The organism is Streptomyces sp. CC228A (assembly GCF_021390935.1).
Classification (GTDB): domain Bacteria; phylum Actinomycetota; class Actinomycetes; order Streptomycetales; family Streptomycetaceae; genus Streptomyces.
This window is the reverse complement of sequence record NZ_JAJPUI010000005.1, coordinates 455,525-499,222: the sequence shown is the minus strand read 5'-3', so window position 1 is coordinate 499,222 and position 43,698 is coordinate 455,525. Positions and strand designations below refer to the sequence as shown.

General features: G+C 71.0%; 44 protein-coding genes, 3 tRNA genes and 1 pseudogene (1 of these 48 running past the window's edge). 36 read left to right on the top strand and 12 right to left on the bottom strand.

Translation table 11 applies throughout. The features are described from left to right. The 9 genes from dnaA to L6E17_RS17715 form a co-directional block, all read left to right on the top strand. Positions 1–1,068: chromosomal replication initiator protein DnaA (dnaA, locus tag L6E17_RS17755; RefSeq protein ID WP_236241712.1), on the top strand; the 1,068-nt coding region annotated here is incomplete at its 5' end. A 1,118-nt stretch (positions 1,069–2,186) separates the two neighbouring features. Then, positions 2,187–3,317, top strand: coding sequence for a DNA polymerase III subunit beta (gene dnaN / locus L6E17_RS17750; protein WP_236241711.1), 1,131 nt, complete (start codon positions 2,187–2,189; stop codon positions 3,315–3,317). 169 nt (positions 3,318–3,486) lie between these two features. Continuing rightward, the gene (gene gnd / locus L6E17_RS17745; protein WP_236241710.1) at positions 3,487–4,365 is read left to right on the top strand and encodes a phosphogluconate dehydrogenase (NAD(+)-dependent, decarboxylating); all 879 of its coding nucleotides are present in this window, start codon (positions 3,487–3,489) and stop codon (positions 4,363–4,365) included. Between the two features lie 80 nt (positions 4,366–4,445). After that, complete coding sequence (recF, locus tag L6E17_RS17740; protein WP_236241709.1) at positions 4,446–5,567, top strand: DNA replication/repair protein RecF; 1,122 nt, start codon at positions 4,446–4,448, stop codon at positions 5,565–5,567. Then, positions 5,564–6,121 carry a DUF721 domain-containing protein gene (locus L6E17_RS17735; protein WP_236241708.1) on the top strand — a complete coding sequence of 186 codons (558 nt, stop codon included), beginning with the start codon at positions 5,564–5,566 and terminating at the stop codon, positions 6,119–6,121. The genes recF and L6E17_RS17735 overlap by 4 nt, the downstream gene beginning before the upstream one ends. A gap of 553 nt (positions 6,122–6,674) precedes the next feature. Further along, positions 6,675–8,804, top strand: coding sequence for a DNA topoisomerase (ATP-hydrolyzing) subunit B (gyrB, locus tag L6E17_RS17730; protein ID WP_236241707.1), 2,130 nt, complete (start codon positions 6,675–6,677; stop codon positions 8,802–8,804). A 41-nt stretch (positions 8,805–8,845) separates the two neighbouring features. Then, the gene (gene gyrA, locus L6E17_RS17725) at positions 8,846–11,467 is read left to right on the top strand and encodes a DNA gyrase subunit A (protein ID WP_236241706.1); all 2,622 of its coding nucleotides are present in this window, start codon (positions 8,846–8,848) and stop codon (positions 11,465–11,467) included. Between the two features lie 3 nt (positions 11,468–11,470). Further along, positions 11,471–12,127 (top strand): DUF3566 domain-containing protein, encoded by a 657-nt coding sequence (locus tag L6E17_RS17720; protein WP_236241705.1) that lies wholly within the window; start codon positions 11,471–11,473, stop codon positions 12,125–12,127. A 73-nt stretch (positions 12,128–12,200) separates the two neighbouring features. Next, a tRNA-Ile gene (locus tag L6E17_RS17715) sits at positions 12,201–12,274 on the top strand. 238 nt (positions 12,275–12,512) lie between these two features. On the opposite strand, the gene L6E17_RS17710 is transcribed toward L6E17_RS17715, so the two are convergent. Beyond that, positions 12,513–13,091 (bottom strand): hypothetical protein, encoded by a 579-nt coding sequence (locus L6E17_RS17710; protein ID WP_236241704.1) that lies wholly within the window; start codon positions 13,089–13,091, stop codon positions 12,513–12,515. A gap of 226 nt (positions 13,092–13,317) precedes the next feature. On the opposite strand from L6E17_RS17710, the gene L6E17_RS17705 reads away from it, so the two are divergent. Then, entirely contained in the window at positions 13,318–14,220 is a 903-nt protein-coding gene (locus L6E17_RS17705; RefSeq protein ID WP_236241747.1) for an FkbM family methyltransferase, read from the top strand. A gap of 55 nt (positions 14,221–14,275) precedes the next feature. Here the strand turns inward: L6E17_RS17705 and L6E17_RS17700 are convergent, their stop codons facing one another. From L6E17_RS17700 to L6E17_RS17680, 5 genes are all read right to left on the bottom strand, one after another. Next, complete coding sequence (locus L6E17_RS17700) at positions 14,276–14,635, bottom strand: hypothetical protein (RefSeq protein WP_236241703.1); 360 nt, start codon at positions 14,633–14,635, stop codon at positions 14,276–14,278. Further along, positions 14,632–15,354: a GntR family transcriptional regulator gene (locus tag L6E17_RS17695; RefSeq protein ID WP_236241702.1), complete on the bottom strand. Its 723-nt coding sequence runs from the start codon at positions 15,352–15,354 to the stop codon at positions 14,632–14,634. The genes L6E17_RS17700 and L6E17_RS17695 overlap by 4 nt, the downstream gene beginning before the upstream one ends. A gap of 4 nt (positions 15,355–15,358) precedes the next feature. Then, entirely contained in the window at positions 15,359–15,733 is a 375-nt protein-coding gene (locus L6E17_RS30595; protein ID WP_268985344.1) for a hypothetical protein, read from the bottom strand. Beyond that, a complete protein-coding gene (locus L6E17_RS17685) occupies positions 15,730–15,888 on the bottom strand; it encodes a hypothetical protein (RefSeq protein ID WP_236241701.1) in 159 nt (52 codons plus the stop codon). Before L6E17_RS17685 ends, L6E17_RS30595 begins: the two co-directional genes overlap by 4 nt. A 124-nt stretch (positions 15,889–16,012) precedes the next feature. Beyond that, positions 16,013–16,312 (bottom strand): hypothetical protein, encoded by a 300-nt coding sequence (locus L6E17_RS17680; RefSeq protein ID WP_236241700.1) that lies wholly within the window; start codon positions 16,310–16,312, stop codon positions 16,013–16,015. 59 nt (positions 16,313–16,371) lie between these two features. On the opposite strand from L6E17_RS17680, the gene L6E17_RS17675 reads away from it, so the two are divergent. Beyond that, entirely contained in the window at positions 16,372–17,127 is a 756-nt protein-coding gene (locus L6E17_RS17675; protein ID WP_236241699.1) for a GntR family transcriptional regulator, read from the top strand. Positions 17,128–17,706: 579 nt separating this feature from the next. Here L6E17_RS17675 and L6E17_RS17670 read toward each other — a convergent pair. Beyond that, positions 17,707–18,474: a glycosyltransferase family 2 protein gene (locus tag L6E17_RS17670; RefSeq protein ID WP_236241698.1), complete on the bottom strand. Its 768-nt coding sequence runs from the start codon at positions 18,472–18,474 to the stop codon at positions 17,707–17,709. Between the two features lie 5 nt (positions 18,475–18,479). Further along, entirely contained in the window at positions 18,480–19,268 is a 789-nt protein-coding gene (locus L6E17_RS17665; protein ID WP_236241745.1) for a GntR family transcriptional regulator, read from the bottom strand. 159 nt (positions 19,269–19,427) lie between these two features. On the opposite strand from L6E17_RS17665, the gene L6E17_RS17660 reads away from it, so the two are divergent. From L6E17_RS17660 to L6E17_RS17585, 16 genes are all read left to right on the top strand, one after another. Continuing rightward, complete coding sequence (locus L6E17_RS17660; RefSeq protein ID WP_236241697.1) at positions 19,428–19,724, top strand: hypothetical protein; 297 nt, start codon at positions 19,428–19,430, stop codon at positions 19,722–19,724. Between the two features lie 41 nt (positions 19,725–19,765). After that, positions 19,766–20,958 (top strand): IS3 family transposase gene (locus L6E17_RS17655; RefSeq protein ID WP_374109074.1). Its coding sequence is split into 2 segments (ribosomal slippage): positions 19,766–20,030 and positions 20,030–20,958, totalling 1,194 coding nucleotides; the frame shifts between segments, so codons are not numbered across the junction. A gap of 241 nt (positions 20,959–21,199) precedes the next feature. Further along, entirely contained in the window at positions 21,200–21,517 is a 318-nt protein-coding gene (locus L6E17_RS17650) for a hypothetical protein (protein ID WP_236241696.1), read from the top strand. 128 nt (positions 21,518–21,645) lie between these two features. Then, positions 21,646–22,779, top strand: a complete 1,134-nt coding sequence (locus L6E17_RS31530; RefSeq protein WP_374109073.1) for a hypothetical protein — start codon at positions 21,646–21,648, stop codon at positions 22,777–22,779. A gap of 146 nt (positions 22,780–22,925) precedes the next feature. Then, positions 22,926–25,058, top strand: coding sequence for a cell division protein FtsK (locus L6E17_RS17640; RefSeq protein WP_236241744.1), 2,133 nt, complete (start codon positions 22,926–22,928; stop codon positions 25,056–25,058). Between the two features lie 142 nt (positions 25,059–25,200). Next, positions 25,201–25,452, top strand: coding sequence for a hypothetical protein (locus L6E17_RS17635; protein ID WP_236241695.1), 252 nt, complete (start codon positions 25,201–25,203; stop codon positions 25,450–25,452). Positions 25,453–25,472: 20 nt separating this feature from the next. Next, positions 25,473–25,664, top strand: a complete 192-nt coding sequence (locus L6E17_RS17630; protein WP_236241694.1) for a hypothetical protein — start codon at positions 25,473–25,475, stop codon at positions 25,662–25,664. Between the two features lie 13 nt (positions 25,665–25,677). Further along, on the top strand, positions 25,678–25,881 hold the full coding sequence (locus L6E17_RS17625; RefSeq protein WP_236241693.1) for a hypothetical protein: 204 nt from the start codon (positions 25,678–25,680) through the stop codon (positions 25,879–25,881). A gap of 94 nt (positions 25,882–25,975) precedes the next feature. Continuing rightward, positions 25,976–26,638 (top strand): hypothetical protein, encoded by a 663-nt coding sequence (locus tag L6E17_RS17620; protein WP_236241692.1) that lies wholly within the window; start codon positions 25,976–25,978, stop codon positions 26,636–26,638. Further along, a complete protein-coding gene (locus L6E17_RS17615; RefSeq protein WP_236241691.1) occupies positions 26,635–26,982 on the top strand; it encodes a hypothetical protein in 348 nt (115 codons plus the stop codon). Before L6E17_RS17620 ends, L6E17_RS17615 begins: the two co-directional genes overlap by 4 nt. 162 nt (positions 26,983–27,144) lie before the next feature. After that, the gene (locus tag L6E17_RS17610; protein ID WP_236241690.1) at positions 27,145–29,136 is read left to right on the top strand and encodes a DUF3987 domain-containing protein; all 1,992 of its coding nucleotides are present in this window, start codon (positions 27,145–27,147) and stop codon (positions 29,134–29,136) included. Between the two features lie 210 nt (positions 29,137–29,346). Further along, positions 29,347–29,697, top strand: coding sequence for a helix-turn-helix domain-containing protein (locus tag L6E17_RS17605; RefSeq protein ID WP_236241689.1), 351 nt, complete (start codon positions 29,347–29,349; stop codon positions 29,695–29,697). Between the two features lie 31 nt (positions 29,698–29,728). After that, positions 29,729–31,303: a LacI family DNA-binding transcriptional regulator gene (locus tag L6E17_RS17600; protein WP_236241688.1), complete on the top strand. Its 1,575-nt coding sequence runs from the start codon at positions 29,729–29,731 to the stop codon at positions 31,301–31,303. 3 nt (positions 31,304–31,306) lie between these two features. Beyond that, positions 31,307–31,384 (top strand) — tRNA-Ile (locus L6E17_RS17595). Positions 31,385–31,540: 156 nt separating this feature from the next. Beyond that, positions 31,541–31,669, top strand: a complete 129-nt coding sequence (locus L6E17_RS17590; RefSeq protein WP_217649982.1) for a DLW-39 family protein — start codon at positions 31,541–31,543, stop codon at positions 31,667–31,669. A gap of 469 nt (positions 31,670–32,138) precedes the next feature. Continuing rightward, positions 32,139–33,593 (top strand): hypothetical protein, encoded by a 1,455-nt coding sequence (locus tag L6E17_RS17585; protein ID WP_236241687.1) that lies wholly within the window; start codon positions 32,139–32,141, stop codon positions 33,591–33,593. Here L6E17_RS17585 and L6E17_RS17580 read toward each other — a convergent pair. Beyond that, a complete protein-coding gene (locus L6E17_RS17580) occupies positions 33,523–34,941 on the bottom strand; it encodes a serine/threonine-protein kinase (protein WP_236241686.1) in 1,419 nt (472 codons plus the stop codon). The genes L6E17_RS17585 and L6E17_RS17580 overlap by 71 nt on opposite strands. A gap of 55 nt (positions 34,942–34,996) precedes the next feature. Continuing rightward, complete coding sequence (locus tag L6E17_RS17575; RefSeq protein WP_236241685.1) at positions 34,997–35,548, bottom strand: DNA-binding protein; 552 nt, start codon at positions 35,546–35,548, stop codon at positions 34,997–34,999. 153 nt (positions 35,549–35,701) lie between these two features. On the opposite strand from L6E17_RS17575, the gene L6E17_RS17570 reads away from it, so the two are divergent. From L6E17_RS17570 to L6E17_RS17560, 3 genes are all read left to right on the top strand, one after another. Further along, positions 35,702–35,774, top strand: a tRNA-Ala gene (locus tag L6E17_RS17570). Between the two features lie 615 nt (positions 35,775–36,389). Further along, on the top strand, positions 36,390–36,893 hold the full coding sequence (locus L6E17_RS17565; protein WP_236241684.1) for a hypothetical protein: 504 nt from the start codon (positions 36,390–36,392) through the stop codon (positions 36,891–36,893). Between the two features lie 417 nt (positions 36,894–37,310). Next, the gene (locus L6E17_RS17560; protein WP_236241683.1) at positions 37,311–37,808 is read left to right on the top strand and encodes a DUF6344 domain-containing protein; all 498 of its coding nucleotides are present in this window, start codon (positions 37,311–37,313) and stop codon (positions 37,806–37,808) included. A gap of 10 nt (positions 37,809–37,818) precedes the next feature. Here L6E17_RS17560 and L6E17_RS17555 read toward each other — a convergent pair. Further along, a pseudogene (locus tag L6E17_RS17555) lies at positions 37,819–38,507 on the bottom strand (DUF5324 family protein). Positions 38,508–38,690: 183 nt separating this feature from the next. Between L6E17_RS17555 and L6E17_RS17550 the strand changes: the two are divergent. Together L6E17_RS17550 and L6E17_RS17545 are read left to right on the top strand one after the other, a co-directional pair. Next, a complete protein-coding gene (locus L6E17_RS17550; protein ID WP_236241682.1) occupies positions 38,691–39,224 on the top strand; it encodes a peptidylprolyl isomerase in 534 nt (177 codons plus the stop codon). 97 nt (positions 39,225–39,321) lie between these two features. Then, positions 39,322–40,200, top strand: coding sequence for a rhomboid family intramembrane serine protease (locus L6E17_RS17545; RefSeq protein WP_236241681.1), 879 nt, complete (start codon positions 39,322–39,324; stop codon positions 40,198–40,200). Positions 40,201–40,492: 292 nt separating this feature from the next. On the opposite strand, the gene crgA is transcribed toward L6E17_RS17545, so the two are convergent. Further along, positions 40,493–40,750, bottom strand: a complete 258-nt coding sequence (crgA, locus tag L6E17_RS17540; RefSeq protein ID WP_071268636.1) for a cell division protein CrgA — start codon at positions 40,748–40,750, stop codon at positions 40,493–40,495. Positions 40,751–40,898: 148 nt separating this feature from the next. Between crgA and L6E17_RS17535 the strand changes: the two genes are divergently transcribed. The 4 genes from L6E17_RS17535 to L6E17_RS17520 form a co-directional block, all read left to right on the top strand. Continuing rightward, positions 40,899–41,669, top strand: coding sequence for a DUF881 domain-containing protein (locus L6E17_RS17535; RefSeq protein ID WP_236241680.1), 771 nt, complete (start codon positions 40,899–40,901; stop codon positions 41,667–41,669). Between the two features lie 108 nt (positions 41,670–41,777). After that, positions 41,778–41,942, top strand: coding sequence for a hypothetical protein (locus L6E17_RS17530; RefSeq protein ID WP_236241679.1), 165 nt, complete (start codon positions 41,778–41,780; stop codon positions 41,940–41,942). Continuing rightward, complete coding sequence (locus L6E17_RS17525) at positions 41,939–42,577, top strand: aminodeoxychorismate/anthranilate synthase component II (RefSeq protein ID WP_236241678.1); 639 nt, start codon at positions 41,939–41,941, stop codon at positions 42,575–42,577. The genes L6E17_RS17530 and L6E17_RS17525 overlap by 4 nt, the downstream gene beginning before the upstream one ends. Positions 42,578–43,118: 541 nt before the next feature. Further along, positions 43,119–43,698, top strand: partial view of a class E sortase gene (locus tag L6E17_RS17520; RefSeq protein WP_236241677.1) — the 5' portion only. 347 nt of this gene lie beyond the right edge of the window; the window shows 580 of its 927 coding nt (coding positions 1–580); its start codon is at positions 43,119–43,121; its stop codon lies off the right edge, out of view.

The window sequence follows — 43,698 nt, the reverse complement described above, 5'->3', positions numbered from 1 at the left end:
GTGCCGCCGGGCGGTACGGGCGGACCGGGGGAGCAGCATGCGCGGCTGAACCCGAAGTACCTCTTCGACACGTTCGTGATCGGTTCCTCCAACCGGTTCGCGCACGCGGCGGCCGTCGCCGTCGCCGAGGCACCCGCCAAGGCGTACAACCCGCTCTTCATCTACGGGGAGTCGGGCCTCGGCAAGACGCATCTGCTGCACGCGATCGGCCACTACGCGCGGAGCCTGTACCCCGGCACGCGGGTGCGGTACGTGAGCTCGGAGGAGTTCACCAACGAGTTCATCAACTCCATCCGCGACGGCAAGGGCGACACCTTCCGCAAGCGGTACCGCGACGTGGACATCCTGCTCGTCGACGACATCCAGTTCCTGGCGAGCAAGGAGTCGACGCAGGAGGAGTTCTTCCACACCTTCAACACGCTCCACAACGCGAACAAGCAGATCGTGCTGTCCTCGGACCGGCCGCCCAAGCAGCTGATGACCCTGGAGGACCGGCTGCGCAACCGCTTCGAGTGGGGCCTGACGACGGATGTGCAGCCGCCGGAGCTGGAGACGCGGATCGCGATCCTGCGCAAGAAGGCGGTGCAGGAGCAGCTGAACGCGCCGCCGGAGGTGCTGGAGTTCATCGCGTCCCGGATCTCGCGGAACATCCGCGAGCTGGAGGGCGCGCTGATCCGGGTCACGGCGTTCGCGAGCCTCAACCGGCAGCCGGTGGACCTGGTGCTCACCGAGAGCGTGCTGAAGGACCTGATCCCCGGGGGCGAGGACACCGCGCCGGAGATCACCGCGGGCGCCATCATGGCGGCCACGGCGGACTACTTCGGGCTGACCGTCGAGGACCTGTGCGGCTCGTCGCGGAGCCGGGTGCTCGTGACCGCCCGGCAGATCGCCATGTACCTGTGCCGGGAGCTGACGGACCTGTCGCTGCCGAAGATCGGTGCGCAGTTCGGCGGGCGCGACCACACGACCGTGATGCACGCGGACCGCAAGATCCGTGCGCTGATGGCGGAGCGCCGCTCCATCTACAACCAGGTGACGGAGCTGACCAACCGCATCAAGAACGGCTGAGCAGCCGCTCGCCGGCGCTTGCAGGGCGCCCCGGGACTCGTCCCGGGGCGCCCTGCGCCGTTTCCCGGCGGGGGCAGGACGCCCTGCGGGTCGCGGGACGCCGGGAGGCAGGGGTGCGGACGGCCGAGCGGAGCAGGCGGGGCCGCGCAGCCGGTGCGCGAAGCCGGCGCGGCACGGCGAGGGCCCGGCGACCGGGGCGGCACGGCGAGGCAGGCGACCGGTGGGGCGTGGTGTGGCCGGCGACCGGTGGGGCGTGCCGCCCCGCGGCGGCACCGGCGAGACCCGCGGCCGGTGTGGGAGCGGGTGCGCGTCGGCTTCCACAGGCGGTGCGCAACCAACCGGGATGTTCGAATAGCTGTGTACGACACCCCGTTCTCCACAGATCCGTGGGTGATCCTTCATCCACAGGGTGGGGATCCCGGAGTTATCCGGACGTCGTCCACAAGGGGGGTGGGTCCAGGATCATCAGGGCAGGTCAGAGGTCTGTGGAATTGTGGCCGACGATCCTCCACAGCCTGTGGACAGACAGTCCGTCCACCGACCCCGCCGACCGTTGTCCACCGGCGGCCCACAGGTACGGTTCCATGGTCCACAGCTTCTCCACACCGCTGTCCACTGTTCGGCAACGAAACACCCCGCCTCACCGGCCGGAGTGAAAGCGGTCACACGAAGTTGCCCGGTTGGGCTGTGGGGAACCGGGGTAAAGCTGGGGACAGGACTGGGGAGAACTGCGGCCTGCCTGTGTATCGGGTGTGCACAACCCGGCGGCGTCCACAGCGGACGCCAGTTGTCCACGGGCCCCACCCACAGGGGCGGTGGACAAAAAACGCGGCGTGACCTGGGAAGACGGGGTTATCCACGGTTTCCACAAGCCCTACTACTACTCCCACACAGAGTTAGCGCTGAATCCGTTGGGAAGCGGGGCCTGTGCACAACTCGGCGCCGGAGCTCCGGCCGCGGCTCGTCCCGACTTGACCCCGAGCCGCACCGAGTGTCGGTGGCGTACGTCAGACTGGACCCCGGCATCCACACATCTGCTGCCGCAGCTGCCGCAGGGGAACCGATGCCGACGAGGAAGGCCAGCAGAGCGAGCCAGTAACAGCAGGAGGCGGCTAACGGTGAAAATCCGGGTGGAGCGCGATGTACTCGCGGAGGCGGTGGCCTGGGTGGCCCGCAGCCTCCCGGCCCGGCCGCCCGCGCCTGTGCTCGCGGGCCTTCTCCTGAAGGCGGAGGACGGCGCCCTCAGCTTCTCCAGCTTCGACTACGAGGTCTCCGCGCGGGTCTCCGTCGAGGCCGAGGTCGAGGAGGACGGCACGGTCCTGGTGTCCGGCCGCCTGCTGGCAGACATCTGCCGCGCACTTCCCAACAGGCCTGTGGAGATCTCCACCGACGGCGTGCGGGCGACCGTGGTCTGCGGTTCCTCCCGCTTCACACTCCACACCCTGCCTGTGGAGGAGTACCCGGCGCTGCCGCAGATGCCGACCGCGACGGGCACCGTCCCCGGTGAGGTCTTCGCCTCCGCCGTCTCCCAGGTGGCCATCGCCGCGGGTCGCGACGACACGCTGCCGGTCCTCACCGGTGTGCGCATCGAGATCGAGGGCGACACGGTCACGCTGGCGTCCACCGACCGCTACCGCTTCGCGGTCCGCGAGTTCCTGTGGAAGCCGGAGTCCCCGGACACCTCAGCCGTCGCCCTGGTGCCCGCCAAGACCCTCCTGGACACCGCGAAGGCGCTCACCAGCGGCGACTCGGTGACTCTGGCGCTGTCCGGCTCCGGTGCCGGCGAGGGCCTCATCGGTTTCGAGGGCGCCGGCCGCCGGACCACCACCCGGCTGCTCGAAGGCGACCTGCCGAAGTACCGGACGCTGTTCCCGACCGAGTTCAACTCCGTGGCGACCATCGAGACGGCGCCGTTCGTCGAGGCCGTCAAGCGCGTGGCGCTGGTCGCCGAGCGCAACACGCCGGTGCGGCTGAGCTTCGAGCAGGGCGTCCTCATCCTGGAGGCCGGCTCCAGCGACGACGCACAGGCTGTGGAGCGTGTGGACGCGCAGCTGGAGGGGGACGACATCTCGATCGCCTTCAACCCGACCTTCCTGCTGGACGGGCTGAGCGCCATCGACTCCCCGGTGGCGCAGCTGTCCTTCACGACGTCGACGAAGCCCGCGCTCCTGAACGGCAAGCCGGCCGTGGACGCCGAGGCCGACCAGGCGTACAAGTACCTGATCATGCCGGTGCGCCTCAGCGGCTGAGCGGGGCCGGAGCGGCCGGCAGGACCGCGGCCGCTCCGCTGACCGCTCTGCGGCGTGCCGCCTCCCGCGGCACGCCGAGTGAGCGCCTGACCCCACAGGTGTGCGCCGGTGCCCGGGCGTAATCTCGGACACGGGTACGAACTCGCACACGACGCGTAAGGAAGATCTGATGGAGCTCGGTCTCATCGGCCTTGGCAAGATGGGCGGCAACATGCGCGAGCGCATCCGCCGCGCGGGCCACACCGTCGTCGGCTACGACCGCAACGCCGACATCGCCGACGTCCACAGCCTCGAGGAGCTGGTGGGCAAGCTCAAGGGCCCGCGCGTCGTGTGGGTGATGGTGCCGGCCGGTGAGGCCACCCAGTCCACCATCGACGCCCTCGGGGAGCTGCTGTCCCCCGGCGACGTCGTCGTGGACGGCGGGAACTCGCGGTGGACGGACGACGAGAAGCACGCGGAGCAGCTGGCCGCCAAGGGCATCGGCTTCGTCGACTGCGGCGTCTCCGGCGGTGTCTGGGGCCTGGAGAACGGCTACGCGCTGATGTACGGCGGCGACGCCGAGCACGTCGCGAGGGTCCAGCCGGTCTTCGACGCGCTCAAGCCCGAGGGCGAGTTCGGCGCCGTCCACGCCGGCAAGGTCGGTGCGGGCCACTTCGCCAAGATGGTCCACAACGGCATCGAGTACGCCATGATGCAGGCCTTCGCCGAGGGCTGGGAGCTGCTGGAGGCCGCGGACTCGGTCACCGACGTCCGCGAGGTGTTCCGCTCCTGGCAGGAGGGCACGGTCATCCGTTCCTGGCTGCTGGACCTGGCGGTCCGCGCCCTGGACGACGACGAGCACCTGGACCAGCTGCGCGGCTACGCCCAGGACTCCGGCGAGGGCCGGTGGACCGTCGAGGCCGCGATCGACCACGCCGTGCCGCTGCCCGCCATCACGGCGTCGCTCTTCGCCCGGTTCGCGTCCCGCCAGGACGACTCCCCGCAGATGAAGATGATCGCCGCGCTGCGCAACCAGTTCGGCGGCCACGCCGTCGAGCCGAAGAAGTAATCCACAGGCTGTGCACCGTCCTCCCCGCGGGGCGGACGGTGCACGGCCGCCACGCCGGGGGAAGGTCGGCGCCACACACCATGCACGTCACGCATCTGTCGCTGGCCGACTTCCGCTCGTACGCCCGGGCCGAGGTGCCTCTCGACCCGGGCGTCAGCGTTTTCGTCGGGCCCAACGGCCAGGGCAAGACCAACCTCGTCGAGGCGGTCGGGTACCTCGCCACACTGGGCAGCCACCGCGTGTCCTCGGACGCCCCGCTGGTACGGATCGGAGCCGAGCGGGCGGTGATCCGCGCCGCCGTACGGCAGGGGGACCGGCAGCAGCTGGTCGAGCTCGAACTCAACCCGGGCCGCGCCAACCGCGCGCGCATCAACAGGTCCTCGCAGGTCAGACCGCGGGATGTGCTGGGGATCATCCGGACGGTGCTGTTCGCCCCCGAGGACCTGGCGCTGGTCAAGGGCGACCCCGGCGAGCGCCGCAGGTTCCTCGACGAGCTGGTCACGGCCCGCGCGCCCCGCATGGCCGGGGTGCGCGCCGACTACGACCGGGTGCTCAAGCAGCGCAACACCCTGCTGAAGTCCGCCGCCCTGGCCCGCAGGCACGGCGGCCGCGCCATGGACCTGTCCACACTCGACGTCTGGGACCAGCACCTGGCCGCCGTCGGCGCCGAGCTGCTGGCCCAGCGGCTGGACCTGATCGCGGCGCTGCAGCCGCTGGCCACCAAGGCGTACGAGCAGCTCGCGCCTGGCGGCGGCCCCGTGCTGCTGGAGTACAAGGCGTCCGCGCCGGGGCCGGGCAGCACGCGCGAGGAGCTGTACGGTCTGCTCCTCGGCACGCTCGGCGAGGTGCGCAAGCAGGAGATCGAGCGGGGCGTCACGCTCGTCGGGCCGCACCGCGACGACCTGGTGCTGATGCTGGGGCGCATGCCGGCGAAGGGGTACGCGAGCCACGGCGAGTCCTGGTCGTACGCGCTGGCGCTGCGGCTCGCGTCGTACGAGCTGCTGCGCTCCGAGGGCAACGAGCCGGTGCTGGTCCTCGACGACGTCTTCGCCGAGCTGGACACCCGGCGCCGGGAGCGGCTGGCGGAGCTCGTCGCGACCGGGGAGCAGGTGCTGGTGACGGCGGCGGTGGACGACGACGTGCCCGGCGCGCTGGCGGGGACGCTGTACGCGGTGGCGGAGGGGTCGGTGGAGCGCGCATGACCACACCCGCACCGCAGGAGCCGCAGGCCGCGGCCGCGCCGGCACCCGCTCCGTCCGGCGTGGACCTGGCCCGGGTGGCGCTGCGCGCCGCGAAGGAGCAGGCGAAGGCCAGGGGCGCGGCGGCGCAGCAGAAGAAGCAGGCCAAGCGCGGCGGAGGACTGCGGTCCGGCGCGCGTGCCGACGGGCGCGACCCGCTGCCGCTGGGCGCGGCGATCAACCGGCTGATCACCGAGCGCGGCTGGGAGGCGCCCGCCGCGGTCGGCGGCGTCATGGGCCGCTGGCCGCAGATCGTGGGCGAGGACCTGGCCAAGCACTGCGTGCCGGTGCGGTACGACGACGACCCGGACGTGCGGGTGCTCACCATCCAGTGCGACTCCACGGCGTGGGCCACGCAGTTGAGGCTGCTCGCCCCCACGCTGGTGGCGCGGCTCAACCAGGACCTCGGGCACGGGACCGTACGGTCCATCAAGGTGCTGGGGCCGGGCGGCCCCCGGCGCGGCTACGGGCCGCTGCGGGCGCCGGGCAGCCGGGGGCCCGGCGACACGTACGGCTGACGGGAGCGCCGCCGCGGCTGCCCCGGCCTTTTCGGCCAAGGCCGCGGTGGCGCCGGGTGCCCTGCCCTGGTGGCCGGGGAGAACTCCCGGCGCGGTGGGCGGGGCGCGTACCGGCACCGGGAGACGGGCAGGGGCGCTGCGGCCCGGTGATACGGAGCCGGGGATTCCCACAGGGGGATTCGGCCACCTGTCGGTGCACCGTGGCCGGTGTTCGATTCATGTCGGGCTCCCGTCGTGCGGGGCCGGTGGCGACGGCAGGCGGGGCCGCGTCGGCGGGCGGCGGTGAACAGGCGGGTGACCTGCTGCGTAGGACGTTTCGAGGGCGGGCCGCCCGGTCGGCGCGCGCAGGGTGGGTGAGGTGTCGCTCACCGTCGCGGGCGGTTGACATGCCGAAGCGCTGAGTGCCCGTGTGAGCCTCTTGGAGCCCCGTCCCGGATATGGGGAGTCGTCCGGGTCCGGTTCAGGGCGGCACATGCGGACTCAGGTACCGGCAAACCCCCATGAGTGTCAGTGCTACCGGTAGACTGGTAAGTAATCCCGCCCACTGCGGAACATGTCGAACGACGCAGCCACCTCCGGGTCCCCGGAGAGGTGGCCAGCGCTGTGCCAGAAAGGGCGCTTCGTGGCCGATTCCGGCAACCCCAACGAGAACATCCCGTCCACTGCCGCCGGCGAGAGCGGCGAAGCCCCGAACGCCGGCGGCTCGTCGTACGACGCCAGCGCGATCACGGTCCTTGAGGGTCTGGACGCGGTCCGCAAGCGACCCGGCATGTACATCGGCTCGACCGGTGAGCGCGGACTGCACCACCTGGTCTACGAGGTCGTCGACAACTCCGTCGACGAGGCGCTGGCCGGCCACGCGGACGCGATCGACGTCACCATCCTGGCCGACGGCGGAGTGCGCGTCGTCGACAACGGCCGCGGCATCCCCGTGGACATGCACCCGGTGGAGAAGAAGCCGGCCGTCGAGGTCGTGCTCACCGTGCTGCACGCGGGCGGCAAGTTCGGCGGCGGCGGCTACGCCGTCTCCGGCGGTCTGCACGGCGTCGGCGTCTCCGTCGTCAACGCGCTGTCGAGCCGGGTCTCCGTGGAGATCAAGCGGGACGGCTACCGCTGGACCCAGGACTACAAGATGGGTGCGCCGGTGGCGCCCCTGGCCCGGCACGAGGAGGTCTCGGACTCGGGTACGTCCGTGACGTTCTGGGCCGACCCGGACGTCTTCGAGACGACCGACTACTCCTTCGAGACGCTGTCGCGCCGCTTCCAGGAGATGGCTTTCCTCAACAAGGGCCTCACGCTGACGCTCACCGACGAGCGGGAGTCCGCGAAGGCGACCATGAACGCCGACGACCCGGACGCCGCCGAGTCGGCCGAGGAGGCCCCGGCGCGCACGGTGACGTACCACTACGAAGGCGGCATCGTCGACTTCGTCAAGTACCTCAACTCCCGCAAGGGCGAGCTGGTCCACCCCTCCGTGATCTCCGTCGAGTCGGAGGACAAGGAGCGGATGCTGTCGGCGGAGATCGCCATGCAGTGGAACTCCCAGTACACCGAGGGCGTGTACTCCTTCGCGAACACCATCCACACGCATGAGGGCGGTACGCACGAGGAGGGCTTCCGCGCCGCGCTGACGGGTCTGGTCAACCGGTACGCCCGTGACAAGAAGCTGCTCCGGGAGAAGGACGACAACCTCACGGGCGAGGACATCCGCGAGGGTCTGACGGCGATCATCTCCGTCAAGCTGGGCGAGCCGCAGTTCGAGGGCCAGACCAAGACCAAGCTGGGCAACACGGAGGCGAAGACCTTCATCCAGAAGGTGGCGCACGAGCACCTGACGGACTGGTTCGACCGCAACCCCAGCGAGGCCGCGGACATCATCCGCAAGGCGATCCAGGCCGCCACCGCCCGGGTCGCCGCCCGCAAGGCGCGCGACCTGACGCGGCGCAAGGGGCTGCTGGAGTCGGCCTCGCTGCCGGGCAAGCTGTCCGACTGCCAGTCGAACGACCCCACCAAGTGCGAGATCTTCATCGTCGAGGGTGACTCCGCCGGCGGCTCGGCCAAGTCCGGCCGCAACCCGGAGTACCAGGCCATCCTGCCGATCCGCGGCAAGATCCTGAACGTCGAGAAGGCACGCATCGACAAGATCCTGCAGAACCAGGAGATCCAGGCGCTGATCTCCGCCTTCGGTACCGGAGTCCACGAGGACTTCGACATCGAGAAGCTGCGCTACCACAAGATCATTCTGATGGCGGACGCCGACGTCGACGGCCAGCACATCAACACGCTGCTGCTGACCTTCCTCTTCCGCTTCATGCGGCCGCTGGTCGAGGCGGGGCACGTGTTCCTGTCGCGCCCGCCGCTCTACAAGATCAAGTGGGGCCGGGACGACTTCGAGTACGCGTACTCCGACCGCGAGCGCGACGCCCTGATCGACCTGGGGCGCCGGCAGGGCAAGCGGATCAAGGAGGACTCGATCCAGCGCTTCAAGGGTCTCGGCGAGATGAACGCCGAGGAGCTGCGCATCACCACCATGGACATCGAGCACCGCGTGCTCGGCCAGGTGACCCTGGACGACGCCGCCCAGGCGGATGACCTGTTCTCGGTGCTGATGGGCGAGGACGTCGAGGCGCGCCGCTCCTTCATCCAGCGCAACGCCAAGGACGTCCGCTTCCTCGACATCTGAGTCGGTCTCGGCTGACCGTACGAAAGGACTGATCACCGGCCATGGCCGACGAGAACACCCCCGCGACCACGGAGGCCGCGACCGAGGAGGACACGCAGCTGCGCATCGAGCCCGTCGGGCTCGAGACGGAGATGCAGCGCTCCTACCTCGACTACGCGATGTCCGTCATCGTGTCGCGTGCGCTCCCCGACGTCCGCGACGGCCTCAAGCCCGTCCACCGGCGCGTGCTGTACGCGATGTACGACGGCGGATACCGCCCCGAGAAGGGGTTCTACAAGTGCGCCCGCGTCGTCGGCGACGTCATGGGCACGTACCACCCGCACGGTGACACGTCGATCTACGACGCGCTGGTCCGCCTGGCGCAGCCCTGGTCGATGCGGATGCCGCTGGTGGACTCCAACGGCAACTTCGGCTCCCCGGGCAACGACCCCGCGGCCGCCATGCGCTACACCGAGTGCAAGATGGCGCCGCTGTCCATGGAGATGCTCCGGGACATCGACGAGGAGACCGTCGACTTCCAGGACAACTACGACGGCCGCAACCAGGAGCCGACGGTCCTGCCGTCCCGCTTCCCGAACCTCCTGGTCAACGGCTCCGCGGGCATCGCGGTCGGTATGGCGACCAACATCCCGCCGCACAACCTGCGCGAGGTCGCCGCCGGCGCCCAGTGGGCGCTGGAGCACCCCGACGCCACGCACGAGGAGCTGCTCGACGCGCTGATCGAGCGCATCAAGGGCCCCGACTTCCCCACCGGCGCCCTCGTCGTCGGCCGCAAGGGCATCGAGGAGGCGTACCGCACCGGCCGCGGCTCCATCACGATGCGCGCGGTCGTCCAGGTGGAGGAGATCCAGAACCGGCAGTGCCTGGTCGTCACGGAGCTCCCGTACCAGGTCAACCCCGACAACCTCGCGCAGAAGATCGCCGACCTCGTCAAGGACGGCAAGATCGGCGGCATCGCGGACGTCCGCGACGAGACGTCGTCCCGCACCGGCCAGCGCCTGGTCATCGTCCTGAAGCGGGACGCGGTCGCCAAGGTCGTGCTGAACAACCTCTACAAGCACACGGACCTGCAGACCAACTTCGGCGCGAACATGCTCGCGCTGGTCGACGGCGTCCCGCGCACCCTGTCCCTGGACGCGTTCATCCGCAACTGGGTGACGCACCAGATCGAGGTCATCGTCCGCCGCACCCGCTTCCGGCTGCGCAAGGCGGAGGAGCGCGCCCACATCCTGCGCGGTCTGCTGAAGGCCCTCGACGCCATCGACGAGGTCATCGCCCTCATCCGGCGCAGCGACACCGTCGAGGTGGCCCGCGAGGGCCTCATGGGCCTGCTGCAGATCGACGAGATCCAGGCCAACGCCATCCTGGAGATGCAGCTGCGCCGCCTGGCCGCCCTGGAGCGCCAGAAGATCGTCGCCGAGCATGACGAGCTGCAGGCGAAGATCCACGAGTACAACGGCATCCTGGCGTCCGAGTCCCGCCAGCGGCAGATCGTCAGCGAGGAGCTCGCGCAGCTCGTCGAGAAGTACGGCGACGACCGCCGCAGCCAGCTCGTGCCCTTCGACGGCGACATGTCCATCGAGGACCTCATCGCCGAAGAGGACATCGTCGTCACGGTCACCCGCGGCGGCTACATCAAGCGCACCAAGACCGACGACTACCGCGCCCAGAAGCGCGGCGGCAAGGGCGTGCGCGGGGCGAAGCTGAAGGAAGACGACATCGTCGACCACTTCTTCGTCTCCACCACCCACCACTGGCTGCTGTTCTTCACCAACAAGGGCCGGGTCTACCGCGCCAAGGCGTACGAGCTGCCGGACGCCGGCCGGGACGCCCGCGGGCAGCACGTGGCCAACCTGCTGGCCTTCCAGCCCGACGAGCAGATCGCCCAGATCCTGGCCATCCGCGACTACGAGGCCGCGCCGTACCTGGTCCTCGCGACGCAGGCCGGCCTGGTGAAGAAGACGCCGCTGAAGGACTACGACTCGCCCCGGTCCGGCGGTGTCATCGCCATCAACCTGCGGGAGCGGGAGGACGGCGGTGACGACGAGCTGATTGGCGCCGAGCTGGTCTCCGCCGACGACGACCTGCTGCTCATCAGTAAGAAGGCGCAGTCGATCCGGTTCACGGCCACGGACGAGTCGCTGCGCCCGATGGGCCGCGCCACCTCCGGCGTCAAGGGCATGAGCTTCCGCGAGGGAGACGAGCTGCTGTCGATGAACGTGGTCAGGCCCGGTACCTTCGTCTTCACGGCGACGGACGGCGGGTACGCCAAGCGGACGTCCGTCGACGAGTACCGCGTCCAGGGTCGTGGCGGCCTCGGCATCAAGGCTGCGAAGATCGTGGAGGACCGCGGTTCGCTCGTCGGCGCGCTGGTGGTCGAGGAGACCGACGAGATCCTCGCCATCACGCTGTCCGGTGGTGTGATCCGTACGCGAGTCAACGAAGTCAGGGAGACCGGCCGTGACACCATGGGCGTCCAGCTGATCAACCTGGGCAAGCGCGATGCCGTCGTCGGCATCGCACGGAACGCCGAGGCCGGGGCCGAAGCCGAAGAGGTCGAGCAGACCGCGGAGGCGGACGGCGCGGCCGAGGGGGCGGCGGCCGAGGTAACCGAGGCGGCCGGGGGCACGGAGCCCTCGACCGGGGAGCACGACGAGGAGTAGAGCGTGAGCGGAGCCACGGGCACCGGGTCGGCCGGAGCGGCCGCTTCAGGAGCCGCCGCTTCAGGACAGAGCGGTGCCCGTGGCCCCGCCACGGACTCCCAGGGGGTTGCGGTGACCGACAACCGGGGCGGCACGCCCCCGCACGACACCTACGACGACGGCGGGCCGCTGCCCGGCGCCCGGCCGTCCGCCCGGCAGGCGACGCAGCCGTACCACCCGCCCCAGGCGTACGACGCCCAGGGCACCGGTGGCACGCGGCTGCCGCGTACGGGTGCGAAGACCACCCCGCGCACCCGGAAGGCGCGGCTGCGGGTGGCCAAGGCCGACCCCTGGTCGGTGATGAAGGTCAGCTTCCTGCTGTCCATCGCCCTGGGCATCTGCACGGTCGTCGCAGCCGCCGTGCTGTGGATGGTCATGGACGCCATGGGCGTCTTCTCCACGGTCGGCACCACCATCAGCGACGCCACCGGCTCCACCGGCAGCAACGGCTTCGACCTCCAGGCCTTCCTGTCGCTGCCGCGCGTGCTGATCTTCACTTCCGTGATCGCCGTCATCGACGTGGTCCTCGCCACCGCGCTGGCCACGCTGGGCGCCTTCATCTACAACCTGGCCGCCGGCTTCGTGGGCGGTGTGGAGCTCACCCTCGCCGAGGACGAGTAGCGATTTTGGCGGGAGCCGTCCCGTGCGCTAATCTTCAGGGGTCAGCGCGCGGGACGCCCCGCCAAAGCGCCGAGGGGCTATAGCTCAGTTGGTTAGAGCGCATCCCTGATAAGGATGAGGCCACAGGTTCAAATCCTGTTAGCCCCACAGTTGAAGCATGAGAGTAGAGGGCGTCTCCCCAGGCGGGAGGCGCCCTCTCTCCGTTTTCGGGGTCGGCGGACCGTTGGTCTGCGTCGGTCTGGCCGGGGACGGAGGGGAGACGGACAGCATGATCGTCTCCCAGATTTCTCCCAGCCTGCCGTGCCTGACCCACTACTCGGGAGCCGCTAGCAGCCTCGTGAGAGGGCGGTACCGCCCTCTGAGGCGACGGCAAGAGACCCGACGCTCAGGATTCCGTACGGCTCCGCTCCTCGCCCTCCTGGCGCGCTGAGGGCAGCAGGAGGTCGCGCTCCGGGTGCTTCTCGCCCGTGACGCGTCCGTCGACGCCCAGGTCCACCCGGGCGGCTTCGTGGAAGTTGTTGATCGCCCGGAACACGGCCCGATTCCGTCGGCGCCACTCCTCCAGGGTCCCGACGACCTTCCCCCCGGCCTGCCAGTCGACTTCCAGGGCGACGGCATTCAGATCGTGCGCGGCCTCCACTACGTCGTCACCGCCGAGGAGCATGATCCGCTCGAAGGCCCGGCCCCGGAGCCGAGCGGCATCCGCCATCTCCTCCACCATCTCCGGCTCGCCCTTCTCGCTGGGGCGGATCCCCTCGCGGTGCTCGTAGAGCTGCACGGCCAGGAAGACGCCCGCCCGCACCCGGTCGACGTATCCCTCGTAGGCGTCGAGCTTCTTGCTGTCCCACCGGGTCACGAGATCGTGGCGCTTGCGCTGGCGCTCCATGGCGTAGGTCGTGAGGTGCGTGGTTAACGCCCCAAGAAGCACGGCTGCGATCGTGACCCACTGTTCGGAGTCCCCCACGGTGTCCCCCTGGCCCGCCCACTCATCCTGATGTGTCCTGAGGAGCTTAGGAGTGAGGGCACGTGACTGTCCGGAGGTTCTGCACAAGGGCCGAAACGCGGGGTGCCGCCGCTCGGCACGTGCTTGGCAGGCACGGGGTTCGACCAGCGGCGTAGATTGGCCGGGCAGCCCCGGGATCGCCTGGCGCTGGCGGAGGGGGTACCCCGTGAGTGGTACCGCAGTGGAGATGCTGGTCACGCTCAGCCGTCGCTATGTGCGCGACGCACCCGGCGTCTTGGGCAAGGGTGCCTTGGTCGGCAACTATCTGAGTTCCTACCTGCGGGATCACCCTCGTCAGCGCGTCGCTGAGACCCGCTTCGGAGCGCGGCTGGCCCTGGACACCCGGGACCTCATCCAGCGGTACATCTACCTGTTCGGGGTCTGGGAACCGCATATGACGCGGTGGCTGCGGGGGCGGCTGCGGCCCGGTGACACGTTCGTTGATTTGGGCGCCAACATCGGATACTTCAGCCTGCTCGCCTCGCGGCCGGTTGGGGAGCGGGGGCAGGTTGTTGCCGTGGAGGCGTCTCCCGTGTTTCACGGGCGGCTGATGGATCACGTTCGGCTGAACGGCTGCACCAACGTTCGGGCGGTGAACGCCGGGGTCTCGGACAGTGCGAGGACGCTGAGCTTCGTCCTGGCCAGTTCGCACAATCTCGGGTCGAACAGCATCGTCCCGTACGACGGGCCGGTGGAGTCCTCCTTCGAGATCGGGGCCAAGTCACTACCGGATCTGTTGGAGCCGGAGGACATCGCACGTGCTCGTGTGATCAAGATCGATGTGGAGGGCGCGGAGGGTAGCGTCGTGCGCGGGCTGGAGCCCATCCTTGACGAGCTGAGACCGGATGCCGAGATCACCGTCGAGGTCACCCCAGAGCGGATGGCCAAGCTCGGGGACTCAGCGGACGAGTTGATCGAGACGATGCAGCGGCACGGGTTCCACGTCTACCGGCTGGCCAACGACTACGCCGCTGGCAGCTATCCGGCCGCTATCCGTGGGCCAGCCCGCGTCCCGGTTCGGTGGCGTGGGCCGGTCACCTCCGAGAGCGACCTCGTCTTCTCCCGCATCGACGCCGAGACGCTTCCCTGATACGCCGAAGGCCGGGCCCCTCAGGTGCGAGAGACCCGGCCTTCGTCGAGGGCTGCTAGCCGTTGTCGGGCGCGGCCGTCGAGTCGTCGGCGTCGTCCTCCGCGGTGCAGAGACGCGACAGTCGCTCACCGCGGCTCTCGGCCACGCGCTGAACGTCCCCCAGGAGAGCGGTCGCCTTCGCCAGAAGGAAGCGCAGTTCCCCCTTCGTGACACTGGGCTCGTAGAGCCTGGTCCGTGCGTGGGTGGCGTGCTCTTCGGCGGCGTCCAGGAGGTTCTCCTCGTACGCGTCGGCGTGCCGTGACGCCGTGCCGCCGTCTCCGTCGGCGCTGACGAAGCAGGGGTTGCCGGTCTCGGTCAGGAGACGGAGGTCGTACTCGGCCGCGGGAAGGACGAGTGTGCTGGGGTCGATGGTCACTGTGCTGCCTCGGCTTCCTGGACAGGGGTGTACGTGGTGAAGACGGCATCCGAGCGGTTCCCGGGCAGCACGAGTACGGCTGCCACAACCACCCGCCCGTCGGCGTCGGTTGAGGTTCGTTCGATCTCCAGCACCGCGGCCCGTGACGGCATGCGGAGGGTTCGGGACTCGTCCCCTGAGGCCGTCCGTGCCTTGACGCGTTCCACCGCACGGACGGTCGGCACACCGGCCTCCGCCAGGTGCCGTTCCACCTGGTCGCCCCAGGGGGACACCGGCTCGCCGGGGAGGTTCGTGGTCGCCAGGTCGGTCGGCACGTACACCTTGGCCAGACAGTACGGGTCGTCCTCGTGGAAGCTCAGGTGGGAGTACTCGATCAGGTGCGTCCCGGTGGGAACGCCCAGGAGCTTCGCGACGGTGTCCTGCGCCTCGATGCGGTCGGCACTGACGAAGACGCGCAGCCCGATGTTCTCGGCCGCCTGGCGGTCCGTGCCGTAGCTGATGCGCGGGTACGGCTGCCGGACGTAGTTGCCCTTTCCGTGGAACTTCTCGATGAGGCCCTCCAGTTGGAGCCTCTCCAGGGCCATACGGAGCGTCGGCATGCTGACGTTGTATTGAGCCACCAACGCTGATTCGGAGGGGAGCTTTGAACCGGCCGGGTATTCGGCCTTCTGGATGCGACGCCGCAGGTCGCCGGCGACCCGGTCGTAGAGCGTGGTCATGCGGTCAGAACCTCCGTACGGTGCGGAAGACGACGAGCCGGGTACGGGCGTGGACGCTCAAGGTCTCGCCCGAGGAGAAGATCAGGCGCCGCGCACGCCCGGGCAGGCGGATGACGTCCTTCACCCGGCACGGCTGCCCTCCGATCTGGATGATGTCGCCTCGCTGGATCGTGGTGGGGACGACCACGAAGGGCGTGACCTCGGTCCTGGGCCCGCGTCGGCCACGGTTGTGGCAGTCGCAGGCGCACGACTCGTAGCCCCTGGAGGTCGGCGGGGTGGCGCCATGGCGGTCCGTCTCACCGCAACGCGCGTGGAGGCGGGTGAGGCAGGCCCTGGAGACGTACGTGGTCGGCTTCGGCGCCGGACGTGCTTCTGTCACGGTGTGGCCTCCGTCGACACGTACGCGGGCAACAGCCGCACGTACGGCCTGACCAGGGCCGTCTCCTCGCCCTGGACGAGCCACCGCTCCCCCTCGGCGCGCGGGTACGCGCGAAGCGGGACCTGGCCGAGGGGCGCGGGGAGACGTCCCACCACCACATAGATGTCCGGGCGGATCGCCGTAGTGCTACGGCGATGCCTTCCGCGAGCAGGGAGACACCGCCCCATCGCCCTCAGGACGGATCGACGGATATCGTCGAACACGCAGATCAGCTCCTTGTCAGCTGATGGCCTGGTCCCCCAGCGGCACCGACCGCCGCGGGGGCCCTTTGCGTATGCCGGCCCACACGATGTGGGCCGCCGTGCTGCTGACAGCGAGGCCGAACCAGTCGGCTTCCTCCAGCAGCTCTAAGAGGTCTCGCCAGACCTCTGGCGAGACTGCTTCCGGTACCTCCGCTTCGATGCGTGTGTGGTCGGTGTGGTCGCTCAGACGTGGTGAGAACCCGATCCCGACGAGACGGGCGGAGAGGTCCTCGGCCCTGGCGTCGGGTGACAGCACGGGAAGGTCCTCCGTCATCATCGGATCACCATGAGTGAGGTTAGTTAACTAGATTAGAGCTAGTGGACTAGATTTTCCATATGTCTGAGCAGCCTCCGTACCTCCGCATCGCTGACGTGCTCCGACGGCGCATCGCGGAGCAGGAGTGGCGGCCGGGGGACCGTCTGCCTTCGCGTGCGCAGCTCGCGAAGGAGTGCGGCGTGGGCGACAACGTGGTCCGCCGGGCGCAGGAGTTGCTGATCTCCCAGGGCGTACTGGAGGGGCGGGCGGGCTCCGGTACGTACGTTGCCGAGCCGCGTCAGCGCGTACGGATGGTCCGCTCGCAGGCGCGCGAGGAGCGGGGAGGGTCGCCGTTCCGGGCGGAAATGGCCGCGCTTGGGCGGCGGGGCGACTGGGAGAGCCGGACGGAGGCGAAGGTCCCGGCGCCGGCGGACATCGCAGCACGGCTCGGCATCGCTGAGGGTGACCTGTGCGTCCGCACCTCGTACGAGTTCCTCGCGGACGGCAAGCCCGTGCAGCTATCGACCAGTTGGGAGCCGTACGACCTGACGGCGGGCACGCTGGTGGTCCTACCGGAGGGCGGCCCGTACGCGGGCAAGGGCGTCATCGACCGCATGGCGCAGATCGGCATCACGGTCACCCGCGCCGTGGAACAGCCCGAACCGGGACAGGCGACGGCTGAGGAGGCTGCTCTGCTCGGGGTCCAGAAGGGCGCCTTGGTGACACGGATTCAGCGGACGTACTACAGCACCGAGGGGCGCGCCATCGAGACCGCGGACATCGTCCTGCCCGCCTCCTTGTGCGAGATCGTCTATGAAGTGGCCGCACGTAGCTGAGCGTCAACCCCTCGGACCGAGGAGACAGACACGGGAGGTCCCGATGATTCCTTTAGCCCCCTGGGAAAGGAACCTCAGATGATCCTCAAGAGCATGGTCATTTGGGGTGGGCGCGGGCTAGCGTCTCCTTGACCGAAACACAGCGGCGCGACCGGCCGCTGGATTGGGGGAGAGTTATGGGACGTATGAAGCGCACCATGAGCGTAGCCGCAGCCACACTTGTCATGGCTTCTGGGATCGGCCTTACTGGCGCAACGCAGGCGTCTGCGCGGGAGTGCCACTACCCGACGAAGTCCTGCAACTGGGAGCCGACCAAGGCGCTCTGCGAAGTCAACGGGAAGATCGTAAGTCAGCTCGGAAAGGCCCCGAGTGCGCTGCCTGAGCCCTATAAGAGCCGCCTGAAGCGGTGCACGTCCTGGGGTTGGCCTAGCCGCGGCTGATATTCACCTCGAGGGTGTTGAGGATAGCGTCCACGTGTCTTCACGCGGACGCTATCCGTATTTTCATTCTCCCTGTTCTGAAGTGATCGACAACGGCACAGGGAACACCGTCAACGACCATGACCCCAAGGCCTTCGGGTCAGCATGCGCCTTCAAATGGGTACCGCCACTGCAGGTACGCCAAGGACCTGGCGCGGGACTCGATGACCGCCATACGGGCGTCCCGCTCGGCGGTATCCGTGTGGGCCGCCTGGCTGGTGGCCTGGCCGGGCCACTTGCGGTACAGGAGGCCGACGTCGGGGGTGAACCAGCCGCGGCTGGTGGCGTTGAGGGCCAGGAGGAGGCCGGTGTCCTCGGAGGCGGGGAGGGCCATCCAGCCGCCGAGGGCGATCAGGAGATCCCGGCGGACGAAGAGGGTGGCCGGGTGTACCTGGGCGCGGTAGTTGTTGGCCTTCCAGAAGTCCAGGACCGCGTCGCGCTCGATAGGGCCCGGCTCCGGGTCGCCCGGGAAGCCCGCCGTGGAGCCGTCGGGCAGGAGGTCCAGGACGCGGGACGTCGCCCAGCCAAGGGTCGGGTCAGCCTCCAGGGCGGCCAGGTCGCGGGCCAGGCACCCGGGGGTGAGCTGGTCGTCGGCGTCCAGGATCTTGACGTAGTCGCCGTCTGCGTGGGCCAGGGCCATGGTGCGGGCGACGCCCGGGCCCCCGGGGCGGCCCTGGCGGAACGTGACGCGCTTGTCGTCCTGGGGGACGTACGGCTCGACCTCCTCGGTCGTGCCGTCCTCCTGGATCAGCCAGTGCCACTCCCAGCCGTCAGGGAGTTCCTGCGCGCGGATCGACTCGTACGCATCCGGCAGGAAGTGCGCGGAGGGTGCGTGGACGGCCGTGACGATGATGATGCGCCGGGCCACGGCACTCACCACCTTTCCAGGGAAGTGGTGAAGCGCAGTTCCGTGCGGTCGCCGGGCAGGGTGACGTCCGACAACTCCACGACGCGGTCATCGGTGTCGTACGAGGTCTTGCGGAGCACGAACACCGCGGTGCCAGGCGGGAGTTCCAGTTCCTCCGCCTCTTCGGGCGTGGGTGGACGGGCCGTCACCCGCTCCTCGATGCGGTCCAGCTCGATACCCACGGTGTAGAGCTGGTTCTGCGTGCCCCCGGGCCACGGTTCCTTCGCCTCGTCCAGGAGTTCCGGGTTCCCCGCGGCCACGCCGTGGACGAGATAGGACGTGACCAGGGCGAAGGGCGCCGTCTCGGCGGCGTAGCGGGTCCGGTAGGTCCGCTCCAGCATGAGTGTGCCCACAGGAATGCCGAACGCCTCCGCGATCCCCTCGGACGCCCCGACCTCGCGGTACGACGCGCGAAAGACCAGGTCATCGACTTCCAGGCCCGTGTCCCGCTCGGTGGCACCAGTCGTCGCCCGGCGCTCCACCGGCTCCTTGACCCGGTCCTTCTCCCACTGGTGTCGCAGGTTGTCGCGCAGCACCCGCGTACGGGGCCGGCGGACGAAGGTGCCCCGGCCATGCTGTTTCTCGATGAGGCCTTCCGTGGCCAGGACCCGCAGCGCCTCACGGATCGTCGGGACGCTCCTCCGGTACTGCGTCGCGAGCGCGTCCTCCGATGGAAGGCGATCACCCGGCTTGCGTTGACCTGCGCGGATGGACTGGCGGATGTCGTCCGCGATCCGCTCGTACGCCTTAGCCATCGTGATCACCGTTCCTCAGCCGGGCGGGCTCAGCATACGACTCCTAAAGAGGTCTTGACGACCTGAGGAGAGGTAGGTCATAGTCTCCTCAACTCCTAAAGAGGTCTTGATGACAAGAGGTCTTAAGGAGTTGTTGGCCTATGCCTGAAAGGGGATCGCATGCTGTTAGTCGTCGGTGATGTCGTTCGCGACCACCGGGATTCGGCGTTGGGGATCGTGGCCGGTCTGGCCGAGGCGCCCGGTCCGAACCTCGTGGTCGTCCGCATGTCCGGCGGGTTCGTCCGCCTCTGTGAACCGCACGTGTTGCACCTTGTCGCCCGGCGCTCCAGGCCTCTGACCAAGAGCCAGAGCATCGCCGTGACGATCGCCGTCCTCTGCGCGGTGACGGCCGCGTACCTTGGCGCCCGCGCGGCGTACGAGCTGGGTGAGCTGACCCCGGTTTCGTGGAGTCCCTGAAGCCAGGCTTATGATCCTGGCCCGAAGGAGAACCACGAGCAGTGCCAGCACCACGTAAGTACCCGGACGAACTCCGCGAGCGGGCCGTCCGCGAAGTCCGCACCACCGGCCGTCCGATCGCGCATGTCGCGAAGGACCTGGGCATCCACAAGGAGGCCCTGCGCGGCTGGGTCCGCCAGGCCGAGGCGGACAGCGGCAAACGCGACGACCGGCTGACCGCCGCAGAGCACGAGGAGCTGAAGCAACTTCGCAAGGAAGTAGCGGAGTTGAGGCGGGCGAACGAGATCCTCAAAGCGGCGAGTGCGCTTTTTGCCCGGGAGCTCGACCGTCCCCGGACGAGGCCGACCAGGTGATCGACAGCCTGAAAGAAGACGGCTTCGGGGTCGGGCCCGTATGCCGGGTGCTCGGCTGGTCCGAGTCCGCCTACTACGCCCGCAAGAAGCGGCCGAAGTCCGCGCGCCGGCTCCGTGACGAGCAGCTCATGCCACTGATCGAGCAGGTTCACTCCGAGTCCGGCGGCACCTATGGGGTTCGGCGGATCACCCGTGCGCTGCGGCGCGAGGGTGTGGTGGTGGCCCGCTGCACCGTCGAGCGGCTGATGGGCGAGCTGGGCCTGGAGGGCGTGATCCGCGGGCAGCGGCGGCGGACCACCGTGCCGGAGCCGTCGGCGCCCCGCCCGCCGGACCTGGTCGACCGGGATTTCACCGCCTCGCGGCCGGACCAGCTGTGGGTGGCGGACATGACGTATGTGCGCACCTGGTCCGGCTGGGCGTACGTGGCGTTCGTCCTGGACGTGTACTCGCGGATGATCGTCGGCTGGCAGGTCGCGAACCACATGCGGACTGAACTGCCGTTGGATGCCCTGGAGATGGCGTTGTGGAGGCGGAGGATCAAGAAGGGCTCCGGCCTCATTCATCACAGCGACCGCGGGTCGCAGTACGTATCCATTCGGTATACCGAGAGGCTGTCCGAGATCGGGGCTTCGGCCTCGGTCGGCTCGGTCGCGGACAGCTATGACAACGCGATGGCCGAGGCGTTGAACGGCACCTTCAAGGCCGAGCTGATCGAGATGCAGGGCCCTTGGCGGGACGTCGACCAGGTCGAGCGGGCGATCTTCCAGTGGGTCGCGTGGTACAACGAGGAACGGCTCCACTCAGCCCTCGACTACGTACCGCCCGCCGAGTACGAACGCGCCTGGCGTCGACAACAGGAAGCCACCCCGCAGTCCGCCTGAACAAGATCACCAGACTCTACGAAACTCGGGGCAGCTCAGGGCGCGTCCTGGCTGCTGGTCTGCCTGACGGGGCTCGGTGGCTACTTCGCGGTGAGGACCATCTATTACGCCTGGGCCTGGCTCACCAGGCCCCGCCCCTTCCGCGTCTGATCCCGCCCCCGGCCGGGCGCGGTGGTCGACGGGTCAAGGAAGCCCACCGCGACCGGCTCTCCCATCCCATCCAGGACTCAGGAGAGTTCACATGCGTACGTACGTCAGTCATCAGGAGGCGCGGGATGCCTTCGAATTCGCGGAACTGGCCTACGGGTTCGACAACCCGGAGCCCGACTTCCCTTCCCTCTTCAGGGGCGTCCCCGGGGAGTCGGCCGAGGAGCGGGCCGCGCGTCTGGACGTGGCGCGCCAGGTGCTCGTCGAGCTCCTGGCGGAGGCCGGGGACGACCCGGACGACGAGGTCGCCTGGCTCAACGCGCTTCACGCGGCGCAGCTTATGGACGTGGTGCCGCTGCGGCTCCGCGGATCCGGCGGACGGGCGAAGCCCACGCTGCGGAAGGCGGCGTGATGCAGGAGATCCTCCTTCCCGGAGGCGCGGAGGCCCTGGCCGTCGGTGGCGGGGTTCTCTTCGCCGGGTGGTGCGCCACGCGTGGCCTGCGCCGGTTCCGCCGTCGGGGGCAGCGGGCCACGCCTGCGGTGCGCGTCGCCGCCGTCGCCGCGGTGGCCTGCACCGCTTACAGCGCGGACACGAGCTGGCGCTTCGCGGCCCACTACCTGGACATGGGGAGCACGGCCGAGCGCGCGGCCATGTTCGGAGCCGCCGAACTCGCGCTGTTCGCCACCGCGCTCCTGGCGCGGCAGAACCTCAACGGTCCGCAGGGTGCCCCCGGCGTCGCGGGCGCGCTGGTGTGGGTGATCACCGGGGTCCAGATCATCCCCGCGTACGCCGAATCCGGGCTCGTGGGTGGCACGGTCAGGGCCTTCGTGGGTCCCGTCATGGCGGCGCTCCTCTGGCATCAGGCCATGGGGATCGAGCTGCGGCACCACAAGCCGGGAACCGTGTCGCGGGGGCTCGCGGCCGTTGTCGGCCGGGAGGTACGAGAGCGGCTCCTGTCCCGTCTCGGCATTGCCGAGCGGGACCGCGACGCGGCACAGATCACCCGGGACCGGGCGACCGTACGAGCCGTAGCCATGGCCGCTCGTCTTGCGGAGATGAGCCAGGAGCAGCGCAGCAGCCGGACCGGCCGACGGATCGCGCGACAACTCTCGGTACAGGTCGCCCGCGCTTCGGTCGGTACGGACCCTGGCCAACGCCGGAAACTACTCGACCAGTTGGCCGCCCGTCGGCATGCCGTGTCCCTGGCGACCGTAGACCTCACTTCGCCCTGGGACATGGACGCACCGGATCCCGCCGCGTCGGCGCTCGCCGCTCAGGCGCGCGATCAGATGCGGCAGGCGACGACGAACGTCCGGCAAGGCGGATACCCGAAGGTTCTCTTCGCTGATATCGCTCCAGCTCAGGCGGTGAACACGGGGAACGAGCAGGGCTGTTCACCTGAACAGGACGACGCGGCCGACGCCGCTCACCCGGCCGCTCCCAAGCTCAGCACCGAGGCCGCGCAGGCGGTCATCGAGGACGGCTGGGCCAAGGGTCTCACCGTCCGCGAGACCGCCAAGCAGGCCACCAGGGCGCCCAGCTACGTCCACAGCGTCTTCGTACGGCTCGACGAACAGCGCGGTCCGCGGCCGACCTCGGGACAACTCGCCTTGGTGAACGGCCGTGATCGGCCGGTGGACGAGACCCCCGACGCGGCTCAGTCCCGATCCTGACGCCGCCCTCATCGCATCGGGCCCGGCCCTCCCGGCCGAATCAGCGGCCGGGCCCGCCCCCTCCCATCTGGAAGGACGTGGAAGTGCCGTACGAGAAGGACGATCCGGACCACGAGCGGAGCCTCTTCGAGAGGCTTGAGCAGGAGATGGGCGACCCGTCGGACGACGGGAAGGTGTTGGACTTCTCCAAGCGGCGGCCTGGCGGCGCGGGCCCCGGTGCGCCGACCGCCGGCCCGGACGACAACCCCTCTGACCCCGTACGCGTAGACCAGCCCGGCGTCCCCTCCGGGCCCGGCCTCACGGACCGTGCGCAGGGTGCCAAGCGACGCCCGGTGATCCCCGCGTGGGCGCGGTCCCGACGCGAGTTCACCTCCGCGGCCAAGGGCGTGGCCACCTACACGTGGCACGTGGCCTCGTACCACGCGGTGCGGACGCCGTGGTACGCCATCCGCCTCACTGCGCAGTCCCCGCGGGGAGCGGCGCGCTTCGTCGGCGGGACGCTCAGGTGGACGAGGGACGCGGAAGGAGACCCGCTGCGGAAGGACGCCGCCGACCGGGCGGACGTGGAGGACTACCTGCGGCTGTCCCGGCAGCGGGACCGCCGGGTCCGCTGGCGGGCGGCCGTCGCCATGGCCTCCGCCCTGGTGGGGACCACGGGCGCCCTGGCGCTCTACGTGCTTGCTCCTTCGTGGCTGTTGAATCTGGCCGGCGCCGCCGGAATTCTGGCGCTGGGCTGGCTGGGACAGCCCGCGGACGCCCCGGTCATCCGCAGGTCTGTGGAGATCCCGAAGGCCACGAAGCTCACCAGTGACATCGTGCTGCGGGCGCTCGGCTCGCTCGGCATCCAGGCGATCAGCCAGGCACAGGCCAAGGGCGGGGACGGCTTCACCTTCACCGCGCCCATCACCCGCGACGGCCCCGGATGGCTCGCGGAGGGGGACCTTCCGTACGGCGTCACCGCGATCGATGTGGCCGACCGCCGCATCAGGCTCGCCTCTGGCCTGCGCCGCCCGCTCGGCTGTGTATGGCCGGAGGCCGTACCGGACGAGCACACCGGACGCCTCCGGCTCTGGGTGGGCGACCAGGACATGTCACAGGCCAAACAGGAGCCGTGGCCGCTCGCCAAGTCGGGCAGCGTCGACCTGTTCAAGCCCGTGGCCTGGGGCACGGACCAGCGGGGCCGTTGGATCGGCGTGACACTCATGTTCATCGCGGGCGTCATCGGCGCCATCCCGCGCATGGGCAAGACCTACCTCCTCCGGCTGCTCCTCCTGATCGCCGCGCTCGACCCGCGCGCCGAGTTGCACACGTACGACCTGAAGGGCACCGGCGACCTGGACCCGGTCGGTGACCGGGTGTCCCACCGGCACCGGGCCGGCGAGGAGGACCCGGACATCGAGTACGCCATCGCGGACATGCGGGAGCTGCGGGACGAGCTGCGGCGCCGCGCGGGCGTGATCCGTGGGCTTCCCCGGGACGTGTGCCCGGAGTCGAAGGTCACGACCGATCTTGCGTCCAAGCGTTCCTTGGGGCTCCACCCGATCGTCGTCGGTGTGGACGAGTGCCAGGTGTGGTTCGAGCACCCCAAGTACGGCGCCGAGTTCAAGGAGATCTGCACCGACCTCGTGAAGCGGGGCCCGGCCACCGGCATCGTGCTGCTCCTGGCGACCCAGCGGCCGGACAAGGACAGCATCCCGACCTCGATCAGCGCCAACGCCTCCGCCCGCTGGTGCCTCAAAGTCATGGGCCAGGTCGAGAACGACATGGTGCTGGGCACCGGGGCGTACAAGCGGGGCGTCCGGGCGACGATGTTCGCCTGGGGCGACAAGGGCATCTGCTACTTCCTTGGTGAGGGAGCGGACGCCCGGATCGTCCGGTCGGCCGAGATCGACGCGGTGAACGCGGACGTGATCGCCCTGCGGGCCCGTGCCCTGCGCGAGCGCGCCGGGACCCTGTCCGGCCACGCCGTGGGCGAGCGGCCGACGGCCGAGGCCTCCGCGTCGTACGACCTCCTTGCCGACATCGCCGCCGTGCTCCCGGCCGACAGGCCGAAGCACTGGAACGAAGCGGTCGTCGCGCTGCTCTCGGAGCTGCGCCCGGACGTGTACGGCGGCTGGAGCGGCGAGCAGCTCACCGCGGCGCTCAAGCCGTTCGGCGTCCGCACCGGCCAGGTGTGGGGCGTCACCGAGGACGGCAAGGGCGCCAACCGGCGCGGCATCAAGCGCACCGACATCCTCAAGGCGCTCGCGGACCGTGACGGTCGGGCCGACGCGGCATAGCCGTGACGGGCCCTCGGCCTAGCGCCCGCCCCCGCTAGGTCTAGCACTCGCGCTAGCGACCTATCTGCGCTCTGACCTGCGCACTAGTGCCTAGCAGCACGGATCGACCCAGCCCACCGAACCCGCCCTGAGAGGGGTCTCGATGCCTTCCTGGCTCGACGCTATGCCCATCCTGCTCCTCGCCACTCTCGGTTACGTCGCGCTCTGCTCCGCCAGCCCCTTCGGCACCTGCCGGTCCTGCAAGGGGTGGGGCGCGAAGGTCCGCATAGGCCGCTCCGGGCAGCTCAAGCGGGGCCGCGAGTGCCGCCGCTGCGGCGGCCACGGCCAGCGGATCCGTCTCGGACGCCGCCTTTACAACGCCACCTCACGCCTTCGCCGCGAAGGCACACGCTGACCGACCTTGGGGGTACCACCGTGTCGTTCTCCATCTCCGCGCTCCTGCTCTTCGGCCTCCTCCTGGCCATGCTCATCCGCTCGAAGGCCGTCGGCGCCGGTTCCGCGATCGTCGCCGCGCTCTTCGGCTTCTACCTGGCCCGCACCCCGGCCGCGTCCGCCATCGACCAGGTCATGGCCGCCGTCGGCAACGCGCTCCCGAGCGTCGGCTGAGCCGGGGGACCCCATGACCGACGTCAGGCAGGAAACGGCCGTCTGCATCGGCCTTCTCCTCCTCATCGGAGGAGTGCTCATCGGCCGTGAACTGATCGGCCTGTGGCCGACCTTCACGGTCTCGACCGCCGCCGTCGTGGCCCACTTCGCGACCCCGATCGCGGCCCGGGAAGTCGCCGTCCGCCGCTACGCCCGCCACCTCCGCCGCCACCTCTGACGACCCCCGGTGCGGCCCACCTCGAATGACCGGGGCTGGGCCGTGCGGAGGGTCGGCCAGCCAAGTCCGGCCCGTCACCAACACGGAGGATCACATGTCCAAGACCACCATCGCGTGGTTCGACAGCCTCACCGACGGCGTCCACGCCCTGGGCGCCGCCGCCCGCGAGTTCCGCGCCGCCCACGAGGGCGCCCGGCTCGCCTCCTGGACCGTCGACCGGACCCGCGTCCAGGACGTCCACGGCGAAGTCCTGCTGCCCGACGTGCACCGCCTCGTTCAGCCCCACGACCAGGCCATCTGGCGGATCTACGACCTCTGCTCGGCCCACGAGCGGCGCGTCAAGGAGCTGTACGAAGACACCGCGCGGGCCTACGCCTACGGCACGGCCGGTGCCGTGCTCGCCGTACTGGACGGCAAGCGTCCCCCGTACGTCGAGCTGCACCGTTCCGGGCTCGTTGGGCGAGCCGTCCCCGGCGGACGGCTTCCCGACCTGGAGCAGCAGCTCAGCCGGTGGAACGGGTCCCGGCACTTGAGCGCGCTGCGGCAGGCCGTCCTCGACCGGGAGTACGCGGCCGACGTGGCCGAGCAGTACGCCGACCACGACGGCGACCTGGCGGACCACCAGGCCAGCGAGGTGACGCAGGCGAGCGAGTACGCCGCCGGGATCGCGAACGCCCTCTACGCCTACGGAGAGGCCGCCGAGAGCGCCCTGCACTTCGCGCTCATCGCCGCCAAGGGGCCCGGGGAGCAGCGGTGACCACGGACCCGAGCACCGCCTACTCCAGTGCGCCCAGCACCATTTCCGAGATCTCCTGGGTAGCTGGCGCCGCGATCAGCCGCGCCCTGTACGAGGAGCGGGAGTTCTGGCTCCGTAAGGCCGCGCTCCTGGACCGCATCGCCCTTCAGGAGGTCGCCACGTACGCCCCGGAGGGCGCGGCCAAGGCCGTGGACGCGGCGAACGAGGCCGCCCAGCGGTTCGTCCGGTACGACGCCACGCGCTCCGGTCCCGGCCGCAGGGGCCTGGACCTGGTGACCGACGCGGACTGCCGCGACTACGTCCGCGAGCAGTACCGCGAGTGGAGCCTCACCCGGCTCCGCTGACTTCGCCCGGGGCAGCGGTCGACGGGTCAAGGTACGCCCGCTGCCCCGGTTCCTCCCCATCCCATCCACGGAATCAGGAGGTGCCTCCAGCATGCACCAGAACGCCGTCTGCCATGCAGCCGGTGTCACGCCGCCCCTCGTACGCACCAGCGAGGGTGCCCCGTGACCCGCGAGTTCGACAACACCACCACCCCGCCGTCCCCCGCCGACGACGCGACCGCGCCGCCCCACGACCTGGACGCGGAGATGGCCACCCTCGGCGCCATGCTCCTGTCCCGTGACGCGATCAGCGCCGTGAACGGCATCGTGGCCGCCGAGGACTACTACCGGCCCGCCCACACGACCATCCACGTCACGATCACGGCCATGCACGAGGCAGGTCTGCCCGTCGACCCGATCACGGTCGGCGCCAGGCTTCGTGAGACGGGAGACCTTCAGCGGGTCGGCGGGAGCCCCTACCTCCACGCCCTCGTCCAGGCCACGCCGACCGCCGCGAACGGCACGTACTACGCAGAGATCGTCGTCGCCCTCGCCCAGAAGCGCCGACTCATCGAGACCGGCACCCGGCTGATCACCGAGAGCCGCCAGGGCGTCTCCGGCAGCGAGGACATCGCCGCCCAGGCCGCCGCGGAACTCGCGACGATCCGCTCGGCCGACCGCTGGCCGGACCCCGTCCCGCTCGGCACCCACGCCACACTCCCGCTGTTCCCGGTGCCGACCTTGTCGCCGTGGATGGCCGAACACGTCGATGCGGTCGCGGAGTTCACACAGACCCCGCCAGACCTGGCCGCCACGATGGCGCTCGCCGCGCTGTCGACGGCGGCGGGTGGCCGCGTCCACGTGGAGATCCGACCCGGCTGGCGCGAGCAGTCGAACCTGTACCTCGTCTGCGCCATGCCGCCGGCCTCCCGGAAGTCCGACGTCTTCGCCGCGATGACCGAGCCGGTGTACGAGGTCGAGCGCCGCCTCCAGGAGGAGGCGCGGCCCCGGATCATCGAGGCGGAGACGGCCAAGGACGCCGCCCTGGCGGAGGCCGAGGGCCTGATGGCGAAGGCCCGGAAGCCCGGTGACGGCGTCGACCGCGCCGCGATCGTGGCCGAGGCGTCGGCGGCCCGCCTCCTGGCCGAGGAGATCGCCGTACCGCCCCGCCCCCGCCTGACGGTGTCGGGCGACATCACGCCGGAGCCGCTCACGCAGCAGCTCGCCGTCCACCGCTGCCTGGCGGCGCTGTCCCCGGAAGGGGACCTCTTCGACATCATCGCGGGCCGCTACAGCGCCAAGCCGAACCTCGGCGTCTTCCTCCAAGCACACAAGGGCGAGCGGCTCCAGACGGACCGGATCACCCGCGAACAGCCGAGCGTAGACAAGCCCGCACTCACCATCGGCGTCACGCCGCAGCCCGCCGTCCTCCAGGATCTGGCGGGCGCGCACGGGGCCCGGGACCGCGGCCTGTTGGCCCGCTTCCTGTACGCGCTGCCCGCGTCGAACCTGGGCTACCGCAAGACGCGCACCACGCCGGTACCCGAGGCGGTCGCCCAGCGCTACAACGGCAGGCTGACCCACCTCGTACGCACCCTCTACGCCCTGCCCGAGCCGGTCACGATCCCGCTCACCGCGCAGGCGGACCGGGCAGTGGAAGCCCTCCAGGAGAACTTGGAGGTCTCCCTCCGCCCCGAGCAGCCGCTCTCCCACCTCCTGGACTGGGCGGGCAAGCTGGTCGGCCACACGGCGCGGATCGCACTGCTGCTCCACCTGGCCGACCGGATCCAGAGCGATGACTGGGGCAGGCCCGTCGAGAAGGAGACGCTCGACCGAGCAGCCGAGATCACCACGTACTACACACAGCACGCGCTGGCAGTCTTCGACCTCATCGGCTCCGACCCGGCCACCGAGGCGGCCCAGACCATCCTGAAGTGGCTCCGCCGTCCCAAGACGGACGGCACGTGGCGTACGACGATCAAGCGCCGCGACGCCGTCGCCGCCTCCCGCCGCTTCCGCACGGTCGCCCAGGTCGAACCCGCCCTGGCCCTGCTGGAGTCCCACGGCTACCTCCGCGCCGAGACCCCGCCCCGCACGGGCAGGGTCGGCCACCCGGCCACGGCCACGTACCACGTCCACCCCAGCCTCCGGGAGGACGGCGCCAATGCCCGCTAACCGTCAGCAGCGTCAGCACAATCCGCTGACCTGCACGAACACCGGTCAGCACACCGTCAGCACCCGTCAGCACCGTCAGCAGAACAGCCAGCACCCGCTAACACTGCTGACGCCCGCTGACACCGCTCAGCACACCGAAACTCCAGGTCAGGGGATTGTGCTGACGATGCTGACGACTGACGCCCCGCCTATCGGGAACGGGGGACGAGCGTGACGAGCCACAGCCCTCACAGCGCCACGGCGGTGGCCACGTTGCCGCACCTCTTCCGCCCGGCCGAGATTGCTGAAGCGCTCGGCTGCTCGGAGTGGTGGATCAAGGAGCAGGCGCGGCAGCGGCGCATCCCCTTCACGAGGCTCGGCGGTGCCTACCGCTTCACGGTTGAGCACGTCTCGGAGATAGTCCGCCTCTTCGAGGAGCGCCCGACCCGGAGCGTCAACGCCCGCGATGCCGTTCCCGCGCAGCGCACGCGCCGTCACCGTAACGCCGAGCCGACGGCCCGCCTGGTGGCGCGTCCGGCCCGGCGTCTGAGCACCGTCCACCAGTCGGTCACCGCGCCCTGAGCCGCGCGCCTATATAAGGGGAGGAGAAGCGGTGGGATACGCCGAGAAGCGCAGCACCTACTACCGCGGGCGCTACAAGATCGCGCCCGGCAAGTACGGCACGGTCAAGGACGACCAGGGCCGGACGATCAAGTTCAAGGGCAAGCGGGAAGCCGAGCAGGCGGCCGACGCGGAAGAGGCCAAGGTCAGGGAGGGCACCCGGAGGGACCCGTCCCTCGGGGCGGAGACCTTCGGCGAGTACGTGAACCGGTGGTTCGAGGACATCGAACTCGCCGACACCACGATGCAGAACTACCGACGGGAGATCGAGGTACACCTCCTTCCGGAGTTCGGGGAGCGTCCGCTGAACCTGATCCAGTCGCGGGACGTGACCGCGTGGGAGCGGAAGCTGAAGGCGGTCGGCTACGCGAAGGAGAGCGTCAAGACCTACCGGGCCAGGCTCCACCTCGTCCTGGCGGACGCCGTGGACGAGGGGCTGATTCCGTCCAATCCGGCGGCCCGGCGGCGGGGGCGCGGCAAGCGGGCCGGGCGGTCCGGCCACCGGGGCCCGGAGAAAGTGATCACGTCGCCGCTCGGGATCCTGCTGATCGCGGAGCGACTGGCCGTGCTGTCAGGGCGGGACGACGAGTTCGTGGCCACCGTTCTCAAGGGGTACTCCGGGATGCGCTTCGGAGAGGTCGTCGGACTGGAGAGGAGGTTCGTGCGGCACCGGGCCGTACGCGTTGAGTGGCAGCTTGTGGAGCTCGACAGCGGCGAACTGGTTCGCTGTCCCCCGAAGGACGACAGCTACCGGACGCTCGACATCCCGGAGTGGCTCCACGTCCTGGTCCACGACCACATCGCGCGGACCAGGCCCCGGCCGTGCCCTTGCCACGGACACACCTATGTCTTCAGCAGCTTCGGCACGGTGCGCCGATGGGGCGGGAACGGGCAGCCCACGGTGAGGGACGTCGCCAAACTCGCAGGCGTCAGCAAGGGGACGGTGTCCAACGTCCTGAACCACCCTGAGGTCGTGGCGGAGGAGACCCGCCTCCGCGTCACCGAAGCGATGGCGGAGCTGGATTATCTGCGGGGGCGGACGCCCGAGGAGACGGCGGCGCACTGGCGGCGGAAGGGATTCGGATCGCGGCTCTTCCATCCGGCCGTGACCGGGCAGTACGAGAAGGTGGGTGCCCGGCCGCGCCGGCCGGTGCCGGTGGTGGCGGAGCCCTGGATGCCCGGAACTCTCGTCCAGGGGCGGGGCGCCTCCGCCCGCGCCACCGCCTGCTGGGTGCCGATCGCCCCGGGCCTCACGCCCCACGGGCTGCGCCACTCACACCGGACGCACATGGAGGATCTCGGGACGCCCAAGGTCCTCATGGACGAGCGCATGGGACACATGGACGGCTCGGTCTCGGCCCGGTACGCGCACGTGACCGACGAGATGCGGATCCGACTGATGGCGGGGCTGACGCGCAGATGGGAAGCCTCGCTGGACGCCCGTCTCGCGATGTGCCCGCGGTCGTCGGTGGCCGTGCTCGACGCCCTGCTCCGGGCCCGCGCAGCCGGGGTTTTCTCCCAGAATTCTCCCAACGAGGGTGCCGAAGGAGGTTCAGATCCCCTCTGACCTGGGGATATAAGAACCCGGGTTGAGGTGAGCGCATCCCTGATAAGGATGAGGCCACAGGTTCAAATCCTGTTAGCCCCACAGCATCGAAGGCCCCGGTCAGGAAGACCGGGGCCTTCGGCGTTTCGGGCGGGGCGGTCGTACGGCTGTCCGGGCTAGGTCACCGATTGATATCGGTCGGTGTGTATAGTCGGGCGCCATAAGGTCCCCTACGTCAATGAAAGACGAGGTCGCGCGGTGAAGAAGCTTCTCCTGGTCGCACTGGCCGCCATCGGCGGACTCCTCGTGTACCGCCAGATCCAGGCCGACCGCGCCGAGCAGGACCTGTGGACGGAGGCCACCGACTCCGTGACCACAGGTTCGTGAGACGCGCGCAGTTCGCGAAGGGCCCCGGCCGCCGATGAGCGGCCGGGGCCCTTGCCGTTGCGGGCGGTGAGCAGGGGAACAATCGGGTCCTTTCGGGTGCCCGCGCAGACAGCGGCGGGACGGGCGGGGCAGGATGGTGCCGCCTGACGAGACGACGAGGGGATGCACGTGGAGAGGCGTGGCGGGGGCCAGGCGACCGGCCCGCAGGCGGTGGCCGACCGGTGCCGCCGCGGTGCTGCCGGGACGGCAGGTGCCGACGGACGGGGCGGGGCCGCGGGTTCCGGCGCGGCGGCGGTGGGCGGCGCGTGCGGCGCGCGTCCGCGGCGGGCCTGGCGCTGGGCGTCCTGGCGGGTGCGCTGTCGGTCGGGGCGGTCGGGGCGGTCGGGGCGGTCGCGGCGGGGCCCGCGCGGGCGGCCTCCCCGGAGGCCGGCTCCCCTACCGGTACACCTTCGACGACGGCGCCAGCCCCGTGCGGGGCGCCGCCACCACCGGGGACGCGCCCCGGCTCGACGAGGGGACCGTCTACCGTGACTCCCTCGCGAAGAGCGGCAAGCGGATCTACCGGGTGGACCTCGACGCGGCTTCGCACGCGTACGTGTCCGCTGTCGCCGTGCCGCGCACGGGCGGCAAGGTGGCCTTCACGGACGCGGTGACGGTGTCGCTGCAGGACGAGAACGCCAGGGACTGCAACAGCAGCAGGTCCAGCTTCGGGTCCGCGGACTTCCCCCGCCCGCTCGCGGTCTACGCCCACCGCACGCTCGGCCCGGACACGTCGACGTGCCGCCAGGCGGGCTCGTACTACGTCGTCGTCGAGCGGCAGACCCAGGAGACCTCCTCGGCCGACGACTGGGACCTGGAGCTCCGCTTCACGACCGAGCCGACCCTCAAGGAGGGCGGGCCCGCCGCGGCGCCCTCCACCTGGCCGAGCGCCTCTCCCGGTGTGCCGTCCGGCGGTCCGCGCGAACGGCGGGGCGGCAGCGGGGTCTCCGACGCGCCCGGCCTGTCCGACGGCGAGTGGGCCGACCGGATCGAGCCGGGCCAGAGCCGCTTCTACCGGATCCCGGTCGACTGGGGCCAGCAGCTCTTCCTCAGTGCCCACCTGAGCAGCTCCACCGGCGACGGATTCGTGAGCGACGCGGTCTCCCTGTCGCTCTACAACCCGGCGCTCGGACTCGTCGACAGCGTGAACGCGGCGGCGTACGACGGCAAGCAGAAGACGTACGCCTTCGACCCGCTGCCTCCCGTGGCGTACGGGAACCGCTTCAGCTCCGACTCCGCGGCCCGCCACATGCGCTTCGCCGGCTGGTACTACGTGCGGGTCGCCCTGAACCCGAGCGTCGGCGAGAAGTTCGGGAAGAAGCCGTACGGACTGACGCTGCGGGTCCAGGTGGAGGGGGAGGCCGGACCGGAGCCCGGGTACGCCGGGCCCGCGGGGATCTTCACAGTGACCGAGGACGACCAACGGGCCGCCGCCGAGGGGCGCAGCGGCGCGTCGGCCGAGCAGTCCGGCGGCACGATGCGCCTGGTCGCCGTGGCCGGGATCGCCACCGGGACCGCGCTGCTGGCCGGCCTCGGGATCTGGACGCTCGCGGCCCGGAGGCGGGCGGCGCGTAGGGCCCGCCGGGCGTCGTGCCGAACGCGGGAGCTGCGGTGGGGCAGCGGTGCGGGGCGTGCCGGGCGCGTGCCGGGCGCGGGTCGGGGCCCTCAGCCTTGTAGGAGCGCCCAGAAGCCGACGGCGAGGCAGGCCAGGGCCAGCAGCAGCACCGGGACCGCCACGGCTCGGGGCGGGCCGGGTGGCCGCGCGGGCGCGGCAGGTGAGGGGGCCGCGGCACGTGCCGTGGGTGCGGTGGCCGTCACCTGCGAGGGCAGCGGCACGGTGGGTGAGGTCCGGTTCGGTGTATGCGGTTCGGACCGCGCCGGGTAGGGCGCCTGCGCGGGGCCTTCCGCGTGGGGGTGCAGGGGCGGGGGCTGGGGCTGCCCGTAGGGCCGGAGGGGCGGGTGCTGCTGCGCGTGCTGTGCGTACGGCTGCGGCGGGTGGTGCCGTTCGCCCGCGGCGGGGGCTGCGCCGAGGCGGCCGGTGCGGGCGCGTGAGGCGGCCGGTGGGTGTGTGCGGTCGCGGTGGGGCCGTCCATCGGGGCACCCGAGGCCGGTGGAGTGGCCTGGGTCGGTGAGGGCACGTGGCTCTGCGGGGTCGCCTGGGCCTGCGGGGTTGCGGGGTGCTGCGGGGTCGCGTGGGCCTGCTCGTCGGCGTGGGCCTGCGGGGCTGTCTGGGCCTGCTGGTGTGTGTGGGGCGGCAGGGCGAGGGGCGCGGGCGGGGATTGCGGGGGCTCGGCTGCCTGCGGGGGCGGAGGTGCCAGATGGAAGCTGCCCGTCTCCGACGGGGACGGGAGGGGGGCGGGGCCCTCGGGCCCGTACCCGGGAGGGAGGGGGCCGAGCTGGTCGAAGACCTCGACCGGCTCCTCCTCGGCCGCCTCCTCGGGCAGCATCTCGACCGCCGACGCCAGCGCCTTGCGCGCCCCCGTCGCCGTACGGAACCGGGCGTCCGGATCCGGCTGCAGGAGGCCCGCCAGCACCTGCCACAGCGGCTCCGGAACGCCTTCCGGCGCCCCCGGCGTCCCGTGGTTCCGGAAGTACTCCACGAGCGCGTCCGCGTCCGGCTTCTGCCCCTGGAGCAGGAACAGCGCGACGAGCCCGACCGCGAAGAGGTCCGACGGGAAGTCCGGGTCCGCGCCCCAGAGTTGCTCGGGCGCGAAGTAACCGGGCGTGCCCACGACGAAGTTGGTCTCCGTCAGGCGCGGCTCGCCCTTGCGCATGGAGATGCCGAAGTCCGACAGCCTCAGGTGCGGGCGTCCCGTACCCGTGGCTTCCAGCAGGATGTTGGCGGGCTTGATGTCGCGGTGGACGACTCCTTCTGCGTGCACGGCGGCCAGCCCGGACAGCAGCTGGTCCAGCAGGGTGCAGACGAAGCGCGGCGGCAGCGGCCCGTAGTCACCGATCACGTGCGCCAGGGAGCCGCCGGCGACCAGGTCCATCGTGAACAGGACCTTGTCGTCGTCCGCCGCCCAGCTCGCGGGGGCCAGCACGTGCGGGTGGTCGATGCGCAGGGCCTGCTCGCGCACGAAGCGCAGCAACGTGTGCGCGTCGCTCTGCTGGAGCACCTTGGCGGCCACGTACCGCTTGCGGCGCTGGTCCCATGCGCGCCACACGGCGCCCACCCCCCCGCGCCCGATCGGGTCGATCAGCTCGTACCGACCCGCGAAGACCTCACCCATCGCGCTGCGTCCGCTCCCGCTCTCCGCGTGCTCTGCCGTGCCGTCCGGTCCGCCGTCAGCCCTGGTGCGCCTCGTAGTGGGCGACCGCGTCGGCGGTGCGCCCGGCGCCGTACACCCGGAGGAACTCTGCCAGTTCGGGGTGGGTGCGGGCGAGCGTGTCGGCGGCGTCGATGATGTCCCCGGCCGCGGCGACCGACCGCAGCAGGGACTGGATCTCGCGGACGACTCGGCGCACGGTGGGCGCCCCCGTGCTGTTGCTGGTCTGGCTGGAGGCGGTGAGGACCGAGCCGCCCTGTGACTTCTTGATCTCGTCCATGCGCTCGGTGGCCTCCGCCGCGCTGACACTGCCGTCGGCGACCTGGCTCGCCAGCTCCTGGAGGGCCTGGACGCGCTGGACGACAGCCGGGTTGCCGATCTTTGCGCGCTGGCCGCTCATCAGCTGGGAGAGCATCGGGGCGGACAGTCCCAGCACGGCCGCGAGCCGCGCCTGGTTGAGGCCGAGGTCGTCGATAAGCCGTCGGAAGAGCGCCCCCAACGGCTCCCCGTACCAACTGCGCTGGAGCTCTCTGGCTCTCGCGGTGGCATCCTGCTGTGCTGCTGCGTCCATGTGCGTCTCCCCATCGCGCGGCGGTTCGCTGCTGCGAACCTCGCGGAGCATCTTACGGAGCGTGGTCGCGCAGGGGGAGTCCCCATACCTTTTGCGGGACACCCCTGGATACCCGGTATTCTGGTCTGCGACCACCCGCGGGGCGGGTGGCGCGGGGCCTTAGCTCAGTTGGTAGAGCGCTGTCTTTGCATGGCAGATGTCAGGGGTTCGACTCCCCTAGGCTCCACCGCGAGAACCTCGGCTGACCTGTGGATACGTGGTCAGACGGGGTTCTTCTGCGTAGGAGGGGAAGGCGGCCGGCGCGGGCCCGCGCCGCGCCTGCGCGCCCCGAGGTGCGGGGGGTACGCCGTGGTACGGACGTGACCGGACGGTCCGCTCGCCGCGGCTGCGGGTCCGTCCGGCGGGCGACAGGGCTCGGCAGGGCCCCAGGCGCGGAGTCCGAACGGGCCCGTGCGGGGCGCGGCGCGGTAGCCCGTGCAGCCCGGACCGGGGCCGGGCGCGGAAGCCGAAGCGGCCCGCACCGGGGCGTGGCGCGCAGGGCGGCGGCCCGCCCAGGCATGGCGCGGGCCGCTCGGCCGGCAGCCGATGTCGCGAACGCGATTCGCTCAGGCGGCTGCGGCGCAGGTCGGCCGCCGACTTCGAAGGGCGGTTCCCGCCGTGGGGGCGGTGCCGCGCGTCCAGGTGGCCGGAGGAAGCCCAGGGTCCGGGGCGTCCGGTGAACACTTGGTCCTGACAGGTGATGCCGAGGAGACGGGTGCGATCAGTGGCAGCAGTGAACAGGCCGGCCGGCCCCGGGCCCGGAGAGCCCGCGGACCCGGCAGTGCCCGCGGGTGAGGGTGCGATGGCCGGTCTCTTCTGGGTCGACGGGAACGGGTGCCTGCTCGGCGCCCCGCCGCTCAAGGACGGCACCGGCGTGCGTCTGTCGGACGAGGGACTGGAGGTCTTCGGCACGGAGACCGGTGCCTGGAGCTGGGAGCAGGTGGAGCGCGTGACCGTCGCCGATGCCCCGGTCAGGTCGGCTCTCCGGCGGGGGCTGAGTACGGCGTTCAGCTTCGCGGCGACCGCGGCCGGCTTCGGCGGTCCCGAGGAGCCGCCGCTGATGACGGTACGGGTCACGCTGCCCGAAGGGGAGCGCGCGTACGAGGTGCCCTCGGCCGCGTGGCCGGCGTACACGGAACGGGAGGTGGCGCTGTCGCACCGGCTGATGGACCGCTTCACCGCGGGTGCGGCGCGCCCGTCGCTGCTCACCGGCTGGTGGCGTGCCTCCGACTGCCCCGTCGCGCTGCGGCCCGGGGAACGGGAGGCGCTGCTGGAGGAACTGCTGGAGCGCTGGGCCGGGCGGTGACGCGGTCGGTGACGCGGGCGGGGTCGGCGCAACGGCCCCGCCCGCCCGTGCGGCCGACCGTGCGTCCTGCGTCGGCTTCTGTCCGCTTGCGCCCGCGCTTGCGCTGTCCTGCGTCGGCCTGTGTCCGCTTGCGCCCGCGCCCGTGCGTCCTGCGTCGGCCTCCGGGGGTCTCGGCCTGCCCTCCGCCGGGCTGACGCAGGCTCTCCTGGCGGGCCCTCAGAACCCCGCGCTCCGGCTGTCCGCGCGGCCCGGCCCGCGGCCGTGGGCGCGAGGAGGGGCCGAACGGGTGGTGTTCATCTGAAGATCTGCGCGCTGACGGCGGTGCTGCCCCCGTTTTCGACGTGCGGACACATCATGAGGAAGGTATGCAGATCGCCCAATCCGATGTGTCCGACGTGATGGGAAAGCGAGGAGTTCATGGCCGCCGTCATGGTCAAGCAGTTCCGCACCGCAATCGTCTCTCTCCTGCGGGCGCTCCTCGCCCTGTTCGGGCTCCGGCCCTCCCCCGCGGCGGGCGGTCGGACCGCAGTGGCGGCCGCGCCGGCGCGCCCGGCCGTTCCCGCGCAGCGCGCGGTGCAGACGGGCGGTGCGGCGGGCCGGGACTGCGGCGCCGTACGGGCCGGGGCCCTGCCGCCCACGATGAAGCAGCGCATCCGCGCCGAGGCGCACGGGGCCTCCCCGGCGGTGCGGCGGTCGCCGGCCGACCCGGTGGCCGCGCTCTCGTCTCCTGCGGTGCTCACCGCGTGCGCCGCGGCTCCGGCCGCGCCCGCGGGCTCTCCCGCTGCTGCCGTGTCGTCCGCTCGGTCCGGCGCCGCGGAGGCCCGCGCCGCGCAGACCCGCCCGGTGCACGGCGTCCCCGCTCCCGCCGTCGCGGGCGCCGCCGCGCCCCTGTCCGGTGGCGCGGCGGCGCTGTAGCGGGGCGCTGTCAGCCGCGGCGGCCGCTGTCGTCGCCGTTCTCCGCGGCGCCCGGCTCGGCTTCCTGGCCCGACGAGGACGAGCCGCTCCCGTCCACGGAGGCGAGCGGGGAGCGCTCGGCGACCTCCGTCGGCTCCGGGGTTCGACCAGCCAGTCCGGGGCGGACTGCTTCTCCCACCACTTCCAGGCGGCCACGGCCCCGCCGAAGACCAGGCCCGCCACGGCGACGCCCTTCGCGGTGCGCTTGGCCTTCGCGCGCCGCTCGTGCTTCCTGACCAGCTTCCTGAGTTCCTTCGCCGTCACCTGTCCGCGCAGCGCGGCGAGGGCGGCGGCGGAGCGGGCCACGGCCTCGTCGCGCAGCGGCCCGGCGGCGGCCACCGCCTGCTCCATCCGCGGAGCGGCGTAGTCCGCGGCCTGGCGGGCCGCCCTGCGGGTCTGGTGTACGGCGCGATGTGCGGCATCGTCGAGTTTCGGGGGTACATGCGGTGCGACGAGGACCGCGTACTGGGCGCGGGCCTGGCGACCGGCCTGGTGGGCGGCCTTCGAGACCTTGGGCGCCATCTTGACGCGTGCCTCGTGCGCGTAGAGCGCGGCCTGCTCACGGGCCGCGCCGGCGTAGGGCGCCACCACGTCCGCGGCGTGCAGCACGCTCTCCTTCGCCGTACCGGTCGCGGCGCGCACGCCGTCCATACGGGTCACGGGATCCTCCTCCTCAGTGGCGGGCTCCTCGGTGGCGAGGTCGGGCGATTCTTCGCCTTTCCACCCTTTTCGAAATCATGCCTCCCGGTCCGTGGGTCGGCATGCGGGGCGGGCATCCGGGGCATCTGACCCACCGGACGTGCGAGGATCGGTGGGTCAGACAAGACCCAAGGAAGGCACACCGTGGCCGAGCAGCTTTACGCCACCCTGAAGACCAACCACGGCGACATCGAGATCCGGCTCTTCCCGGACCACGCGCCGACGACGGTCAAGAACTTCGTGGAGCTCGCCAAGGGCGAGCGCGAGTGGACGCACCCGGCGACGGGTCAGCGCACGACCGACCCGCTGTACAACGGCACGGTCTTCCACCGTGTCATCAGCGGCTTCATGATCCAGGGCGGTGACCCCCTGGGCAACGGCACGGGCGGCCCGGGCTACGAGTTCAAGGACGAGTTCCACCCGGACCTCGCCTTCACGAGGCCGTACCTGCTGGCCATGGCCAACGCCGGCCCGGGCACCAACGGCTCGCAGTTCTTCATCACCGTCGCGCCGACGAGCTGGCTGACCGGCAAGCACACCATCTTCGGTGAGGTCGCCACCGAGGCGGGCAGGAAGGTCGTGGACTCCATCGCGACCACCCAGACCAACCCGCGCACGGACCGCCCGGTGCAGGATGTGGTCATCGAGTCCGTGGTGGTCGAGACCCGCCAGGGCTGAGTCCGCAGGGCCCGGGTCTCCCCCCGGGAACCTTTTCGCCCCGCCCGTCCGTAAGGAAGGGCGGGGCGTTGGCACGTACCACGACGAGGGGATCCCCATGGAGCAGGACCAGGCGCCGAACGGGTTGTCGAGCTGCTACCGCCACCCCGGGGTGGAGACCGGTATCCGCTGCACCCGCTGCGAGCGGCCCATCTGCCCGGACTGCATGGTCGAGGCGTCTGTGGGGTTCCAGTGCCCGGAGTGCGTGCGCGGCGGCTCGGGGACGGGGCACGCGCGGGACGCGAGCCGCCCGAGGAACCTCGTGGGCGGCGCCGTCACGGCCGGGGACCCGCACCTCGTCACCAAGATCCTCATCGGGATCAACCTGGTGGTCTTCCTCGCCGGCTGGGTCGTCGACGGGTTCGTGGACCGGCTGACGCTGGTCGGCTATGCGTTCGACCCGGGTCTCGGCCGGGTGGTCGGCGTCGCCGACGGCGAGTGGTACCGCCTGGTGACGTCGATGTTCCTGCACGAGGCGCCCTGGCACATCGGCCTGAACATGCTGCTCGTGTGGGTGCTGGGCAGTCCGCTGGAGGCCGCTTTCGGCCGGGCCCGCTATCTGGCGCTCTACCTGCTGTCCGGGCTCGCGGGCAGTGCGCTGACCTACCTGCTCGCCGCGCCGAACGCGGGCGCGCTGGGCGCCTCGGGGGCCGGTTTCGGACTGATGGGCGCGACCTTCGTGGTGATGCGCCGACTGAACCACGACCTGCGACCGGTGCTGGCGCTGATCGGTCTGAACGTGCTGGTGACCATCGTCTTCCGCGACTCGATCGCCTGGGAAGCGCACCTCGGCGGCCTCGTCGCCGGGGCGGTCGTCGCCTTCGGCCTGGTGCGCGCGCCCCGCAGCGGACGCTCCGCCGTGCAGGCGGCCGTGTGTGCGCTGGTGCTGCTGGCGTCAGTGGCGATCATCGTTCTGCGGACTGCCGCGCTCACCTGAGCGTCAGCTATCCCCAACGTGAGCGAAGTTGTCCACAGTAGGTGACAAACCCGCCGCGTTCTGTCCGGAACGGCTCTGCCCCGCGCCGCTGACCTGCGGCGATGCCCGTTCCTTGGGGTGAGGGAGACGCCCGGCGGAACCCCCGGGGGCCCCGCCGCGGTCACATCGGCGTCAACCTCATGGGAGTTATCCACAGATCGTCTGACCTTTTCCACGGCTGTGTACAACGCTGTGGATAACCCGGGGGAGGGCTTGACTCGGCAGCCCTCCACCCGCTACGCGTCCCGGTGGGTCACTTCCACTGGGTGGAGACGGCGAAGCCGCCCGCGATGAAGCCGAAGCCCACCACGATGTTCCAGTTGCCGAGCGACTCGACCGGCAGGGTGCCGTCGGTGACGTAGAAGACGACGATCCAGGCCAGCCCGATCGCGAAGAGCGCCAGCATCACGGGCGCGACCCAGCTGCGGTTCGTCAGCTTGATCGCGGTCGCCTGCTTGGCGGCGGGCGGCGGCGTGTAGTCGGCCTTCTTGCGGATCCGTGACTTCGGCACGAGGGACTCTCCTGTCGATGCGCTGCGTGACCGCGCAGGAACGTGGGCTGCTGGCTGGTACCGGAGCGGGGAGCGAGGGGGCACCGTCGTCCCGCCCGGCCGTCCGTTAGCGTAGTGCTTCTGCGACGCCTAAGGAGATAAGGGTACGTTGAGCAATTCCGCCGACTCTCCCCGAGAGCCGGCCCGGCGCGGACGATGGCGGCCGGTCCGGCTGCTCACCGCTGCCGTCTTCGCCCTCGCGGGCCTGCTCTTCGTCACCAGCTTCAACACCGCCAAGGGCACCAACATCCGCACGGACGACTCCCTGCTGCGCCTCTCCGACCTGGTCCTCGAGCGCAGCGCCAGGAACGCCGAGCTGGAGGAGTCCACCGCGGCCGTCCGCGCCGAGGTCGGCGCCCTCGCCCGCCGGGACGCCGGGACCAGCCGGGACGAGGCCGCACGGCTCGGCGCCCTGGAGAAGGCCGCCGGCACGACCGAGGTCGCGGGGCAGGGCCTCACCATCACCCTCAACGACGCCCCGCCGGACGCCCGCGCCGCCCCCGGCTACCCGGAACCGCGCGCCGACGACCTCGTCATCCACCAGCAGGACCTCCAGGCCGTGGTGAACGCCCTGTGGGCGGGCGGCGCCGAGGGCATCCAGGTCATGGACCAGCGGCTGATCTCCACCAGCGCGGTGCGGTGCGTCGGCAACACCCTGCTCCTCCAGGGCCGGGTCTACTCGCCGCCCTACAAGGTCACCGCCGTCGGCGACGTCCGGGCCCTGCGCAAGGCGCTCGACGACTCCCCCGCGATCCGGAACTACCTGCTGTACGTCAAGGCGTACGGGCTCGGCTGGAAGGTCGACGAGCGCGGGGCGACCACGCTGCCCGGCTACTCGGGCACGCTCGATCTGCACCACGCCGCCCCCGCGGCCCCGTAGCGGCCGAGGGCACGGCGGCGTAGGTCACAGGCTTTCCACAGGTTCCCCAAGAGGAGGGGTACGGGCCGTACTCTGGTGCGGTATCGAACGGAAGGGACAGCAGACGTCATGTACGGCTGGATCTGGCGGCATCTCCCGGGCAACGCGTGGGTGCGCAGCGCCCTCTCGCTCCTGCTCCTCCTCGGGGTCGTCTACCTGCTCTTCCAGTACGTGTTCCCCTGGGCGGAGCCTCTGCTTCCGTTCAACGATGTGACGGTGGACGGTCAGCAGTGAGCGCGCGCATCCTCGTCGTCGACAACTACGACAGCTTCGTCTTCAACCTGGTCCAGTACCTCTACCAGCTGGGCGCCGAGTGCGAGGTCCGCCGAAACGACGAGGTGGAGCCGCAGCACGCGCAGGACGGCTTCGACGGCGTCCTCCTCTCGCCCGGCCCCGGTTCGCCGGAGCAGGCCGGGGTGTGCGTCGAGATGGTGCGGCACTGCGCGGCCACGGGCGTCCCGGTCTTCGGCGTCTGCCTGGGCATGCAGTCGATGGCCGTCGCCTACGGCGGGGTCGTCGACCGGGCCCCGGAACTGCTGCACGGCAAGACCTCGCTGGTCCTCCACGAGGGCGGCGGCGTCTTCGCCGGACTGCCCTCGCCGTTCACCGCGACCCGGTACCACTCCCTCGCCGCCGAACCGGATGCGCTGCCGGACGTCCTGGAGGTCACCGCGCGCACCGAGGACGGGATCATCATGGGGCTGCGGCACCGCGAACACGCGGTGGAGGGCGTGCAGTTCCACCCGGAGTCGGTCCTCACCGAGCACGGGCACCTGATGCTCGCCAACTGGCTGGAGCGTTGCGGCGACACCGGGGCGGTCGGCCGCTCCGCCGGCCTGGCTCCGGTGGTGGGCAAGGCCGCCGCGTGACCACCGCGCGCCCGGAGCACGATCCGGCGGGGGACCGGGGCAGTCCGGACGGCGGGCAGCACGGATCGCCGTGGTTCCGGACGCCGAACCTCCCGGAGCCGCCTTCGGAGCCGCACGGGAGCTCCGGCGGGCACGCGGACCAGCAGCCGCAGCAGCAGCCCTACCAGCCGTACGCGTCGTACGGGGCGTACCCGGAGGCGGGGCCGTACGGCACCCACCCGGAGGCGCAGCCGGGGCCCGACGCGTACGGTCAGCAGCCGCAGCACCAGTCGTACGCGCCCGGACCGGCCGCCTACGCACCGCAGGCGCCCTATGCCCAGCCCCCGGCCGACCCGGGCACGGGCTCCCCGCGCGACCCGTACGGCCGACCCCCGGCCGATCCGTACGCAGCGGCACCCCAGGAGCCGTACGGGCACCCCGGCGCGTACGCCACCGAGGCGGCTCCGGACCACGTCGGCCCCACCACCGGCCCCGGCGGCACGGCCCCGCGCCATGACGGCGGCGCCGCGACCGCGCCCGCGGCCATGGCGACACCGCCGCCATGCCGGTCGTGGAGGAGCCGCGAAGAGCGGACCGAGAACCGGCGGCCGACCACTCGGCCGGCGCCCACCCGGGCGGCGACACCGCCGCGGCGCCCGTCGGCGGCCGGGCCGAGCGGCGGCGGGCCGCCAAGGGCCGCGGGCGCCGTCGGGGCGCGGCCGGCCCCGCCACCCCGCCTCCCCCGACCGCCTCCGCGGCGGGCGGCGCGCCCATGACGCGTATGGAGGCGCGCAGGGCGGCCCGGGCCGCGAAGGAGAGCTTCGCCGTCATCGCCAGCCGGGCCGTCGGTGAGATCTTCATCACCTTCGGCGTGCTCATGCTGCTGTTCGTCGTCTACCAGCTGGTGTGGACGAACGTGCAGGCCGGCATGGAGGTCGACGAGGCGAAGAACCGGATCACGGAGGACTGGGCGAAGGGGGGCGCCGGCGCGCCCAAGGCCTTCGAGGCGGGCGAGGGCTTCGCGATCCTGCACATCCCCAAGCTGGACGTGGCCGTCCCCGTCGCCGAGGGCATCGACAAGGAGAAGGTGCTCGACAAGGGCCTGGTCGGCCACTACGCCGAAGGTGCTCTGAAGACCGCCA

Bases quoted from the DNA above. Each gene is read 5' to 3' on its own strand.
- L6E17_RS17565 (WP_236241684.1), top strand. From the start codon at position 36,390: ATGGCCGGTCTCTTCTGGGTCGACGGGAACGGGTGCCTGCTCGGCGCC.
- L6E17_RS17530 (WP_236241679.1), top strand. From the start codon at position 41,778: ATGTACGGCTGGATCTGGCGGCATCTCCCGGGCAACGCGTGGGTGCGC.
- gnd (WP_236241710.1), top strand. From the start codon at position 3,487: ATGGAGCTCGGTCTCATCGGCCTTGGCAAGATGGGCGGCAACATGCGC.
- L6E17_RS17635 (WP_236241695.1), top strand. From the start codon at position 25,201: ATGCCTTCCTGGCTCGACGCTATGCCCATCCTGCTCCTCGCCACTCTC.
- L6E17_RS17735 (WP_236241708.1), top strand. From the start codon at position 5,564: ATGACCACACCCGCACCGCAGGAGCCGCAGGCCGCGGCCGCGCCGGCA.
- L6E17_RS17640 (WP_236241744.1), top strand. From the start codon at position 22,926: ATGGGCGACCCGTCGGACGACGGGAAGGTGTTGGACTTCTCCAAGCGG.
- L6E17_RS17545 (WP_236241681.1), top strand. From the start codon at position 39,322: ATGGAGCAGGACCAGGCGCCGAACGGGTTGTCGAGCTGCTACCGCCAC.
- gyrB (WP_236241707.1), top strand. From the start codon at position 6,675: ATGTCGAACGACGCAGCCACCTCCGGGTCCCCGGAGAGGTGGCCAGCG.
- L6E17_RS17695 (WP_236241702.1), bottom strand. From the start codon at position 15,354: ATGACCACGCTCTACGACCGGGTCGCCGGCGACCTGCGGCGTCGCATC.
- L6E17_RS17560 (WP_236241683.1), top strand. From the start codon at position 37,311: ATGGCCGCCGTCATGGTCAAGCAGTTCCGCACCGCAATCGTCTCTCTC.
- recF (WP_236241709.1), top strand. From the start codon at position 4,446: ATGCACGTCACGCATCTGTCGCTGGCCGACTTCCGCTCGTACGCCCGG.
- L6E17_RS17575 (WP_236241685.1), bottom strand. From the start codon at position 35,548: ATGGACGCAGCAGCACAGCAGGATGCCACCGCGAGAGCCAGAGAGCTC.
- L6E17_RS17680 (WP_236241700.1), bottom strand. From the start codon at position 16,312: ATGATGACGGAGGACCTTCCCGTGCTGTCACCCGACGCCAGGGCCGAG.
- L6E17_RS17625 (WP_236241693.1), top strand. From the start codon at position 25,678: ATGACCGACGTCAGGCAGGAAACGGCCGTCTGCATCGGCCTTCTCCTC.
- L6E17_RS17705 (WP_236241747.1), top strand. From the start codon at position 13,318: ATGCTGGTCACGCTCAGCCGTCGCTATGTGCGCGACGCACCCGGCGTC.
- gyrA (WP_236241706.1), top strand. From the start codon at position 8,846: ATGGCCGACGAGAACACCCCCGCGACCACGGAGGCCGCGACCGAGGAG.
- L6E17_RS17665 (WP_236241745.1), bottom strand. From the start codon at position 19,268: ATGGCTAAGGCGTACGAGCGGATCGCGGACGACATCCGCCAGTCCATC.
- L6E17_RS17580 (WP_236241686.1), bottom strand. From the start codon at position 34,941: ATGGGTGAGGTCTTCGCGGGTCGGTACGAGCTGATCGACCCGATCGGG.
- L6E17_RS17650 (WP_236241696.1), top strand. From the start codon at position 21,200: ATGCGTACGTACGTCAGTCATCAGGAGGCGCGGGATGCCTTCGAATTC.
- L6E17_RS17620 (WP_236241692.1), top strand. From the start codon at position 25,976: ATGTCCAAGACCACCATCGCGTGGTTCGACAGCCTCACCGACGGCGTC.
- L6E17_RS17675 (WP_236241699.1), top strand. From the start codon at position 16,372: ATGTCTGAGCAGCCTCCGTACCTCCGCATCGCTGACGTGCTCCGACGG.
- L6E17_RS17660 (WP_236241697.1), top strand. From the start codon at position 19,428: ATGCTGTTAGTCGTCGGTGATGTCGTTCGCGACCACCGGGATTCGGCG.